50 protein-coding genes, 1 tRNA gene and 1 pseudogene (2 of these 52 running past the window's edge) are annotated in these 56694 nt (G+C 71.3%); 26 read left to right on the top strand and 26 right to left on the bottom strand.

All coding sequences use genetic code 11. From position 1 onward, the window contains the following. Window positions 1–581, top strand: partial view of a zinc-binding dehydrogenase gene (locus EF387_RS06565; RefSeq protein WP_128375534.1) — the 3' portion only. 502 nt of this gene lie to the left of the window's left edge; only the last 581 of its 1083 coding nucleotides appear in the window; its start codon lies off the left edge, out of view; the stop codon is at window positions 579–581. A gap of 12 nt (window positions 582–593) precedes the next feature. On the opposite strand, the gene EF387_RS06560 is transcribed toward EF387_RS06565, so the two are convergent. The 3 genes from EF387_RS06560 to EF387_RS06555 all read right to left on the bottom strand — a co-directional run bounded on the left by EF387_RS06560 (window position 594) and on the right by EF387_RS06555 (window position 2532). After that, on the bottom strand, window positions 594–1550 hold the full coding sequence (locus EF387_RS06560; RefSeq protein ID WP_128375620.1) for a DMT family transporter: 957 nt from the start codon (window positions 1548–1550) through the stop codon (window positions 594–596). A gap of 13 nt (window positions 1551–1563) precedes the next feature. After that, window positions 1564–1704, bottom strand: a complete 141-nt coding sequence (locus EF387_RS46600; protein ID WP_155589742.1) for a hypothetical protein — start codon at window positions 1702–1704, stop codon at window positions 1564–1566. Between the two features lie 186 nt (window positions 1705–1890). Continuing rightward, on the bottom strand, window positions 1891–2532 hold the full coding sequence (locus EF387_RS06555; RefSeq protein WP_128375533.1) for a TetR/AcrR family transcriptional regulator: 642 nt from the start codon (window positions 2530–2532) through the stop codon (window positions 1891–1893). A 62-nt stretch (window positions 2533–2594) separates the two neighbouring features. Between EF387_RS06555 and EF387_RS06550 the strand changes: the two genes are divergently transcribed. The 3 genes from EF387_RS06550 (at window position 2595) to EF387_RS06540 (ending at window position 4783) form a co-directional block, all read left to right on the top strand. Then, entirely contained in the window at window positions 2595–3746 is a 1152-nt protein-coding gene (locus EF387_RS06550; protein ID WP_128375532.1) for an acyl-CoA dehydrogenase family protein, read from the top strand. Between the two features lie 70 nt (window positions 3747–3816). Beyond that, entirely contained in the window at window positions 3817–4062 is a 246-nt protein-coding gene (locus EF387_RS06545; protein WP_128375531.1) for a YiaA/YiaB family inner membrane protein, read from the top strand. Window positions 4063–4156: 94 nt separating this feature from the next. Continuing rightward, complete coding sequence (locus EF387_RS06540) at window positions 4157–4783, top strand: TetR/AcrR family transcriptional regulator (RefSeq protein WP_128375530.1); 627 nt, start codon at window positions 4157–4159, stop codon at window positions 4781–4783. Between the two features lie 286 nt (window positions 4784–5069). Here EF387_RS06540 and EF387_RS06535 read toward each other — a convergent pair whose 3' ends face one another. Next, window positions 5070–5531: a MaoC family dehydratase gene (locus EF387_RS06535; protein WP_128375529.1), complete on the bottom strand. Its 462-nt coding sequence runs from the start codon at window positions 5529–5531 to the stop codon at window positions 5070–5072. Between the two features lie 107 nt (window positions 5532–5638). Between EF387_RS06535 and soxR the strand changes: the two genes are divergently transcribed. Continuing rightward, window positions 5639–6115, top strand: a complete 477-nt coding sequence (gene soxR, locus EF387_RS06530) for a redox-sensitive transcriptional activator SoxR (RefSeq protein WP_128375528.1) — start codon at window positions 5639–5641, stop codon at window positions 6113–6115. 548 nt (window positions 6116–6663) lie between these two features. Here the strand turns inward: soxR and EF387_RS06525 are convergent. Continuing rightward, on the bottom strand, window positions 6664–7740 hold the full coding sequence (locus EF387_RS06525) for an RNA ligase (ATP) (RefSeq protein ID WP_128375527.1): 1077 nt from the start codon (window positions 7738–7740) through the stop codon (window positions 6664–6666). Between the two features lie 375 nt (window positions 7741–8115). Here EF387_RS06525 and EF387_RS06515 point away from each other — a divergent pair, with 375 nt between their 5' ends. Continuing rightward, entirely contained in the window at window positions 8116–8640 is a 525-nt protein-coding gene (locus tag EF387_RS06515; protein ID WP_128375525.1) for a hypothetical protein, read from the top strand. Between the two features lie 206 nt (window positions 8641–8846). Here EF387_RS06515 and EF387_RS06510 read toward each other — a convergent pair whose 3' ends face one another. Then, entirely contained in the window at window positions 8847–9452 is a 606-nt protein-coding gene (locus EF387_RS06510) for a hypothetical protein (protein ID WP_128375524.1), read from the bottom strand. 337 nt (window positions 9453–9789) lie between these two features. Between EF387_RS06510 and EF387_RS06505 the strand changes: the two genes are divergently transcribed. Beyond that, on the top strand, window positions 9790–12711 hold the full coding sequence (locus EF387_RS06505; RefSeq protein ID WP_128375523.1) for a penicillin acylase family protein: 2922 nt from the start codon (window positions 9790–9792) through the stop codon (window positions 12709–12711). A gap of 248 nt (window positions 12712–12959) precedes the next feature. Here the strand turns inward: EF387_RS06505 and EF387_RS06500 are convergent, their stop codons facing one another. Beyond that, window positions 12960–14246 carry an exo-beta-N-acetylmuramidase NamZ family protein gene (locus tag EF387_RS06500; protein WP_128375619.1) on the bottom strand — a complete coding sequence of 429 codons (1287 nt, stop codon included), beginning with the start codon at window positions 14244–14246 and terminating at the stop codon, window positions 12960–12962. Window positions 14247–14477: 231 nt separating this feature from the next. Between EF387_RS06500 and EF387_RS06495 the strand changes: the two genes are divergently transcribed. Continuing rightward, on the top strand, window positions 14478–15242 hold the full coding sequence (locus tag EF387_RS06495) for an SDR family oxidoreductase (protein WP_128375522.1): 765 nt from the start codon (window positions 14478–14480) through the stop codon (window positions 15240–15242). Between the two features lie 220 nt (window positions 15243–15462). Then, the gene (locus EF387_RS06490; RefSeq protein WP_128375521.1) at window positions 15463–16056 is read left to right on the top strand and encodes a TetR/AcrR family transcriptional regulator; all 594 of its coding nucleotides are present in this window, start codon (window positions 15463–15465) and stop codon (window positions 16054–16056) included. Window positions 16057–16359: 303 nt separating this feature from the next. Here the strand turns inward: EF387_RS06490 and EF387_RS06485 are convergent, their stop codons facing one another. The 6 genes from EF387_RS06485 to EF387_RS06460 all read right to left on the bottom strand — a co-directional run bounded on the left by EF387_RS06485 (window position 16360) and on the right by EF387_RS06460 (window position 21295). Continuing rightward, window positions 16360–17583 (bottom strand): acyl-CoA dehydrogenase family protein, encoded by a 1224-nt coding sequence (locus EF387_RS06485; protein WP_128375520.1) that lies wholly within the window; start codon window positions 17581–17583, stop codon window positions 16360–16362. Between the two features lie 6 nt (window positions 17584–17589). After that, window positions 17590–18624: a phosphotransferase family protein gene (locus EF387_RS06480; protein ID WP_128375519.1), complete on the bottom strand. Its 1035-nt coding sequence runs from the start codon at window positions 18622–18624 to the stop codon at window positions 17590–17592. A 310-nt stretch (window positions 18625–18934) separates the two neighbouring features. After that, the gene (locus EF387_RS06475; protein ID WP_128375518.1) at window positions 18935–19840 is read right to left on the bottom strand and encodes an MBL fold metallo-hydrolase; all 906 of its coding nucleotides are present in this window, start codon (window positions 19838–19840) and stop codon (window positions 18935–18937) included. An 82-nt stretch (window positions 19841–19922) separates the two neighbouring features. Further along, entirely contained in the window at window positions 19923–20246 is a 324-nt protein-coding gene (locus EF387_RS06470) for a DUF202 domain-containing protein (protein WP_128375517.1), read from the bottom strand. Beyond that, a complete protein-coding gene (locus EF387_RS06465) occupies window positions 20243–20635 on the bottom strand; it encodes a YidH family protein (RefSeq protein WP_128375516.1) in 393 nt (130 codons plus the stop codon). Before EF387_RS06465 ends, EF387_RS06470 begins: the two co-directional genes overlap by 4 nt. Window positions 20636–20779: 144 nt before the next feature. Continuing rightward, a complete protein-coding gene (locus tag EF387_RS06460; protein ID WP_128375515.1) occupies window positions 20780–21295 on the bottom strand; it encodes an NUDIX hydrolase in 516 nt (171 codons plus the stop codon). A gap of 303 nt (window positions 21296–21598) precedes the next feature. Between EF387_RS06460 and EF387_RS06455 the strand changes: the two genes are divergently transcribed. From EF387_RS06455 to EF387_RS06435, 5 genes are all read left to right on the top strand, one after another. Beyond that, the gene (locus EF387_RS06455) at window positions 21599–23254 is read left to right on the top strand and encodes an FAD-binding dehydrogenase (RefSeq protein ID WP_128375514.1); all 1656 of its coding nucleotides are present in this window, start codon (window positions 21599–21601) and stop codon (window positions 23252–23254) included. Between the two features lie 323 nt (window positions 23255–23577). After that, window positions 23578–24528, top strand: coding sequence for a hypothetical protein (locus EF387_RS06450; protein WP_128375513.1), 951 nt, complete (start codon window positions 23578–23580; stop codon window positions 24526–24528). Window positions 24529–24593: 65 nt separating this feature from the next. Then, window positions 24594–26141, top strand: a complete 1548-nt coding sequence (locus EF387_RS06445; RefSeq protein ID WP_128375512.1) for an APC family permease — start codon at window positions 24594–24596, stop codon at window positions 26139–26141. A gap of 88 nt (window positions 26142–26229) precedes the next feature. Beyond that, the gene (locus tag EF387_RS06440) at window positions 26230–26988 is read left to right on the top strand and encodes a molybdopterin-dependent oxidoreductase (protein WP_420802537.1); all 759 of its coding nucleotides are present in this window, start codon (window positions 26230–26232) and stop codon (window positions 26986–26988) included. Beyond that, complete coding sequence (locus tag EF387_RS06435) at window positions 26972–27694, top strand: cytochrome b/b6 domain-containing protein (protein ID WP_128375510.1); 723 nt, start codon at window positions 26972–26974, stop codon at window positions 27692–27694. Before EF387_RS06440 ends, EF387_RS06435 begins: the two co-directional genes overlap by 17 nt. Window positions 27695–27712: 18 nt before the next feature. On the opposite strand, the gene EF387_RS06430 is transcribed toward EF387_RS06435, so the two are convergent. Further along, the gene (locus EF387_RS06430; RefSeq protein WP_128375509.1) at window positions 27713–28234 is read right to left on the bottom strand and encodes a gluconokinase; all 522 of its coding nucleotides are present in this window, start codon (window positions 28232–28234) and stop codon (window positions 27713–27715) included. Between the two features lie 88 nt (window positions 28235–28322). On the opposite strand from EF387_RS06430, the pseudogene EF387_RS06425 reads away from it, so the two are divergent. Beyond that, window positions 28323–28853 (top strand): annotated as a pseudogene (locus tag EF387_RS06425) (FadR/GntR family transcriptional regulator); the annotation flags it as partial. A 77-nt stretch (window positions 28854–28930) separates the two neighbouring features. On the opposite strand, the gene EF387_RS06420 reads toward EF387_RS06425, so the two are convergent. The 5 genes from EF387_RS06420 to EF387_RS06400 form a co-directional block, all read right to left on the bottom strand. Further along, window positions 28931–29362: a YchJ family protein gene (locus tag EF387_RS06420; protein WP_128375508.1), complete on the bottom strand. Its 432-nt coding sequence runs from the start codon at window positions 29360–29362 to the stop codon at window positions 28931–28933. Then, window positions 29359–30924, bottom strand: coding sequence for a M1 family metallopeptidase (locus tag EF387_RS06415; RefSeq protein WP_238431363.1), 1566 nt, complete (start codon window positions 30922–30924; stop codon window positions 29359–29361). Before EF387_RS06415 ends, EF387_RS06420 begins: the two co-directional genes overlap by 4 nt. Beyond that, window positions 30906–34820: a Pls/PosA family non-ribosomal peptide synthetase gene (locus EF387_RS06410; protein WP_128375507.1), complete on the bottom strand. Its 3915-nt coding sequence runs from the start codon at window positions 34818–34820 to the stop codon at window positions 30906–30908. The genes EF387_RS06415 and EF387_RS06410 overlap by 19 nt, the downstream gene beginning before the upstream one ends. 356 nt (window positions 34821–35176) lie before the next feature. After that, window positions 35177–37510 carry a glycosyl hydrolase family 95 catalytic domain-containing protein gene (locus EF387_RS06405; RefSeq protein ID WP_338058089.1) on the bottom strand — a complete coding sequence of 778 codons (2334 nt, stop codon included), beginning with the start codon at window positions 37508–37510 and terminating at the stop codon, window positions 35177–35179. A gap of 424 nt (window positions 37511–37934) precedes the next feature. Then, a tRNA-Leu gene (locus EF387_RS06400) sits at window positions 37935–38022 on the bottom strand. A 182-nt stretch (window positions 38023–38204) separates the two neighbouring features. Between EF387_RS06400 and EF387_RS06395 the strand changes: the two genes are divergently transcribed. From EF387_RS06395 to EF387_RS06385, 3 genes are all read left to right on the top strand, one after another. Further along, complete coding sequence (locus tag EF387_RS06395; protein ID WP_128375505.1) at window positions 38205–39530, top strand: M20/M25/M40 family metallo-hydrolase; 1326 nt, start codon at window positions 38205–38207, stop codon at window positions 39528–39530. A gap of 157 nt (window positions 39531–39687) precedes the next feature. Then, a complete protein-coding gene (chpH, locus tag EF387_RS06390; protein ID WP_128375504.1) occupies window positions 39688–39921 on the top strand; it encodes a chaplin ChpH in 234 nt (77 codons plus the stop codon). 139 nt (window positions 39922–40060) lie between these two features. Then, the gene (locus EF387_RS06385) at window positions 40061–41005 is read left to right on the top strand and encodes a chaplin (protein WP_128375503.1); all 945 of its coding nucleotides are present in this window, start codon (window positions 40061–40063) and stop codon (window positions 41003–41005) included. A gap of 59 nt (window positions 41006–41064) precedes the next feature. On the opposite strand, the gene EF387_RS06380 is transcribed toward EF387_RS06385, so the two are convergent. After that, a complete protein-coding gene (locus tag EF387_RS06380; protein WP_128375502.1) occupies window positions 41065–41253 on the bottom strand; it encodes a DUF5703 family protein in 189 nt (62 codons plus the stop codon). Between the two features lie 47 nt (window positions 41254–41300). Between EF387_RS06380 and EF387_RS06375 the strand changes: the two genes are divergently transcribed. Next, window positions 41301–41984 (top strand): hypothetical protein, encoded by a 684-nt coding sequence (locus EF387_RS06375; protein ID WP_128375501.1) that lies wholly within the window; start codon window positions 41301–41303, stop codon window positions 41982–41984. Between the two features lie 95 nt (window positions 41985–42079). Here the strand turns inward: EF387_RS06375 and EF387_RS06370 are convergent, their stop codons facing one another. Then, a complete protein-coding gene (locus tag EF387_RS06370; protein ID WP_238431362.1) occupies window positions 42080–44311 on the bottom strand; it encodes an ATP-dependent DNA helicase in 2232 nt (743 codons plus the stop codon). Next, window positions 44308–45291 carry an aldo/keto reductase gene (locus tag EF387_RS06365; RefSeq protein WP_128375499.1) on the bottom strand — a complete coding sequence of 328 codons (984 nt, stop codon included), beginning with the start codon at window positions 45289–45291 and terminating at the stop codon, window positions 44308–44310. The genes EF387_RS06370 and EF387_RS06365 overlap by 4 nt, the downstream gene beginning before the upstream one ends. A gap of 597 nt (window positions 45292–45888) precedes the next feature. Here EF387_RS06365 and EF387_RS06360 point away from each other — a divergent pair. Next, window positions 45889–46944, top strand: a complete 1056-nt coding sequence (locus EF387_RS06360; RefSeq protein ID WP_128375498.1) for an LLM class F420-dependent oxidoreductase — start codon at window positions 45889–45891, stop codon at window positions 46942–46944. A gap of 334 nt (window positions 46945–47278) precedes the next feature. Further along, the gene (locus EF387_RS06355) at window positions 47279–48067 is read left to right on the top strand and encodes a ferritin-like domain-containing protein (protein ID WP_128375497.1); all 789 of its coding nucleotides are present in this window, start codon (window positions 47279–47281) and stop codon (window positions 48065–48067) included. A gap of 273 nt (window positions 48068–48340) precedes the next feature. On the opposite strand, the gene corA is transcribed toward EF387_RS06355, so the two are convergent. Further along, the gene (gene corA, locus EF387_RS06350; RefSeq protein ID WP_128375496.1) at window positions 48341–49336 is read right to left on the bottom strand and encodes a magnesium/cobalt transporter CorA; all 996 of its coding nucleotides are present in this window, start codon (window positions 49334–49336) and stop codon (window positions 48341–48343) included. 53 nt (window positions 49337–49389) lie between these two features. On the opposite strand from corA, the gene EF387_RS06345 reads away from it, so the two are divergent. The 5 genes from EF387_RS06345 (at window position 49390) to EF387_RS06325 (ending at window position 54189) form a co-directional block, all read left to right on the top strand. After that, on the top strand, window positions 49390–50076 hold the full coding sequence (locus tag EF387_RS06345) for a histidine phosphatase family protein (RefSeq protein WP_128375495.1): 687 nt from the start codon (window positions 49390–49392) through the stop codon (window positions 50074–50076). A 92-nt stretch (window positions 50077–50168) separates the two neighbouring features. Next, complete coding sequence (locus EF387_RS06340) at window positions 50169–50759, top strand: DUF3090 domain-containing protein (protein WP_128375494.1); 591 nt, start codon at window positions 50169–50171, stop codon at window positions 50757–50759. Then, window positions 50723–51541, top strand: coding sequence for an SCO1664 family protein (locus EF387_RS06335; RefSeq protein WP_202918157.1), 819 nt, complete (start codon window positions 50723–50725; stop codon window positions 51539–51541). The genes EF387_RS06340 and EF387_RS06335 overlap by 37 nt, the downstream gene beginning before the upstream one ends. 92 nt (window positions 51542–51633) lie before the next feature. Further along, window positions 51634–52863 (top strand): cysteine--1-D-myo-inosityl 2-amino-2-deoxy-alpha-D-glucopyranoside ligase, encoded by a 1230-nt coding sequence (mshC, locus tag EF387_RS06330; RefSeq protein WP_128375492.1) that lies wholly within the window; start codon window positions 51634–51636, stop codon window positions 52861–52863. 315 nt (window positions 52864–53178) lie between these two features. Beyond that, window positions 53179–54189, top strand: a complete 1011-nt coding sequence (locus tag EF387_RS06325; RefSeq protein ID WP_128375491.1) for an SMP-30/gluconolactonase/LRE family protein — start codon at window positions 53179–53181, stop codon at window positions 54187–54189. 72 nt (window positions 54190–54261) lie between these two features. On the opposite strand, the gene EF387_RS06320 is transcribed toward EF387_RS06325, so the two are convergent. The 3 genes from EF387_RS06320 to EF387_RS06310 all read right to left on the bottom strand — a co-directional run. Continuing rightward, complete coding sequence (locus EF387_RS06320; RefSeq protein ID WP_128375490.1) at window positions 54262–55299, bottom strand: PAC2 family protein; 1038 nt, start codon at window positions 55297–55299, stop codon at window positions 54262–54264. A gap of 151 nt (window positions 55300–55450) precedes the next feature. Next, window positions 55451–56122, bottom strand: coding sequence for a FadR/GntR family transcriptional regulator (locus EF387_RS06315; protein ID WP_128375489.1), 672 nt, complete (start codon window positions 56120–56122; stop codon window positions 55451–55453). Window positions 56123–56286: 164 nt separating this feature from the next. After that, window positions 56287–56694, bottom strand: partial view of a glycerol-3-phosphate dehydrogenase/oxidase gene (locus EF387_RS06310; protein WP_128375488.1) — the end only. Its footprint extends 1209 nt past the window's final position; the window shows 408 of its 1617 coding nt (coding positions 1210–1617); the start codon falls outside the window, past its right edge — the gene reads right to left on this strand; it ends in the stop codon at window positions 56287–56289.

Below are 56694 nucleotides of genomic sequence, written 5' to 3'. Positions count from 1 at the left end.
ACGGCGCCGTCCACCACTCAGCCGCCGTCCTGCCCGGCGAGAGCGTCGCCGTGTTCGGCGTCGGCGGTGTCGGCCTCGCGGCAATCCAGGCGGCGCGGATCGCCGGAGCGTCCACGATCGTCGCGGTCGACGTCTCCCCGGAGAAGGAGGCGCTCGCGCGGGCCGCCGGGGCGACGGAGTTCGTCGTCGCCTCCGACACCACCGCCCGTGAGATCCGGGCGCTCACCGGCAAGCAGGGCGTGGACGCGGCCGTGGAGTGCGTGGGCCGCGCGGTCACGATCCGCGCGGCCTGGGACTCCACCCGGCGGGGCGGCCGTACGACGGTGGTGGGCATCGGCGGCAAGGACCAGCAGGTGTCCTTCAACGCCCTGGAGCTCTTCCACTGGGGCCGGACCCTGTCGGGCTGTGTCTACGGCAACACGGACCCGGCGAAGGATCTGCCCGTCCTGGCGGACCACGTCCGGGCGGGACGTCTGGACCTCGGGGTCCTGATCACGGAGCGGACCGCCCTGGACGGGATCCCGGCGGCGTTCGAGAACATGCTGGCGGGGAAGGGCGGGCGGGCGCTGGTCGTCTTCTAGACCACTTCCGGATCACCTCTGGACGGCGTTCCGGGAACCGCGCCTGCCCCGTGCGACCGGCTCGACGACCGCGGCGTGAGCTTGTGCCCGGGGCCGGGAGCGCGAGACCGCCACGCCCGCCAGACACAGCGCACCGCCCGCCAGCGTCATCAGTCCCGGCACCTCGTCCAGCATCACCCAGGACATCACGACGACGAGCGCGGGCACCGCGTACGTCGTCGCGCCCATACGGCTCGCGGTGGTGCGGGCCAGGGCGTAGGCCCAGGTCGTGAAGGCCAGCGCGGTCGGAAAGACGCCCAGGTAGAGCATGTTGAGGGTTGCCGAGAGCGGCGCGGCGGCGGCCTCGTCGAGCAGCTGACCGGAGAAGGGCAGGCAGGCGACCGTGCCGACCAGGCAGCCCCATGTCGTGACCTGCAGCGCGGTCGCCCGGGCCAGCGCGGGCTTCTGGGCGACCACGCCTGCCGCGTAGCAGACCGCCGCGAGCAGGCACAGCAGCACGCCCAGGACCGGGGCGCGGCCATCGCCGGACATCGACAGGCCCACCGCGACGGCGCCCGCGAACGACACGGCCATGCCGACGAGCAGGCGGGGCGGCATCGAGTCGCCGAGCAGACGGGAGGCGAGCAGGGCCACCAGGATCGGGCCGATGTTCACCAGCAGGGCCGCCGTGCCGGCGTCGACCTGCTGTTCTCCCCAGTTGAGGACGATCATGTAGCAGCCGAACCAGAGCAGACCCGATATGACGATGCCCCGCCACGCGGTGCGCGGTGGCAGGCCCTCACGCCGCAACAGACACAACACGCCGAGCGCCAGCGCACCGGAGGCCAGCCGGCCCAGTGCGAGGGCGCCGGGGGAGTAGGCCTCTCCCGCGCTGCGGATCGAGACGAAGGCGGAGGCCCAAAGGACGACAGTGACGGCGGCGGCGCCGGTGGCGAGCAGGGCGGGGCGGCGGCGGTCCTGGGTGCTCATCATGGGCCCGAGGCTAGGTGGGGAGCGAGGTGAGCGCTCGCGGATTTCGGACGTGGAGTTTTCTGGTGGGGCAGAGGCGCTGGTGGTGGCTGAGCACGTTCGCCGCGGCCGGTTCGTGGGTCGGGGCCGCGCCGGAGTCTCCGTCCTCGGTCATGGGGTCCCTCCGCCCGAGCGAAGCCGAGAGTGGGGGAGCGTTGCGTGTTTCACGGAGGGTCTGGCTGGTCCGAGCGCCGGCCGCTGAGGGCGGAGAGTCCGGCGCGTCCACTTCCGCCCGTTTGCGGCTGCCGGGCCGTGGGGGTGCGCGTCCTGGGCCGTGAGGGTGTCGTTCCCAGGGTATGGGTCAGGTTTGGTGCGCCAGTCGGTCGTACTGGAGGGACAAGCCGTCCAGTAGGGCCGTCAGGCCTGCTTCGAAGGCGCGTTCGTCGATCTTCTCCTGCTGGTCGGCCAGGAGATGGGCCTGGCCCAGATGCGGATACGAGGTCGGGTCGTACGCGGTCTCGTCGTCGACGAACCCACCGGCGAAGGAACCCAGCGCCGAGCCCATGATGAAGTAGCGCATCAGCGCGCCTATGGACGTGGCCTGGGACGGGGGCCAGCCGGCCCTCACCATCGCGCCGAAGACCGCGTCGGCGAGGCGCAGCCCAGCGGGGCGGCGGCCCGGTCCCCGGGCGAGTACCGGGACGATGTTCGGGTGGTCCCGCAGGGCGGCCCGGTACGACACCGCCCAGTCGTGCAGGGCCGCGCGCCAGTCCCGTACGTCCTCGAACATCGACAGGTCGACCTGCGCGCTCACGGAGTCCGCCACCGCCTCCAGGATCTCGTCCTTCGTGCGGAAGTGGTTGTACAACGAGGGCCCGCTGACACCGAGTTCGGCGGCGAGACGGCGCGTGGACACGGCTGCCAGTCCCTCCGCGTCCACCAGCGCCCTCGCGGTCCGGACGATTCGGTCGGTGCTGAGCAAGGGCTTGCGCGGTCGGGCCATGGCGCACATAGTAGGGCTGCCACACGGAAACTAGCAGTGCTAATTTAAGACGGGGTGGAGTCGTGGATCTGGGGCTGAACGACGAGCAAGTCGCCGTACGGCAGCTCGCCCGGGACTTCGTGGAGCGTGAGATCGCCCCGCACGCGGCGGCGTGGGACCGCGCCGAGAGCGTCGGCCGGGGGATCGTGAAGCGACTCGGCGACGTCGGGTTCCTCGGGCTGACCATCGACGAGGAGTACGGCGGGAGCGGCGGCGATCACCTGTCCTACTGCCTGGTGACCGAGGAACTGGGGCGCGGGGACTCCTCCGTGCGCGGCATCGTCTCCGTCTCGCTCGGGCTCGTCGCCAAGACCGTCGCCGCCTGGGGCAGCGAGGAGCAGAAGCGCCGGTGGCTGCCGGGGCTGACGGCGGGGGAGTACGTGGGCTGCTTCGGCCTCACCGAGCCCGGGACCGGCTCCGACGCCGGGAACCTGACCACGAGGGCCGTACGGGACGGCGACGCGTACGTCCTGAGCGGCACCAAGATGTTCATCACCAACGGCACCTGGGCCGACGTCGTTCTCCTCTTCGCCCGCTCCACCGACGCGCCGGGACACCAGGGCGTCTCGGCCTTCCTCGTCCCCGCCGACTCCACCGGGCTGACCCGGCGGGCCGTGCACGGAAAGCTCGGGCTGCGCGGACAGGCCACCGCCGAACTGGTCCTCGAGGACGTGCGCGTACCGGCGGAGGCCCTGCTCGGACCGGAGGGCAAGGGGTTCTCGGTCGCCATGTCGGCGCTGGCCAAGGGCCGGATGTCGGTGGCGGCGGGCTGCGTGGGGATCGCCCAGGCCGCACTGGACGCCGCCGTGGCGTACGCGACCGAGCGGGAGCAGTTCGGCAGGACCATCGCGCACCACCAGCTGGTGCAGGAACTCATCACCGACATCGCCGTCGACGTGGACGCGGCCCGCTTGCTGACCTGGCGCGTCGCCGACCTCGTCGACCGCGGTCTGCCCTTCGCCACCGAGGCCTCCAAGGCCAAGCTGTTCGCCTCCGAGGCCGCCGTCCGCGCCGCCAACAACGCGCTCCAGGTCTTCGGCGGATACGGGTACATCGACGAGTACCCGGTGGGCAAACTCCTGCGCGACGCCCGGGTGATGACCCTCTACGAGGGGACCAGTCAGATACAGAAGCTGCTCATCGGCCGCGCGCTGACCGGAGTCTCCGCGTTCTGAGGGTCCGTGTGCGCGTACCTGAGTATTACGGCGGATGCGGTCCCGGCCACGTCCGCCGGATTCTGTCCGTATGAGTGAGACACCGGTCAAACAGCAGTCCACCGCGGCCTTCTACGGTCAGGCCGTCGCCTCGTTCGCCGTCGCCATGGCGGCCACCGCGATCGGCATCTTCAAACTGGAGGCCGACGCCTGGGTGCGTGCCTTTCTGGCGATCGCCGTCCTGTACCTGGTGACCTCGGCCTTCACCCTGGCCAAGGTGATCCGGGACCGGCAGGAGGCCGACCGCCGCCCTTATCACCCGTGCGAACAGTTCTGAACCTATTCTCACCCACCCTGAGCGGGCACTCTAAGCGATCGCTCACCTTCGGAGGTATGGTGTTCATCCTGCCATGGGAAGGGGCGAACGAGACATGAGTACGGCGGAGGAGACGGCCGGCGGCGAGCGGGAGCCGTGGGGTGAGGTCGCCCCGGACGCGGCCCGGCGGCTGCTCGTCGCCGCCGTGGAGGCCTTCGCCGAGCGCGGCTACCACGCGACCACCACACGTGACATCGCCGGCCGCGCCGGCATGAGCCCGGCCGCGCTCTACATCCACTACAAGACCAAGGAAGAGCTGCTCCACCGGATCAGCCGCATCGGCCACGAGAAGGCGCTCGAGGTACTGCGGACGGCCGCGGAGCGCGAAGGCGGCCCCGCCGAGCGCCTCGGCAGCGCCGTCCGGTCCTTCGTGCGCTGGCACGCCGGGCAGCACACCGTCGCCCGGGTCGTGCAGTACGAACTGGACGCCCTCGGGCCCGAGTCCCGCGCCGAGATCGTCGCGCTGCGCCGGCAGAGCGACGCGGCGGTGCGCGGAATCATCGAGGAAGGCGTGGCGGCGGGCGAGTTCACCGTGACCGACGTCCCCGGTACGACCGTCGCCGTGCTCTCGCTCTGCATCGACGTCGCCCGCTGGTTCAAAGTGAACGGCCCCCGGACACCGGACGAGGTCGGCGCGCTCTACGCCGACCTCGTGTTGCGGATGGTGGGAGCGAAACATTGACGCCCTCGCCTGCGTGACCGTAGGCGATTCCGGCCCGCACCGCTACGCGGCGCGACCACGGGTTCCTGCTTCACAGGCCCTCGCCCGCTCCCTTGCGAGAGCCGGTCTTACATGAGCCTCCACAGGCGTTACTTTCCGCCCGTCCGGCGGTAGGTCGCACAACTCCGTTGGCCGACAACGCGATCCCAGCCCTGGTTCTGCTCCCCTCCGGGCCGCTATGGCACGGATGCCCTACACCTCCACCCTGAAGGGCGGAGCACTGGGCAAGTGTTCGGTAGCGCCGGGCTCAGAAGTAGAAGCGCGACACGGACTCCGCGACGCACACCGGCTTGTCGCCGCCCTCGCGCTCCACGGAGACCGCCGTCGTCACCTGGACCCCGCCGCCCGCCTCCGTGACCTCCTTGAGCACCGCCGTGGCGCGCAGCCGGGAGCCGACCGGTACCGGAGCGGGGAAACGGACCTTGTTGGTGCCGTAGTTGATCCCCATCTTCGCGCCGTCGACCCGCATCACCTGCGGCACCAGCGTGGGCAGCAGCGACAGGGTGAGATAGCCGTGCGCGATGGTCGAGCCGAACGGGCCCCCGGCCGCCTTCTCCGGATCCACGTGGATCCACTGGTGATCACCGGTGGCGTCCGCGAAGAGGTCGATCCGCTTCTGGTCGATCTCCAGCCAGTCGCTGTACCCCAGCTGCTCGCCCACCGCCGCCTGGAGCTCGTCGGCGGACGTGAAGATCCTCGGCTCTGCCATGTCCCTGGCCTCCTGCGTGTCGATGTCTAAGCAACTGCTTAGCATGGTCGCGTGAGGCCCCCCTGTCAACGGACCGACTCGACGACGGGGTGGGTAGGCTTCGGCGAGTGCCCCAGATTCCCGAGAAGATCCAAGAACTGACAGTGGGCCAACTGTCGGCCCGCAGCGGCGCCGCCGTGTCCGCGCTGCACTTCTACGAGACCAAGGGCTTGATCACCAGCCGCCGCACCTCGGGCAACCAACGCCGGTACCACCGCGACACCCTGCGCCGCGTCGCCTTCGTGCGCGCCGCCCAGCGGGTGGGCATCCCCCTCGCGACGATCCGCGAGGCCCTAGCCCAACTCCCCGAGGAACGCACCCCCACGCGCGAGGACTGGGCCCGCCTCTCCGCGGCATGGCGCTCCGAACTGGACGAACGCATCGGCCGCCTGAGCCGCCTGCGGGACCACCTCACCGACTGCATCGGCTGCGGCTGCCTCTCCCTGGAAACCTGCGTCCTGTCCAACCCCGACGACGTCTTCGGCGAGCGCATGTCCGGCTCCCGCCTGGCCCCGGAACGCCCACCCCGCCCCCGCGACGCATAAACTCGCCACGTCCCGGACGCGTCCCACGTCCCGGACGCGTCCCACGTCCCGGACGCGTCCCACGTCCCGGACGCGTCCCCCATTGCCCGGCACCCCTACGGCCCGGCAGCCACGCACCCCTACGGCCCGGCAGCCACGCACTCCCACGGCCCGGCAGCCGGCACTCCCACGGCCGGGCCGCGCACCCCACCAGCCCGGCAGCCGCGAACCATCGGTAGGGGACGTGCCGGACTCTCCGCCCGCAGCGGCTGGCGCTCGGGTCACCCGGCCCTTCCGTGAAACATGGAACGCTCCCCCACTCTCGGCTTCGCTCGAGCGGGGGGACCCCCATGACCGAGGACGAAGAGTCCGGCGCGGCCCCGACCCACGAACCGGCGGAAGGCGCACCAGCCACGCACCGCCGGCATGCGGCAGGAGGCGCACCAGCCACGCACCGCCGACCCCCCGCCCATAACCGGCAGCAGGAGCAACGCCCCAACCCCAGCGGACCAGCCGCACCGCGCAACAGTCAAAAGCCCGGCGCAGCCGACCGCACAGACGGACGACCCCTACTCGTACTCCGTCCCGCCCTTCCGCGTCAGATAAGCCGGACTGACGGCCTTGGCGATCGCACGCCCCCCGGTCACCCCGCTGTAACGCTCGACCGCCGGCCGGATCACCACACCCTCACGCAGATGCAGCGCCCGACCGGACACGCTCTCCCGCCCCGAAGCCGTCTCCAGGACCCGGTCGATGTCATAGGGCCCCTCGAACAGGCGCGGAACGAGCGGGAGTTCACCGTCGAGCAGATCCGTCACCTCGGCCGCGTCCAGCCAACGCACCCCACCGTCGACCTCGACGGAGACGTCGAACACCGCGTACCCCAGCGTCTCCCGGCGGCCATCGGCACCGTAGGTCAGGTCCTGGACCCCCGCCCCGAACACCTCACCGAAGACCCCGACCCGCCGCGCCCCGAGCCGCTCGGCGAGGCGGGCCGCCGCCTCGGGGACACCGTGGCCGCGCACCGCGCGCCAGTACAGGTTGCGTGGATCCTCCTGCAGGGCCAGAGCCTTCGAGCCGAAACCCTTCGAGGAGACCTGGACCCCCCCGTCCTCGGCGAGGTACGTGACAAGGCATGCCGTACCGTGCAGCTTCTCCGTCAGGACGACCGGCTCGCCGGGCTCGAAGATGCCCGGGTAGCGCTGGATGTTCTCGATGTCGACCCAGGGCAGCAGATCGGGCGCGGACTCGACCTCGCCGCTCATGGTGGGCGGGATGGGCGGCACCCACTTGGTGATCCCGAGCCGATCGGCGAAGTCGGTGCCGTCCGCGGCGGCCGCGGCCAGGTCGACGTCCCGCAGGGCGCTGGGCCGGCACACGATGCCCTGGGACAGCTCACCGCGCAGCCGAACCGCCTTGACCCGGTCCGCCTTACCGCCCGCCAGCCGGCCCGTGAGCCCCAGCTCCTCGATCAGCTCGGCCGGGAGCACGGACTGCTCGGGGATGTAGACGGCGGTCTCACCGGTGCGGTACACGCCCTTGGCCACAACTGCTCGGTAGAGCCCGACCTGGGCCAGCTCGAGCGCGTCGGCGTTGGGGTGTTCATGGATGGTCAGCACTTCGGCGGTGACACGCAGCGTCGACATGACGGCGGCTCCTCGGGGTGTTCGGTTGCTCAGTCGCGTTTCATCGCCCCCAACTTGCCTGAGGGCAAACAGGTGGAGCCACCGGATTTCCCTGTGCTAGCCCGCCCCACGCCCCACAACCCACGCCCCACCACGCGACGCCCCACCACCCATGGCCCGCTACCCACGCCGACCACCCACGGCCCGCTACCCACGCCGACCACCCACGGCCCGCTACCCCACCGAAAGGGCAGCGCGCACAGCACCAACCAGAACGCCAACGCCAACTGAACACGGGGGCAATATCTTTGAACCATTTCTCGATCACGGTCGTCACCACAGACAGAACACCAGCCACACAAGACCATGAGCCAGACAAGAGAGAGGGGGGCGTGGATGAGCATCGTCGTCAGTTCGCTGAAGTGGGAGTCCGCGCGCTCGGGGGCGCAGACGATCTCGTACGACAGCGACGGGTACCACCTCGTGCGTTTCCCGTACGAGAAGACCGAGGAGTCGTACGACCCGTGGAAGATGCACGACGCGGCGCACGGCGGGGAGAGTAAGTCACAGTTCCCCGATCCGCGTTCAGGGCTGATCTGGCCGAGCCACCACGGGTGGGGCATGCTCTCCGCGATGGTCTTCTGGGCGGCCGACGCCCGGGCCACGGAGTACCGGGCCCGCTTCGTGCGCGACCCGCTGGACTCCTCCACCGGGTACGACTCGACCGCCACCACCGACACGCCGCCCTCCCGGGGCGGTCAGTACCGCACGTACCAGTGGCAGATGTTCGTGCACCCGGGCACTCCGGTGGGGCTGAAGATCTCGGCGCGGGGAGTCGGCGACGTAAAGCTGCCGGTGCCGCTGATACTGGCCGAGTTCAAGCTCGCCATCAACACGGATGTGAAAACACCGCCGGCGTGACAGAGTCCAGCGTCAGGACACCGTGAGCTTGTCCGGCGCGAACCCACGGAATCCACCGCTGCTTACCCGCGGCCTGTGACCTGCTTGCCCGAAACGGCCTGCTTGTCCCCAGCCTGCCTGCCCGCGGCGAAGGTGAGCGCGCGCCCCCGGGGGGCGCGTATCCCCGCACGGGGGTGCGGCCGTTCAGCGGCGCACCCCCGTCGTGCTCACGCCGACATCAGCAACTGCCTTCCGCGCCTGGCCTCCGCCAGCGCCTCGGGCGTCAGAACCGGCCGCGGCACCACGATGCCGCAGTTCGTGCAGACCGGGCCCGAGGACGGCTCGTGGGCCAGGTCGTACTTCCAGGTGAGTCGCGATTCGGCGCACACCGGGCAGACGTTCCCCGGCTCGCGCTCCAGCGCGGATATCAGTTTGCGCAGCACCTCGGCGAGTGGTTCCCGGGGGTGGACCCGGGGGTCGTCGCACCAGGCGACTCCGAAGCCGCCCCAGGTGAGCCGGTGCCAGTCGTCGACACTGCCCGGCCTGCGCAGCCCGTCGTACTTCTCCTTCCTGCGGCGTTCGGCGAAGGCGTCCTCGTAGGCGAGCCAGACGGCGCGTGCCTCTTCCAGCTCGTCCAGCGCGGACACCAGCCGCGCCGGGTCGGGCGACCTGTCCTCCGGGCCGAAACCGGCCCTGGAACTGAGATGGTCCCAGGTCGCCCGATGGCCATAGGGGGCAAACCTCTCCAGGCACTTGCGCAGTGAATACCGCCGCAGCGCCAGGTCGCTGTAGGGATCACGCACCTGTCTCGCGAGACTCCGGAATCCGGCCATCGCCCTGCACCTCCGTCACACCTGCACCTGTACTTCGGTCACTTCGGCGTCGTCGTTTGCACGTCGCCGAATAGACGTATCGACACCCGATTCGGCTCCATCTGTTTTCTGATGGCCTCCCATCGGCGATCCGTCAGCCCCCGTGCAACCCCCGTACAACCTCCCGGACAACCCCGAACAGCTTTGCGAACAGTCGTCCGTACACCTCCCGGACGGACCCCCCGAACCATCGAAAGCTCTTGACCGAGGATGTTTAGAAAAAGGTGACGTCTGTTCATCTTCAACTCCCGGGCTACCGGCGGTAACCTCCGCCTCACCAACGTCGGGAGGAGCAGTAATGCGACGGCGCACCCCACGCACCACCCTCGGCAGATTGACAACTCCCCGCGGATTCGCGGGGTTCCTCAAAGCCGCGTCCGTGTTCGTTCTCACCGCAGGCCTGCTCTCCCCGCTGCAACAGGCCTCCGCGGCCGAGGCGGCCGTCACCGACTACTGCGAGGGACAGTGCTCGGACATCCTGCCGCCCGGCGCCAACGGCAACGCCACGCTCGCCCAGATCCTGCTCAACCGGGCCTTCGGCAGCCAGCCGGCGCACGCCGACGACCAACTCGGCCCCTACGACTCCCTGTCCTCCGGCTACAAGTCCCTGACCGACAGCGCCCTCAGCCAGTTCTACGCCGACTCCTCCTTCGGCGTCCCCACTGACCAGGTCGAATCCGTCACCAAGCCGCGTGACGACGTCACGATCACGCGCGACAAGAAGTACGGGATCCCGCACATCCAGGGAACCACCCGGTACGGCACCGAGTTCGGCGCCGGTTACGCGGCCGGCCAGGACCGGATGTGGCTGATCGACCTCTTCCGTCACATCGGCCGCGGTGAGCTGACCTCCTTCGCGGGCGGAGCGCTCGCCAACCAGGGCCTGGAACAGGAGTTCTGGCCGCAGGCCCCGTACACGGAAGAAGATCTGCAAAAACAGGTCGACTACCTCCTCAACAAGTCCGGCGAGCGGGGAAAGCAGGCCCTGGCGGATGCCCAGGCCTACATCGACGGCCTCAACGCCTACCGCGTGGCAGCGAAGAACGGCCGCTACTTCCCCGGTGAATACGTACTCACCGGCAAGATCGACTCAATCACCAACGTCGGTGAAATCGAGCCCTTCAAAGTGACCGACATGATCGCCCTTGCCTCCGTGGTGGGCGGGTTGTTCGGAAACGGCGGTGGGGGAGAGGTCGACGCGGCGCTCTCTCTCCTCGCCGCCCAGCAGAAGTACGGCATCACCGAAGGCACCAAGGTCTGGGAGTCCTTCCGTCAGCGAAACGACCCGGAGTCCGTGCTCACCATCCACGACGGCAGCAGCTTCCCGTACGCGGAGAAGCCTTCGAACGCCCAGGGCATGGCCATGCCCGATCCCGGCTCGGTCGAGAAGGAGCAACTCGTCTACGACCGCACGGGTTCGGCCGCGACCACCGCCCAGGTGGCGAGCGTCACCTCCAACGCGGCGGCGGACGGTTCGGCCTCCACCGGTTCCGCGGGCACGACCCTGCCCAAGTCCCCGGTGAAGGCACCCGGCAAACTCAGGAAACTCCAGGGGATGTTCGACGACGGGGTGCTCCCCGCCGACCTCTTCTCCACCGGTGCCCACAAGAAGGGCATGTCCAACGCGCTGCTCGTCTCCGGCGAGAACACCGCGAGCGGTCACCCGGTCGCGGTCTTCGGCCCGCAGACCGGCTACTTCGCCCCGCAGCTGCTGATGGCGCAGGAACTCCAGGGGCCGGGCATCAGCGCCCGCGGCGTCTCGTTCGCCGGCGTCGGCATGTACGTACAGATGGGACGCGGCCAGGACTACGCGTGGTCGGCCACCTCGGCCATGCAGGACATCACCGACACCTACGCCGTCGAGCTCTGCGAACCCGGCGGCGGCACGCCCACCAAGCAGTCCGCCTCCTACCTGTTCCGCGGTACCTGCACCCCCATGGAGAAGCTCGAGAAGAAGAACGCCTGGAAGCCCACCACCGCCGACTCCACGGCCGCGGGCTCGTACCGGATGCAGGTGTTCCGCACGAAGTACGGCATCGTCACCCATCGGGCCACGGTCGGCGGCAAACCTGTCGCGTACACCTCGCTGCGCTCGACCTACTGGCACGAGGCCGACTCGGTGATCGGGTTCCAGATGTTCAACGACCCCTCGGTCGTGAACAGCGCCAAGACCTTCCAGGAAGCCGCCGAGCACATCAGCTACGCGTTCAACTGGTTCTACGCCGACTCCAAGGACATCGCGTACTACAACAGCGGAGCCAACCCCGTACGGGCCGTGTCGGTGGACCCCTCCCTCCCGGTCAAGGGTGAACGGGCATACGAGTGGCGGGGCTTCGACCCCGTCAACAACACCTACGACCTGACACCGGCCGCCCAGCACCCGCAGTCGGTGAACCAGGACTACTACATCTCCTGGAACAACAAGCAGGCCAAGGACTACAGCGCGTCCACCCTCAGCCTCGGCGCCGTTCACCGCGGCGATCTGCTCGACGGCCGGGTGAAGAAGCTCGCGCAGGCCGGCGGGGTGACCCGTGCGAAGCTCACCCAGGCGATGGCGGACGCCGCCATCACCGACCTGCGCGGCGAACAGGTGCTCCCCGAACTGCTGAAGGTGCTGCGCAGCAAGCCGATCACCGACGCGGCGCAGGCCAAGGCGGTCGACCAGCTCGACGCCTGGCTCAAGGCGGGTGCGCCGCGCAACCAGACCGCGGCCGGATCCAAGAAGTACGCCCACCCGGACGCCGTCCGGATCATGGATGCCTGGTGGCCGCTGCTGGTGGAAGCGCAGTTCAAACCCGGCCTCGGTGACGACCTGTGGAAACTGCTGACCGCGCAGCTCACGGTCGACGAGTCGCCGTCCGCGGGGCACGGCCCCACGGGCTCGCACGCCGGATCGTCCTTCCAGTACGGCTGGTGGGGCAATGTCGACAAGGACCTGCGCCAGGTGCTCGGGCAGTCGGTGCAGGGCCCGCTGGCCCGCACCTACTGCGGCGGCGGCGACCTCTCCGCCTGCCGTGACGTGCTGCTGGGCACGCTCACCACAGCCGCCGGCAAGACGGCCGCCCAGGTCTACCCCGGCGACGACCTGTGCTCGGCGGGCGACCAGTGGTGCGCTGACGCGATCGCCCAGCGCGCACTCGGCGGCATCACCCATCGGCTGATCCAGTGGCAGAACCGGCCGACGTACCAGCAGGTGGTGGAGTTCCCGGCACACCGGTAGCCGCCACCCCGTCGAAGCCGGGCCGCTGAAGCCGGGCCGCTGAAGCCGGGCCGCTGAAGCCGGGCCGCTGAAGCCGGGCCGCTGAAGCCGGGCCGTCGAAGCCGGGCCGTCGAAGCCGGGCCGTCGAAGCCGGGCCGCCGAAGCCGGGCCGCCGAAGCCGGGCCGCCGAGCGTATCCCGCGCCCGTCGGCCCGGCTCTCGCCCTCGAAGGACGCTCCCCGCTCTCCCGGTGTCCCGGGTCTCCCGCCCTCAGCGATAGACCAGATACCGGCGGCGCACCCGCCGGAACGCGGAGAGTTCGGTCTGCCAGGCCGCGACCACCTCGTCCGTCCCGGCGCTCGCGTCGATCATCGTCCGCACCCGCGCGGACCCGGTCAGCTTGTCGATCCAGTGGTCGGGGCGCCAGGCGAAGCCGGTCCACACCTTCTTCGCGGTCACCAGGAGCCCGATCCCGGTGCGCACCGGATCGTAGGCGGCCCGGTCGTGCACATGGATCTGCACCCCGCCCACGGTCCTGCCCTGGAATTTGGAGAACGTCGGTGCGAAATAGGCCTCTCTGAAGTGGACGCCGGGCAGGTCGAGGCGCTCCGCCTCGAGCGCCCACCGCCGGTCGACGCCCTCCGCGCCGAGCAGTTCGAACGGGCGGGTCGTGCCCCGGCCCTCGGAGAGGTTCGTGCCCTCGAAGAGGCACGTCCCCGAGTACACGAGCGCGGTGTCGGGGGTCGGCATGTTCGGGCTCGGCGGCACCCACGGCAGGCCGGACGCCTCATAGAAGTCCGCGCGTCGCCACCCGCTCATCAGGACCGTCTCCAGCGGTACCGGCGCGGGGAGGAACTCCCCGTTGAACAGCCGCGCCAGTTCCGCCACGGTCATCCCGTGCGCCTGTGCGATCGGCTGCCGTCCGACGAACGTGGCGAACTCCTTGTGCAGTACGGGTCCGAAGGCGCCGCGGCCCGTCACGGGGTTGGGCCGGTCGAGGACGACGAACCGCTTGCCCGCGAGCCGGGCGGCCTCCATGCAGTCGTAGAGGGTCCAGATGTACGTGTAGAAGCGCGCGCCCACGTCCTGGATGTCGAAGACGACGGTGTCCACACCGGAGGCGGTGAAGATGTCGGCGAGCGCCTGACCGCTCTTCAGATACGTGTCGAAGACGGGCAGTCCGGTCGCCGGATCGTCGTGGCGGCCCTCGGAACCACCGGCCTGCGCGGTGCCGCGGAAGCCGTGCTCGGGCCCGAAGACGGCGATCAGATCCACCCGGTCGTCGGCGTGCATGACGTCCACGATGTGGCGCGCCTCGCGGGTGACGCCCGTCGGGTTGGTGACGATGCCGACCCGCTGACCGTCGAGCAGCGCGTAGCCGCCCGCCGCGAGGCGGTCGAACCCCGTACGCAGCCTGCCGGGGCCCTTCCCGTCGCCGCGCCCCTCCCCGCCACCGCTCCCGGCGGCGGAGGACGGGGCGGTGGCGGCGGCGGCCGACGACCCGCCGACGGTCAGCGTGCCCGCCGCGGCGAGCACCCCTCGTCTGGACACCTGCATCCCGGCGACCTCCGTACTCGACGGCGCTGTCATGCTCACGCTACTGCTCTGGCTTCCGTCGGGGAACGCGCCTACGAGCCGTTGCCGGGCTCAACGCGTCGGCCCGGCGTTCAGGATCACCCGACCACGAAAAGCTCTTCCACCCGAACATACCGACCGGTTAGTCTCTCAGCAGGGAGTCGCGCAGTCGCGTCGAGTCGCGTCTGGCGAGGTCGCGTCTGAAGGAGACCGATGGTGGTAGCCGTGCAGGATGCCGGAGTGGTCGTCACTGGAGCGGGAGGCGGTATCGGCGCCGCACTGGCCCGCCGCTTCGCCGCCGAGGGGGCCCGGGTCGTGGTGAACGACCTGGACGCCGTCAAGGCCAGGACCGTCGCCGACGAGATCGGCGGGATCGCGGTCCCCGGCGACGCCTCCGCGATCGTGACCGAGGCCCGGGACGCCCTCGGCGGCACCGTCGACGTCTACTGCGCCAACGCCGGGCTCGCCTCCGGCGGCACCGAGGCGGCCGACGAGAAGGTCTGGGCGCTCGCCTGGGACGTCAACGTGATGGCGCACGTCCGTGCGGCCCAGGAACTGCTCCCGGCCTGGCTGGAGCGCGGCAGCGGCCGTTTCGTCTCCACGGTCTCGGCGGCCGGACTGCTCACCATGATCGGCGCGGCTCCGTACAGCGTCACCAAGCACGGCGCGTACGCCTTCGCCGAGTGGCTGTCGCTCACCTACCGCCACCGCGGCATCAAGGTCCACGCCATCTGTCCGCAGGGGGTGCGCACCGACATGCTGACCGCCTCGGGCTCCGCGGGCGAGCTGGTGCTCACACCGACCGCGATCGACCCGGAGGACGTGGCGGAGGCACTCTTCGCGGGCATCGCCGAGGACCGCTTCCTGATCCTGCCGCACCCCGAGGTCGCCGGGTACTACCAGGCGCGCGCGGCCGTCCCGGACCGTTGGCTGGAGAACATGAACCACATCCAGCAGAAGTGGGAGGCCGCGCAGTGACGGCGTGCGGGTGACCCACCGGGTCGGGTCGTGCCGGGGCGCCGAGGAGGACCCGGCTGCAACCGCCGGCCGGCCCGGGTGGAGACTGGCGACCCAGAGCACCCGGCAGGTGGCGGTCCTGCCCGACTCGCCGACGGCGAAGAGTGGCAAGATCCTCCGTCGGGGACGCGTTCCACGCTTCCTCGAGTCCCACGACAACTGGAAAGGCAGGTGGCCGGCAGTGCCCAGGACGACGGACGGTGACGGGACCCCGGTCCCGCAGCGGCTCCTTGCGGCCGCCACCCGCCTCTTCGCCGAGCAGGGCTACGACCGTACCTCGGTGCAGGAGATCGTGGAGGCGGCCGGGGTCACCAAGGGCGCGTTGTACCACTACTTCGGCTCCAAGGACGACCTGCTGCACGAGGTGTACGCACGCATGCTGCGCCTCCAGCAGGAACGCCTCGACGCCGTCGCGGACGCCGACGCGCCCGTGGAGCAGCGGCTGCGGGACGCGGCGGCCGACGTCGTGGTCACCACGATCGACAACCTCGACGACGCGGCGATCTTCTTCCGCTCCATGCACCACCTGAGCCCCGAGAAGAACAAGCAGGTGCGCGCCGAGCGCCGTCGCTACCACGAACGTTTCCGCGCGCTCGTCGAGGAGGGCCAGGAGTCCGGCATGTTCTCCACGGCGACCCCGGCCGACCTGGTGGTGGACTACCACTTCGGCTCGGTCCACCACCTCTCGACGTGGTACCGCCCCGACGGCCCCCTCACCCCCCAGCAGGTCGCCGACCATCTGGCGGATCTGCTGCTGCGGGCGCTGCGGCCGTGAGAGGCCGCTGCGCGGGGCTAGGCCTTGGGCTAGGCCCCTTCTGATGGATCTGCCGGGCGTCGCGACGCCCGGCGCGCACTCCCCCAAGCTCTCGGCTCCGCTCGAGCAGGGGGACCCCATGCCGCACGGCGCGAAGGGACAGGTGGCTCCGCCACATGACCCTCCACGCCGCACGACGATCGCACGCTCCCCCAAGCTCTCGACTGCGCTCGAGCAGCGGGGACCCCCATGACGCCGCTCCTGTCTCCACGGAGATACATGCGAAGGGCCCTAACCCCGATGACCGCCCCGCGCGTCGGACGCCTACAGGTACTGCTTGATCTCCCGCCGGGCCAGCGACCGCTGGTGCACCTCGTCCGGACCGTCCGCGAGCCGGAGGGTACGGGCGGCAGCCCACAGCTCGGCCAGCGGGAAGTCCTGGCTGACGCCGCCGGCGCCGTGCAGCTGGACCGCCTTGTCGATGATGTCCACCACGGTCCGCGGGGTGGCGATCTTGATGGCCTGGATCTCCGAGTGCGCGCCCTTGTTGCCGACCGTGTCCATCATCCAGGCGGTCTTCAGCACCAGCAGCCGCAACTGCTCGACCGCGACCCGCGCGTCGGCGATCCAGTTGTGCACCACGCCCTGCTGGGCCAGGGGCTTGCCGAACGCCGTCCGGGAGACCGCTCGCCGGCACATCAGCTCGATGGCCCGCTCGGCCATGCCGATCAGCCGCATGCAGTGGTGGATCCGGCCGGGACCGAGGCGTGCCTGGGCGATCGCGAAGCCGCCGCCCTCCTCGCCGATCAGGTTGCTCACGGGCACGCGCGCGTGGTCGAAGACGACCTCGGCATGGCCGCCGTGGTAGTGGTCCTCGTACCCGTACACCTGCATGGCGCGCCGGACCTCGACACCGGGGGTGTCCCTCGGGACGAGGACCATGGACTGCTGACGGCGGATGTCGGATCCGTCGGGGTCCGTCTTGCCCATCACGATGAAGATCCGGCAGTCCGGGCTCATCGCCCCGGAGATGTACCACTTGCGGCCGGTGATGACGTAGTCGTCAGTGCCGTCGGAGGCTCGCTGGATGTGCGTGGTGATATTGGTGGCGTCCGAGGAGGCCACCTCCGGCTCGGTCATGGCGAACGCCGAGCGGATCTCACCCGCGAGCAGCGGCTGAAGCCACTGCTTCCGCTGCTGCTCGTCGCCGAACTGCGCCAGCACCTCCATGTTGCCGGTGTCCGGCGCCGCGCAGTTCAGCGCGGTCGGCGCGAGCTGCGGGGAGCGGCCGGTGATCTCGGCGAGCGGGGCGTACTGGAGGTTGGTGAGACCGGCGCCGTACTCGGAGTCCGGCAGGAACAGGTTCCACAGGCCCTGCCGACGGGCCTCGGCCTTCAGCTCCTCCACCACCGGCGGGGTGTCCCACGGCGAGGCGAGCCGCGCTCGCTGCTCGTGGGCGACGGCCTCCGCCGGGTAGACGTGCTCGTCCATGAAGGCGAGCAGCTTGTGGCGCAGGTCCTCGGTGCGCGCGTCGTATGCGAAGTCCATGGCGGGTCAGCCTTCCTGGAGACCTTCTCGGAGGGTGGTCAGGCCGTGCTCGATGAAGACGGGGACCAGGTCGCCGATGCGGTCGAAGCCGCGGCCGACCGTCTGGCCGAGGGTGTAGCGGTAGTGGATGCCCTCGAGAATCACGGCGAGCTTGAACCAGGCGAACGCCGTGTACCAGGAGACACCGGACACATCGCGCCCCGAACGCTCCGCGTACCGCTTGATCAGCTCGGCCGGATCGGGATGACCGGCGGCCTCGGCCGTCGTGGAGACGGGGGAGTCGGGGGTGCCGAGCGGGATGCTGTACATCACGAGCAGGCCCAGGTCGGTGAGCGGATCCCCGAGGGTCGACATCTCCCAGTCCAGTACCGCCCTGATCCGGTCGTCCGCGTCGATCAGCACGTTGTCCAGGCGGTAGTCGCCGTGGATCACGGTCGGCGCCGGGGAGCGCGGCAGGGTGCGGCCCAGGGCGGCGTGCAGGTCGTCGATACCGGCGAGGTCGCGGTTGCGGGAGGCGTCCAACTGCTTGCCCCAGCGGCGCAGTTGCCGCTCCAGGAAGCCCTCCGGGCGGCCGAAGTCACCGAGGCCCACCTCGGCGGCGTCCACCGCGTGCAACTCGACCAGCGTGTCGACCAGCGACAGCACCGCGCCCCGGGTGCGCTCGGGGCCCAGCGGGGCGAGCTGCTGGGCGGTGCGGTACGGGGTGCCCTCGACGAAGTCCATGACGTAGAAGGGGGCCCCGAGCACGTCCTCGTCCTCGCACAGGAGCACGGGCGCGGGTACCGGGACCGCCGTCGGGTGCAGGGCGCTGATCACCCGGTGCTCGCGCTTCATGTCGTGCGCGGTCGCGAGCACATGGCCGAGCGGCGGACGCCGCACCACCCACTTCGTGCTGCCGTCCGTCACCGCGTACGTCAGGTTCGACCGCCCGCCCTCGATCAGCCGGCCGGTGAGCGGGCCCCGCACCAGGCCGGGCCGCTCGGTGTCGAGGAGTCGACGCAGCCGGTCGAGGTCGAGTCCGGGCGGGTGGTCTGGGGTCATCGTGGCTCCTGTTCGGTTGTCCCGGCATTCCGCGGATGACGGTGTCGCACACCTCATGATGCCGACCGGTCGGTATGCCGTCCAGTGGTGCGGGACCAACGTGATCCGTATCGCTTTCCCCCCGCCTGCCCCCACGCCGGGCGAACGGCCCCGTCTCCGTCAGTCCGTGCCCGCCCGGGCGAAGGCGGGCCCTGCGGGCCGCCCGCGGGCGCGCGAGGCGGGTGGGCGGGGGCTGGCTCCCCGGCCAGCCGGCGCGGAGACCGGCGGGCAAGCCAAGGCCCCCGGGCGCGTGGAGGCCGGCGCCGCGGAGTCACGCGTGGCAGGCCACCATCCGGCCGCCGTTCATCGCGGCCATGTCCCCGAACGCGGCGATGGAGTCGACCGGCGCTCCCTCGAGCAGACCGTCCAACTCGGCGTAGGCGCGGTGCAGGTTCGCCACCAGCCGCTCGCTCTCCTGCCACTCGGCGAACTCCCCGAGGTCCGTCTCGCGGGCCGCCTCCAGCGGCGTACGCCCCGCCGCGTGGGCCTTCTCCGCGACCCCGGCCACGAAGCGGACGTAGCGCTCGGTGCGGTCGAACGCGGACGGGTCGGTGACCTTGCCATGCCCCGGCACGACCGTCTCGGCGCCCAGGTCGCGCAGCAGCTCCAGCGCCCGCAGCGAGCCGCTGAGCGAGCCCATCAGGAAGAACGGGGTGCCGCCCTCGAAGACGAGGTCACCGGTGAAGACGATCCGCCGGTGCGGCAGCCACACGATGGAGTCGCCGATGGTGTGGGCCGCGCCCGGGTGCAGGAGCTCCACGTCGGTGCCGGCGGTGTGCAGGGTCATGCGGTCGGTGTACGTGAGGTCGGCGCCGGTGATCTTGATGTCCCCGTAGTCGGTCCCGGGCCAGATGAGCTCCAGGTGGTGCCCGCTGGCCAGGGCCTCCTTGCGGCAGTCGGCGTGGGAGACCACGGTGGTCGCGAAGTGGGCGTTGCCGTAGGTGTGGTCGCCGTGGTGGTGGGTGTTGACGACGTACGACGGCCGCGGCGCGCCGCTAGCCGTGATAGCCGCGGCCAGTGCCTCGGTACGCCGCTGGGTCGCGGCGGTGTCCACGAGCAGGGTCGTCGTCCCGTCACTGACGAACCCCGCGTTGTTGAGGCACCACCCCCCGTCCGGCTGCACATAGGCGTGTACGTCGTCGGCAAGTTGGAGGGTGTACGGTTCACCGGCGCTCATAGCCACTCCCGAGCATTCGTCAATGATGGGTCGGAGCGTGTCAGTTGGGCGACCGCCGGGAAAAACCGGGGCGGTGCGTCCGTCAGAGGACGAGCACCGCCGCGCAGACCGCCACCGCCACCGTGCACAGGGTGGCGGCCGCCGCGTGCCGGGGGGTGAGCGACACGGGCTGCCCGGGCGCCGCGAGGGCGTGGATGCGACGGTGGGCGAGCCACAGGAAGCACAGCCACAACAGGCAGCACAGGGCACCGGCCACCACGCCCACCGCGGGCATCCCGCCGTGCAGCAGGGCCCTTACGGCGAGGATCACGACGACCGTGGACGCAAGCGTCGTACGCCGCCACGCGAGGCGCGTGCGTTCGGGCTGCAGCCCGGGATCGCGAGTGGTCCCCCGCGCTTCGCTCACCCCTCCCACCCGGTGAGCACGACGACCACCATGGCGACGGCGACGACCGCGACGACGAGGCTCAGCAGCGCCGGGAACCGTGACACCGGCAGGTCCTCGCCCCGGCGCATGGCCCGCTCGGTGCGCACCCAGTGGTTGACCGCGCGCAGGGCACACAGCACACCGGCCGCGAGCAGCGCGAGCGCCAGACCGGCCCGCCACGCCCAGCGCAGGTCCGGCAGGAACTGGTCCACGGCGAACCCTCCGCCGATCAGCGCGAGCGCGGTGCGCAGCCAGGCCAGGAAGGTGCGCTCGTTGGCCAGTGAGAACCGGTAGTCGGGCGTCCCGCCCTCCTCCCGGATCTCCTGGGGCGCGAACCACAGCCTGACGTTCCGTACGAACTCGCTCACGCACAGGACCCTACCCGCGCCCCGCCCGGGCACCCCTGCGGCCCTCAGCCCATGGTCCAGTGCGCCTTCAGCCGCCCGGGCACCCCTGCGGCCCTCAGCCCATGGCCCAGTGCGCCTTCAGCTGCCCGGGCACCCCTGCGGCCCTCAGCCCATGGACCGGTATGCCTTCAGCCGCTCGTACGCCGCCAGCCCGTCCGGCACCCACGCCCAGTCGGTCAGCCGCCGCTCCACCTCGTCCTCCGGCAGGAAGCCGTGCCAGGCGACCTCCTCCACCTGGGGATGCACCGGGAGATCGCACCGGACCCGGTACACGGCCGACCACCAACTGCGGCCGGCCCCGTCGTCGTACAGGAACTTGAACAGCGGCTCGGGCCGGGGCAGCCCCGAGACCCCCAGTTCCTCCTCCGCCTCCCGCAGGGCGGCGTCGTCGTAGGACTCCCCGGCCCCGACGACCCCGCCGACGAACATGTCGTACAGCGACGGGAAGACGAGTTTGGCGGCCGTACGCCGGTGCACGAAGATCCGCCCCTCGCGGTCGCGTGCCTGGATGAACACACACCGGTGCCTGAGCCCGCGGGCGTACGCCTCACCTCGCGCCACACGGGCCACGACCCGGTCGTGCTCATCGACGATGTCGAGCATCTCATCGGCGGGATTCATGACCCCCATCCAAGCCCACCCGCCCGCCCCGCACGTGCCGCGCCCCCAGGGGGAGCGGCAGGGCCCGACAGTTGACTCGGTCACTCCTGTGCCGAAAGGATCTGACCGTTCAGTAACAAGAGCTGGCCCGGCCGCCGGCCCGAACAGCTCGAAGAGCACGACAGTTCGGAACAGCACGACAGCACGACAGCAGACAGCACCAGCGAACCAGCAGCAACGGCAGGTACGACCGGGCGGCGCCACCACCGGCGGCACCGGCGCCACGGCACGAGCGATACAAGCGCTATGGAGGGCGGGGGCACTATGGCCTACGACGCAGATGTGATCGTGATCGGGGCGGGTCTCGCCGGCCTCGCGGCCACCGCGGAGCTGGTCGACGCCGGCCGCAAGGTCATCCTTCTCGACCAGGAACCGGAGCAGTCCATCGGTGGCCAGGCCCACTGGTCCTTCGGTGGCCTGTTCTTCGTCGACTCGCCCGAACAGCGCCGGCTGCGCATCAAGGACAGCCACGCCCTCGCCCTTCAGGACTGGATGGGCACCGCCGCCTTCGACCGTCCCGAGGACCACTGGCCGCGCAAGTGGGCGGAGGCGTACGTCGACTTCGCGGCGGGCGAGAAGCGGGCCTGGCTGTACGGGCAGGGCGTGCGCTTCTTCCCGGTGGTCGGCTGGGCCGAGCGCGGCGGCTACGACGCGGGCGGCCACGGCAACTCCGTGCCCCGCTTCCACATCACATGGGGGACCGGACCGGGCGTGGTCGAGCCCTTCGAGCGGCGGGTGCGGGCCGGTGCCGCGCGCGGCCTGGTCCAGCTGAAGTTCCGCCACCGGGTCACGGGTCTGTCCCGCAGCGCGGGCAGTGTCGACACGGTCACCGGGGAGATCCTGGAGCCGTCCGGCGTCGAGCGCGGCAAGGCCAGCAGCCGCTCCGTCACCGGGGCCTTCGAGTTCCGTGCCCAGGCGGTGATCGTCACCTCGGGCGGCATCGGCGGCAACCACGACCTGGTGCGCGCCAACTGGCCCGAGCGCCTCGGCAAGGCGCCCGAGAAGATGGTCTCCGGTGTGCCGGCGCACGTGGACGGGCTGATGCTCGGCATCGCTGAGGACGCGGGCGCGCGTCTGATCAACCGCGACCGGATGTGGCACTACACCGAGGGCATCCACAACTGGGACCCCATCTGGAACAACCACGGCATCCGCATCCTGCCCGGCCCGTCCTCCCTGTGGCTGGACGCGCTCGGCAACCGCCTCCCCGTGCCGCTGTTCCCCGGCTTCGACACCCTCGGCACGCTCGAGCACATCATGCGGACCGGCCACGAGCACACCTGGTTCGTCCTCGACCAGAAGATCATCGGCAAGGAGTTCGCGCTCTCCGGGTCCGAACAGAACCCCGATCTGACGGGCAAGTCCGTCAAGGACGTGTTCGTCCGGGCGCGCGCCGACGTGCCAGGACCCGTCAAGGCGTTCATGGACCACGGCGTGGACTTCGTCGTCGAGAAGGACCTGGGCGCGCTGGTGCGCGGCATGAACGCGCTCACCAAGGAGCCCCTCATCGAGGAGGCCGCGCTGCGCCGCGAGATCACCGCCCGCGACCGGGAGGTCGCCAACCCGTTCACCAAGGACCTCCAGATCACCGCGATCCGCGGCGCCCGCAGGTACCTCGGCGACAAGTTGATCCGCACCGCCACCCCGCACCGCATCCTCGACCCCAAGGCGGGCCCGCTGATCGCGGTACGGCTCAACATCCTCACGCGCAAGACGCTCGGCGGCCTGGAGACCGATCTGTCCGCCAGGGTGCTGACGGACGGCGGCGATCCGCTGGCGGGCGTGTACGCGGCGGGCGAGGCGGCCGGCTTCGGCGGCGGCGGCGTGCACGGCTACCGATCGCTGGAGGGAACGTTCCTCGGCGGCTGCCTGTTCTCGGGGCGTACGGCGGGACGCGCGGCCGCCAAGGCCGTGGACTGAGCGCGAACCACAGCCGACTCCGTCTCCCTCGCACTCCACCACGAAGATTTTCAGCCACCGGGCTCGTGCCGACTTCCCTTCGGTGCGGGCCCGGTGGCTGGTCGTGGGGCGTACGACGGCAGGCGGGCGATGCGGGACCGTGGCCAAATGTGCTCCTCTTTCGAGACGTTGTGAGGGCACCTGGGTGACTGTGGAAGTAACTTTCGTAAACGGAGGGTAATTTGACACGTGTAGCGAAAAAGTGAAGCTTGACGGCGCGCTTCGGTTGTCGCTTTGCTGTTTGTGATCAGCTCCTGACAACCGCGTGATGAGGAAGTCCAGCGGTGCCGCCACCCCCACCCCCGCTGGGCCGCTCCAGGAAACGGGCCGCCCAGGCCTTCGACGCCGCTCTCGACGACGCCGAACTCATCACCGCCCGGACCGCCTTGGCCGGAGGCCGCTGGACCGCAGTGCGGGCCCTGCTCGACCGGACCGGGGACGACTGGGACCGCCGCGGACACCGCGTCACCGTCCTCGCCCAGGAACCCTCCACCCTCGCCTGGGCGCGCGACTGGCAACTCGCCGAACCCGAGTCGGCGGACGCCGCCGTGCTGCTCGGCTGCGCCATGGTGTACCGCGCGCTGCAGGGCAAGGAGCGCCCCGACAGGGCCCGCGAGGCCTGCCGGGCCGCGGCCGCGCTGGTCCCCGCCGACCCGACGCCCTGGCTCGGCCTGCTGATGCTCGAACGTTCCACCGGCACCGAACAGGGCGTCGTCCAGCTCTTCGACGAGGTCCGCCACCGCTACCGCGAACACCACCACGCCCACCACCTGATGGCCGCCCGGCTCGCCGAACGCAGACCCGAGGCGGGCCAGGACCCGCTGCACGAGGTGTACGACTTCGCCAACTGGGCCGCCGAACAGGCCCCCGCGGACTCGCCCCTCGCGATCCTCCCCGTCGTCGCGCACGCCGAGCGCTACCGGGTCCTCGCCGCCGCCGGCAGCGAACCCGCCGACCCGGCCGCCTCCGGGCACTGGATCGGCCGGCGGGCCCGGCAGGTGATGAAGGCCGCCTTCGACTGGTGGCTGGAGTGGGAGCGCGAGGAACACCCGCGCAGCTTCGTCGACCTCAACTTCCTGGCCCACGCGAAGTTCTGCGAGGGCCGGGGCGCCGAAGCGGCGGCGCTGTTCCACCGCATCGGCAGCCATGCGACCCCGGCGCCGTGGTCGTACCCGGACCGGGATCCGTACCAAGCCTTCCATGCCGCGCGCACCACCGCGCTCGGCACGGTCTGAACCACCCACCCATCCGAACGGTTCTGCACCACCCACAACCGAAGGACCCGAAAGGAACCCCCGCGATGACGACGGGCAGTTCGAACGCGAGCAGACCCAGTGCCGCAAGCGGCGGCATCAGTACCTTCAAGGGGCAGGACCGCGCCCTGCGCGCCGACCGGCTGGGCACCGTCGGCCTGCTGCTGTCCGTGCTGGCGGCGACGGCACCGCTGATGGTGGTCGCGGGCGTCATGCCCACCGCCTTCGCGGTGATGGGCGTCGTCGGGCAGCCGCTGATCTTCGTCATCCTCGGCGTGGTGCTCGCCCTGTTCAGCGTCGGGTACGCCGAGATGAGCCGCCACGTCCACAACGCCGGCGCCTTCTACGCCTACATCGCGCGCGGCCTCGGCGGCACCGCGGGCGCCGGCGCCGCACTGCTCGCCCTGGTCGCCTACAGCGCGCTGCAGGTCGGCATCTTCGGCATCTTCGGCTTCGAGGTCTCCGGCCTGTTCGCCACCTACCTCGACACCGAACTCGTCTGGTGGATACCGGCGCTCGTGGCGGCCGCGCTCGTCGGGCTGCTCGGCTGGCTGAAGATCGACGTGAACGCGAAGGTGCTCGGCGTCCTGCTGGTCATCGAGGTGCTGCTGGTCGTCGTCTTCGACCTCTCGGCCGTCGCCGACCCCGCCAAGGAGGGCCTGTCCCTGCACGCCTTCAACCCCGACACGCTCACGGGGGCGGGCGTCGGCACCGCACTGTGCCTGTGCATCGCCGCCTTCACCGGCTTCGAACAGGCGCCAGTGTACGCGGAGGAGACCAGCCGCCCGCAGACCCTGGTGCCCCGGGTGATGTTCCTCGCGATCGGCTTCGTCGCCGTCTTCTTCGCGATCAGCTCCTGGGCCCTGACCGTCGCCGCCGGGCCCTCCGCGGTGGTGCCCACCGCCCAGAAGCAGGGCCCCGGACTGCTCTTCTTCCTCGCGGAGCCACGGCTCGGCGAGACGTTCACGGACGTCATGCACGTGCTGTTCGTGACCGGTATGTTCGCCGCGCTGCTCAGCTTCCACAACGTGGTCGCCCGGTACGCCTTCGCCATGGGCCGCGAGGGTCTGCTGCCGCGCGCCTTCGGGCGGACCACCGGGGCCAGCGGTGCCCCGGGCACGGGTTCGCTGCTGCAGACCGTGGTGTCCGTGGTCGTCATCGTCGTCTTCGCGCTCTCCGACGACAAGCCGGTCGGTGACCCCACCGCGCCCGTGCTGCAGCTGTTCACCTGGCTGGGCAACATGGGCGCCCTCGGGGTGATCGTGCTGATGGCCGCCGCGTCGCTGTCCGTCATCGTCTTCTTCGCCCGGCGCGGCGCGGCAGGCGCCCAGGTCTGGCGGCTGGTGACGGCAGGGATTTCCGGAGCGGCGCTGCTGGTCATCGCGGTGTACACCGTCAAGGACTTCGACGTTCTCGTGGGCGCCGGTCCCGAGTCGTCGCTGAGCTGGGTGCTGCCCGGGATCATCGGTCTCGCGCTGGTGGCGGGACTGGTCCTCGGCGGGGTCCTGCGCGCCCGCAACCCCGAGGCGCACGCCCGCATCGGACTCGGCAACGAGGCGTTCCAGCTGGACAAGGCGGCCGAGTCGGCGGACTGACCGAGGGTCCGTGTGGAGTCATTACGGAACTCTGACGCACACCCGGGTTCTCCTGAGCCGAGGAGGACCCGGGTGTTCAATGGACCGCGTGAACCCCGAACCACAGGCTGAACCACCGGACGGATCGGCGGAGCGGACGGACGCGACCGGCACACCGGTCGGGCGTCGGCTCGTGCTGGGCATGCTCGGGCTCGGCGCGGCCGGGGTCGCCGCCGCTCCGGTCCTCCAGCGCGGCCTGGAGTCCTTCCTCGGCGCCGCCTCCGACAAGGACCCCACCGGACTGACCGGACTGCTCCCCAACGGCGGCGGCTTCCGCTACTACTCCGTCGCCGCCTCCGTGCCGCGCAAGGACTCCGGCGACTACACCCTGAAGATCGACGGCCTGGTCGACCGTCCGGCGTCGTACTCCCTGGCCGACCTGCGCGCGATGCCGCAGACCCGGATCGTGCGCGACGTGCAGTGCGTGACGGGCTGGCGGGTGCCGGAGACGCCCTTCGAAGGCGTACGGCTGTCGCACCTGCTGGACGCCGCCGGGGTGCGCTCATCGGCCGGGGCCGTCCGCTTCACCTGCTTCGACGGCGTGTACACCGAGAGCCTCACCCTGGACCAGGCCCGCCGCGCGGACGTCCTGGTGGCCCTCCGGATGCAGGACAAGCCCCTCTCCCACTCCCACGGCGGGCCGGTCCGCCTCTACGTCGCGCCCATGTACTTCTACAAGTCGGCGAAGTGGCTCTCCGGCATCACCCTCACCGACGACGTCCGGCCCGGCTACTGGGAGCGGCGCGGCTATGACATCGACGCCTGGGTCGGCAGGTCGAACGGGCGTGATGATGAACCCACGACGTGACGCCCCCGGTCTCCCCGCCGACCCCCGCCCCGCCGCCCCCCGTCCCCCCGGGGACCGGAGCGCCGGCCCCAGTCCCACCGGGGACCGGGTCGCCGAGGCCGCCGGGCCGCTCCTCGCGCGGGTAGGGAGGTTCACCCGGGCCGAGCGCTGGGTGCACCGGGCCACCGCCGCGCTGATGGCCGTCTGCGTGGTGACCGCGGCCTGTCTGTACGTCCCGGAGCTCGCCGAACTCATCGGGCGCCGGGAACTGGTGGTCCGCGTCCACGAGTGGTCGGGCGTCCTGCTGCCCGTACCGTTCCTGCTCGGCCTGGCGTCCCGGGCCTTCCGCACCGACCTCGGTGTCCTGAACCGCTTCGGCCCGCACGACGGCCAGTGGCTGCGCGCCGCACTGCGCCGCGACAAGCGCCCCGAGTCCCGCCCGGCGGGCAAGTTCAACGCGGGCCAGAAGGTGTACTCCGCCTGGATCGCCGGCGCCACGCTCGTCATGCTCGGCACCGGCCTCATGATGTGGTTCACCCACCTCACCCCGCTGGCCTGGCGCACCGGCGCGACCTTCGTCCACGACTGGCTGGCCCTGACCATCGGCATCGTCCTGGCCGGACACATCGGCATGGCCGTGGCGGACCCGGAGGCCCGCCGCGGTCTGCGGACGGGATCGGTCAGCAGGGAGTGGGCCGAGCGCGAACACCGCCTCTGGCGCCCATAGGGGTGCTTTGGCCGGCAGTCAGCGCTTGTCGCGGTCGAACGCCTCCAGGGCGGCCACAGCCCGGTCGGCGATCTCCTCCGGTTTGCCGGAGACGTCCACGGCCACCCCCGGCTCGTCCGTCTGGAGCGGCTCGAGCGTGGCGAACTGGGAGTCGAGGAGTGCCGTGGGCATGAAGTGCCCCTTGCGACGGTCTATCCGTTCCGCGATCAGCTCACGGTCACCGGTCAGATGGACGAAGACGACACCGGGCTCGGCGGCCCTCAGCCGGTCGCGGTAGACCCGCCGCAGCGCCGAGCAGCTCACCACACCACCGGGACCCGCCGCACGCTCGTGCGCCCAGGCCCCGATCGTGTCCAGCCAGGGCCACCGGTCCTCGTCGGTGAGCGGGGTCCCGGCCGTCATCTTCTCGATGTTGGCCGGAGGGTGGAAGTCGTCGCCGTCGGCGTACACCACGCCGAGCCGGGCGGCGAGCAGCGAGCCGATGGTGCTCTTCCCGGTGCCGGTCACGCCCATCACCACGATGACGCGTGGAGTACTCATCACTGCCTCGCTTGTCTCCGCCGACATCGGACGCCCAGCACAATCGAACCCATTAGATATGACTAACCAAGGGCTGGACACCTAAAGGAACGTCTACGACCCCCAGGTCATCCGCTGGCGCCTCGCGGGCGCCGACCGGCCGCACCAACTGCGCTCACTGACCGTGCTGCGCTCGGCGGTCGAACCGGTGGCCGCCGGCCTCGCCGCCCGCAACGCCGATGCCCGGCAGTGCGCGGCACTCACCGAGTGCGCCCTCGACATGGTCGCGACCTCACGCGGCCATCGGCTCGAGGAGTATCTCGTCCACGACATGGCTTTCCACCGGATCATCCTCAGCGCCTCCGGCAACGAGATGTTCGCCCGCCTCGGCGATGTCGTCGCGGAGACCCTGACCGGCCGCACCCAGCACCGGGTGATGTTCTGGGACCCCGACCCCGAGGCGGTCACCCTGCACGTCCGGGTCGCGGAGGCGGTCCGCGGCCGGGACGCTGCCCGCGCGGAGGAACTCACCCGCGAGATCGTCCTCGGCGCCCTGCGGGAACTGGACGTACTGGCCCCCTCGGAGACCTCCGCGCACGACGAGCCCGCTGACCACGCCCCGGCAGGACGAGCCCGCTGACCACGCCCCAGCGGGGACGAGCCCGCTGACCACGCGGACCAGTCCGCCGACTACGCGGACCACTCGGCCTGCCCCGACTACTCAACGAAGTCCCCGTCGACGTAGACCCACGCCCCGTCCACCCGCTCGAACCGGCTCCTCTCGTGCAGCGCCCCGCCCCGGTAGTGCGCCTTGAACGTCACCGTCCCCCGTGCGTGGAAGGCCGACCCCTCTTCCACCGCGGTGACCTCCAGCCCGGTCCAGCGCATGCCCGGATCGAACTCCACCGCGGACGGTCGCGTCCGGGGATGCCAGGTCCGCAGCAGATACGCCGCGTCCCGCATCACGAAGGCGCTGTACCGCGACCGCATCAACCCCTCCGCGGTGGGCGCGGCGGCACCCGCGTGGTAGCGGCCGCAGCACTTCTCGTACGGCTCGGGAAGCCCGCAGGGACACGACGACGGCCGCGACGACGCGCGTGAGGACGGGCGTGCGGACTGCCGCGCGGGCGGCCGGGACTTGCTGCTCATGCGGACCCCGCACTGCTCGGCGGAAAGGGCGGATGGGGTGGGTGCGGCGGCCGCAGCGGCACCGGCGCCGTCGTCGTCGGCAGCGGCGGCAGGGACGTCTCGTCGAGCCACGCCGTGAACAGGTCGTCCAACGGCCGGGACGTGAAGCGGGACGCGTGCGCCGTGAAAGCGGACGTCGTGACGACCCCGCCGCGGTGCACCGCCGCCCAGCCGCGCAGCATCCGGAAGAACGCCTCGTCGCCCAGCGCACAGCGCAGCGCGTGCAGGGTGAGACCGCCCCGCTCGTACAGCCGGTCGTCGAACATCGACTTCCGGCCCGGATCCGCGAGACGCAGGTCCTGCGGCAGCCCGGCCAGCTTCCGGTGCGCGACCGCGGCCAGCTCCTGCGCGCCGCGTCCGCCCGAACGCTCCGACCACAGCCACTCCGCGTACTTGGCGAAGCCCTCGTTCAGCCAGATGTGCCGCCAGTCCGCGATCGTGACGCTGTTGCCGAACCACTGGTGCGCCAGCTCGTGCGCCACCAGCCGCTCCGAACCCCGCACACCGTCCACGTGGTTGACGCCGAACAGCGACAACCCCTGTGCCTCCACGGGCACATCGAGCTCCTCGTCGGCGACGACCACGGCGTACTCACCGAACGGATACGGCCCGAACAGCTCCTCGAACAGCTGCATCATCGCGGGCTGCCGCGCGAAGTCCCGGGAGAACTCCCGCAGCAGGTGCGCCGGGATGTGCCCGGCCTGCGGCACCCCGCCGAGACCCGGATCCCCGAGCAGCACCGTCTGGTACTTCCCGATCGACAGCCCCACCAGATAGCTGGACGTCGGCGCCGACTGCTCGTACACCCAGGTCGTCGTGGACGCCTTCGTCGTACGCGTCAGCAGCCGGCCCCCGGCCACCACCGAGTACGCCGACGGCGTGGTGATCGAGATCTGGTACGACGCCTTGTCCGCGGGACGGTCGTTGCACGGGTACCACGACGGGGCACCCACCGGCTGACTCGCCACCAGCGCCCCGTCCTGCAGCTCCTCCCAGCCGAGCCCGCCCCAAGGACTGCGCACCGGCTGCGGATTGCCCGACCAGTGCACCTCCACCGTGAACGGCGCCCCGGCCCGGATCGGCTTCGCGGGGCGGATGCGCAGTCTGCCGCCGCGGTGCGTGTAGTGCGGGGCCTTGCCGTCGACCCGCACCCGGCCGACCTTGAAGTCGGCCAGGTTCAGCAGGAACTCGGAGAGCGCGGCGCGGCCCGCTATCGCGTTCAGACGGGCCGTCCCCGCGAGCCGGTTCGGCCCCGGACGGTAATCCAGCGTGAGCTCGTAGCGGTGCACCCGGTAGCGGGCATCGCCGTTGGCGGGGAAGTACGGATCGGTTCCCGTCCTCGGCTGTGGGCCCGTCTTCACCTGAGACCCCGTCTTCGCCTGCGGGCCCGCCTTCGATCGAGGGCTCACTGCTGTGTCTACTCCCTGCGGTGTGCTCGTGTGTCGTGCCGGTGCACCGTCCCCCGGCCCGGGGCGAGCCACGCCACGGGAGTGGCCGGTGCCGCTCACTTCCGCGGACGCCATGCCTCGATCGGGTTGCCCAGCCAGCGGGTGTCGTCGGGAACGGACTCCGCGGCCATCACCAGCGACGCGGGACCCAGCGTGCTGCGGGCACCGATCGTGCTGCCGGGCAGGACGATTCCGCCAGGGCCCAGCGTCGCGCCCTCACGGAGGACCACAGTATCCGTCCGCAAGATCCGGTCGTGGAAGAGGTGGGTCTGCAGCACACAGCCCCGGTTGACCGTGGCCGCGTCCTCCAAGGTCACCAGGTCCGTCTCCGGCAGCCAGTAGCTCTCCACCCACACACCCCGCCCGATCCGGGCCCCCAGCCCGCGCAGCCACAGCGTCATCAGCGGGGTACCCGGAACGGAACCGGCCAGCCACGGCACGGCGAGCACCTCCACGAACGTGTCCGCGAGCTCGTTGCGCCACACGAAACCGCTCCACAGCGGATGTTCACCGCTGCGGTGCCGGCCTACCAGCAGCCACTTCGCCACGATCGACACCACCGCGGCCACGACCCCGGCAGCGAGGAACACCACACCGGCCAGCAGCCACGCCCAGCCCCCCAGCGCGCCGAACAGCGCGCCGAGCGCCGCCACCGTCCCCGCCGCCAGCGCAGCCGAGCACAACACCGGCACGATCCGGCACAGTTCGACCAGCCCGCGCGCCCACAGCAGTCGCGCGGGAGGGTCGTACGTGCGGCCCTGATCGCCGCCTGCCGCGGCCCGCGGCAGCTTCACCGGCGGCAGCCCCAGGTACGAGCTGCCCTTCTTCGCCTTCTTCGGCGTCGCCGAGAGCACCCCGACCAGACCACCGTCCGGCACGCTGCGGCCCGGCGCCGTCATCCCCGAATTGCCCAGGAACGCCCGGCGCCCGATCTGCGCACGCCCGATCCGTACCCAGCCGCCGCCCAGTTCATAGGGCGCGGTCAGCGTGTCGTCGGCGAGGAACGCACCCTCGCCCACCGTCGTCAGGCTCGGCAGCGCCAGCACCGTCGACACCTCCGCGCCCCGCCCGATCCGCATTCCCAGCAGCCGCAGCCACACCGGTGTGATCAGCCCGGCGTACAGCGGGAAAAGCGTCTCCCGTGAGCGGTCCATCAACTGCGTGACCGTCCAGGCCTGCCAGCCCACCCGGCCGTGCGTGGGGTGGGTGCCCTCGCGCAGCCCCACACTCAGCAGCCGTACGCCCACCAGGATCAGCAGCGCGTACGCCAGCCCGAACGCCAGCGTCGCCGGGACCAGCGCGAGCGCGGCACCCCGCAGGGCTTCGGCGAACCCGGCGTCCGCCGCCACGAATCCACTCGCCAGCGCCAGCGCCGCCCCGGCGGACAGCACCGGCAGCGCACTCAGCCCGAAACCGGTCGCCCCGTACATCGCCCGCCAGTACCTGCCCCGCCGCGGGCGCTGCTTGGGCCAGTCCCGCTTGGCCTTGCCCAGTTTCACCGCGGGCGCACCCGCCCAGCGCTGCCCGGTCGGGATCTGCCCGACCACGGCAGAACCGGGCGCCACCTCGGCCCGCTTGCCGACCCGGGCACCCGGGAACAGCACGCTCCGCGTGCCCACCACCGCGTGCGCGCCCACCTTCACGGCCCCGACCTCCAGCCGGTCACCGTCCAGCCAGTGCCCGGACAGATCCACCTCGGACTCCACCGCCGCGCCCCGGCCCAGCTTGAGCATCCCGGTCACCGGCGGCAACGAGTGCAGGTCCACGTCCTCGCCGATCTTGCAGCCGAGGGCACGCGCGTACCGCTCCAGCCAGGCACCCGTCAGCGAGGTCGCCCCGCTGAACTCCGCCAGCCGCTCCGCCGTCCACAGCCGCAGATGCACACCGCCGCCGCGGGCGTAACGACCGGGCTTGATGCCGCGCAGCAGCAGCCGGGCCCCGCCCGCGGCGATCGCGAGCCGCCCCGGCGGAGAGAACAGCAGCACGCCACCCGCGCCGACGACCCACCAGGAAACGCCGGCAGCCCAGGGATACGGGCCGAACCAGTGCAGCACATTGCCGAACGCGGCGAGCGCCACGCTCCAGCGCAGCCCGACCAGCGTGAACAGCGGGAGAAGCAGCAGCAGTTGGCCGACCCCGGCGCGTACCGGGACCGGCGCGACCTCCCGCAGCGAGCCGTCGTCCGGCGCGGACCGCTCCAGATACCGGGCCAGCTTGCGCAGCGTCGGCTGCTGATAGATGTCGAGGACCGCGGCGCTGGGGTAGCGGGCGCGCAGCCGGGTGGTGAGCTGCGCGGCGGCCAGAGAGCCGCCCCCGATGGCGAAGAAGTCGTCACCGGCGCTCGACACCGGAATCCCGAGCACCTCGGCCCACTGCTCGGCGAGCCACGCCTCGGTGCCGTACAACCGCTCCGCAGGGCCCGTCTCCAGCCCCTTCAGGGGCCAGGGCAGCGCGGCCCGGTCCACCTTCCCGGACGTACGGGTCGGCAGCTCGGCCACCGGCGCGAGCAGCGGTACCAGCGCGGCCGGCAGCTCCGCGCGCAGCTTCTCCACGGCCGTCGCCTGGTCCCAGCCGTCCTGGGTGACGACATAGCCGACGAGCAGCTGGTTTCCGCTGCGTGCCGTCCGCACCGCGGCCGCGGCGCCCGCGACACCCGGCAGGGCCTGCAGGGCGGCATCGACTTCGCCGAGCTCGATCCGCCGTCCGCCGAGCTTGATCTGCTCGTCAGCGCGCCCCAGGAAGACCAGCCCCTCCCGATCGGCCTTCACCAGGTCGCCACTGCGGTAGGCGCGCTCCCAGCCCAGCGATTCGAGGGGCGCGTACTTCTCCGCGTCCTTCTCGGGGTCGAGATAGCGGGCGAGGCCCACCCCGCCGATCACGAGTTGCCCGCTGCCGCCCATGGGCACCGGCTCACCGGCCTCGTCGACGACGGCGAGCTCCCAGCCGTCCAGCGGCAGCCCGATCCGGACCGGCTCCTCGCCGGTCAGCAGCGAGGCGCAGGCCACCACGGTCGCCTCGGTCGGCCCGTAGGTGTTCCACACCTCCCGGCCCTCCGTCACCAGCCGCTGCGCCAGCTCCGGCGGGCAGGCCTCGCCACCGAAGATCAGCAGCCGGACGTCGTTGAGCGTCTCCGGCTCCCACAGCGCGGCCAGCGTCGGCACCGTCGACACGACGGTGATCTCCTGCTCGACAAGCCACGGCCCGAGGTCGGCACCACTGCGGACCTGCGCCCGCGGCACGGGCACCAGACAGGCCCCGTACCGCCAGGCCAGCCACATCTCCTCGCAGGAGGCGTCGAAGGCGACGGACAGCCCGGCCATGACCCGGTCGCCGGGACCGATCGGCTCCTCGGCGAGGAACAGGGCCGCCTCGGCGTCCACGAACGCGGCGGCGCTGCGGTGGGTGACGGCGACACCCTTGGGCTTCCCGGTCGAGCCGGAGGTGAAGATGATCCACGCGTCGTGCTCGACGCCCGGCCGTCCGGAGTCCGCCTCGGGTCGTCCGGCGCCTGCCTCTGACCGGCCGTGCACGGTCAGCCGGTGCCCGGCGCCGATCACCGCACGCACCCGGGCCTCGCCGAAGACCAACTCGGCCCGCTCGTCCGGATCCTCGAAGTCCACCGGCACGTAGGCGGCACCGGCCGCGAGCACCGCCAGGATCGCCACGTACAACTCGTTGGTGCCCGACGGGATCCGCACACCGACCCGGTCACCGAGCCCCACACCGGCCGCCCCCAGACGGCGCCGCAGCAGCTCGACCTCGGCGGCCAGCGCCCGGTAGCTGAGGGAGGCCCGTCCATCGTCCAGGGCCGGCTCGTCGGGGTGCGCGCGTACGGCGGCCTCGAAGACGTCCACGAGAGTGCGGGGCGGAGCCGCGGACCCGGCCGAGAAGCGGGCCGTGTCACCGAACTCCCTGCGCATCGCGTCGTCGTCCAGCAACGCGAGCGCCGGGCTCTCTTGCAGGGCTGCCATCGGATCCTCAGATCTCGTACCCGGAGCGTCCGGGGCGCTGGTGGGCCCGCAGGTCTGCCTGGGGATATTCCGGTCCAGCTCCAAACAAGCCGGAGATTTTAGTACGAAGTTAGGGCCGCCCGTGGGCACCGGCCACGCGGAAGGGGCCGTTCGGGCGTCCCCGGGGAGCCGTACGTACGGCATGACCTCGTGGTCTGTGTACCGGACGAGAGATGTCCCACACTGCCGCCCGGACACCGGACGAGCGGGTCGCCCGCCGCCTGGGCACTGGACGGGCGGGGTCCCCGGCCGTCCGGACACACCACGAGCGAGGGCCCCGACCGTGCGGCCGGGGCCCTCGCTCGCAGGACGCCGGTTCAGCCCGGCAGCCCCCACGGCTGTGCCTCACCGATGGCCGGGACGTCGCGTGCGGCCAGGTCCGGACGGGTGCCGCGGGGGACGATGACGGCCGTCTCCTCCCGGCCGAGCGGGATCTCGATCCGGCCCTGCCCCCGCTCCCGGTACGGCAGCCGGCGCCCGCGCCCGTCCCTCACCTCGATCCCGCCCTCGATGCCGTGTTGCAGCACCAGCGGCGCTCCCGCCTCGCTGTGCACCCGGACCCAGCGCGTCCGGCCCGCCGAGCGGTCCGCGTCGACGAGGAACGCGCCCTCGGTGCGCAGCGACTGCACCGAGGCGTCCGGCCAGCGCCGGGAAACCGACGGGAAGACCCGTACGACGCCGCCGCGGCTCTGCACCGTCATGTCGAGGATCGACTGGGCCGCCGACAGCGGGCTCTCGATGGCCAGATTGCCGCCCTCGACATACATGGTGTTGGGAGTCATCCGGGCATTGTTGATGAGTTCGCCGTCGGTGAAGAACGTCAGGAAGTCCAGTGCCTCCTCGGGCCGTTCCATCCGGGAGGCCATCGAGGACGCGCAGGCGTAGCTGTAACCGGCCCACAACCCGCGGTCCTTGACCCAGTGGTCGAACGTCGTCCGGATGATGTCCCGGTCTTCCGGCCGGTCCCAGTCCAGTTCGCCCAGCGGGTACAGCCACAGCATGTGCGAGAAGTGCCGGTGGGACTCGGTGAGCGGCTTCCCTGCGCCGATCAGCACGCCGGTGGCGTCCCGCGGGTAGTCCACCAGGCGCCCCAGGATCTCGCGCCAGCGTGGGGCGCGCGGGTGGTCCGTACGGAGGATGCGCAGACAGTCCAGGAGCGTGGTGCACCCCCAGCGGAGCAGGGAGAGATCGTAGGTGCAGTCCTCGACGTCCGCCCACTCCGGGGACCGGGTCAGCGGCAGGTGCAGCTTTCCGTCGCTCCCCTCGTGCAGGAAGTGGTCGTAGAAGTTCACGGCCTTGACGAGGATCGGGAAGAGGACGTCGCGCACGATGCGGATGTCCATGGTGTGGCGGTAGCTGAGCCAGATGTTGTGCAGGGCCCAGCTCAGGTTGCCGTTGTTGTCCGTCTTGGCGGAGGTGCCCGGAACGCCGACGGTCTTCGCCCCGGGACGCAAGCGCCAGTCCGACGGGTGCGCGAGGGCGTAGGTCTGACCGTCCCGGTACGCGGGCGGCACGGACAGTGGCAGGTTCTCCTCGAAGTCCTTGAAGGTCGAGGTGACGGAGTCCAGTTCGAGGTGGTTCGACCCCTGGACCAGCCAGGTGGCGATCTGGACGTTGAGGTTCCACCACACGGCGGTCCAGCTCCCGCCGGTCTCGGGGTACCACGGCCCCCACTCGGACATCGACGGCCCGCCGGCCCGGGTGGCGCAGGCGGCCTTGTAGAGCTGGATCCAGTAGAAGTCCTGGAGACGCTTGTCGGGTACGGACAGCAGACTGCGCCGGTGGAAACGGTGCCACCAGGCGCGGTGCGCGCGCACCAGGTCGTCCGGGTCCGCGGCCAGTGTGCGGGCCACCTCGGCGACGGCGAGCCGCGTGGTCCCCGACAGCTCCTCGGGGAAGCGGTAGACGATGTGCGCGGCCAGCAACCTGCCGGTGCCGACGCGTCGTTCGCGCCAGGCGGTGGTCCAGCCGCCGCCCGCGACCAGCGGCTGCTCGACGTAGTGGGTGGCCTGGGTGGCTCCTGAGGAGCCGGTGCGCGGGTCGGGGTTGCCGGTGTAGTCCGCGGGCTTGTCCTTCACGCGCGGTGAGACGGCGGGCATCCAGGTGAACGACCAGGCGGCCGACTCCTCGCCCGCGCTGGGCCGGGTCGAGACCAGTAACGCGCTGCGGGTGTTGTGGACCAGCATCGAGAAGCGGACGCTGCCGCGGGTGGTGGTGACGGTGCCGCGCAGCTCGGCGTCCCAGATGTCGAGGGTCCAGTCGATGCCGGTCACCTCGCCGGCCAGGGTGAGGTCGAAGTGCCCGATGGGCAGTCGTGAGAAGCCGTACGGGGCGCGCCACTGGGGCCGCTGGTCCGTCACATGGTTGTGGCTGACCATCACTTTCACGGTGTTGGGGGTCGCGCCCCCGTAGACCTGCACTCCGAGCAGACCGTTGCCGAGGAAGGGGCCGTCCTTCCAGTCGCCGGGCATACGGCGCCATCGCAGAGCGGCGGCTCTGGCCATCCGTTCATGGGGACCGCCTGCCGCCTCCCGCGCCTGCGGGGCGGCCCAGGCAGTCCCGGCGCCCGCGAGCCGGCCCCCGGCACCGACGGCCACCGCCGTGCCGATCACACCTCGTCGAGAGATCCCGTTCCCCGCCTCTGTGGTCACGTATGTGCCTCCCATATCCGTCTGTGAACCCTCGGGCATGGTGCAGGGCAGGGAGGCTCCTGGGGAAGACCTCCGACGTATCGGATGTGGGTGGGTGGTCGAAAGGCGAGGATGCAACCTGAAGCCCGGCCAGTTAGCCTTGGGTTTCGGTCACTTGAGTCCCTCGCGCACGGAGAGACATCCGCATCCCGTTGAGAAATCCCTCCGACCTTCATGGATGCCGTCCCGGACCGGGGCGGTCCTTTGAACCGGACAGGGGGCCCGGAAGATCGGAGCGGGGCAGTCGTGAGAACCGGGATGGGTGTCTCGAGAGCCGGACCGGGGCGGTCGTGAGAACCGGAGCGAGGTCCTGAGAACCGAAGTGGAACCATCAGCCGGGACGGTCCTGGAAACCAGAAAACCCCACGCGAAGTGGGGTCTCAACTGGTGTCCGAGGGGGGACTTGAACCCCCACGCCCGATAAAGGGCACTAGCACCTCAAGCTAGCGCGTCTGCCATTCCGCCACCCGGACGAGGTGTCGGCCGTGCGGGACTCCCGCGGCGACAGAGAAAACACTACCAGGCTTTGGAGCTCCCCCGATCACCGGCCGGTGCCGCGTGAACGCCCTGTGACGGGCCCGGCCCCGTCTTGGGCGAGGGCCGGGGTGGGAGGGAGGATGAGGAACCACCAGCGAAGACAGCGGGAGGAAGCAGCGTGAGCGAGTCGAACACGGCCAAGCCCCTGACCGGTGAGGACGAGGTGGTTGACCTCTGCCGCGACCTGATCCGGATCGACACCAGCAACTACGGGGACCACTCCGGTCCCGGGGAGCGGCGGGCCGCCGAGTACGTCGCCGAGAAGCTCGCCGAGGTGGGCCTCGAGCCGCAGATCTTCGAGTCGCACCAGGGCCGCGCCTCCACGGTCGCCCGGGTCGAGGGCGAGGATCCCTCCCGGCCGGCGCTGCTCATCCACGGTCACCTCGACGTCGTACCCGCCAACGCGGCCGACTGGACCCACGACCCCTTCTCCGGCGAGATCGCCGACGACTGCGTCTGGGGCCGCGGCGCCGTCGACATGAAGGACATGGACGCGATGACCCTCGCGGTCGTACGCGACCGGCTGCGCTCCGGCCGCAAACCGCCCCGGGACGTCGTGCTGGCCTTCGTCGCCGACGAAGAGGCGGGCGGCACCTGGGGCGCCCGCCATCTCGTCGACAACCACCCGGAACTCTTCGACGGCGTCAGCGAGGCCATCAGCGAGGTCGGCGGCTTCTCCCTCACCGTCAACGAGCAACTGAGGCTCTACCTGGTGGAGACCGCCCAGAAGGGCATGCACTGGATGAAGCTGACCGTGGACGGCACCGCCGGACACGGCTCGATGATCCACAAGGACAACGCCATCACCGAGCTGTCCGAGGCCGTCGCACGCCTCGGCAGGCACGAGTTCCCGGTCCGGGTCACCAAGACCCTGCGCCACTTCCTCGACGAACTCGGTGACGCGCTCGGCACCGAACTCGACCCCGAGAACATGGACGAGACGCTCGCCAAGCTGGGCACCATCGCCAAGCTCATCGGCGCCTCGCTGCGCAACACCGCCAACCCGACCCAGCTCGGCGCCGGTTACAAGGTGAACGTCATCCCCGGGCAGGCCACCGCGCACGTCGACGGCCGCTTCCTGCCCGGCTACGAGGAGGAGTTCCTGGCCGACCTCGACCGCATCCTCGGCCCGCACGTCAAGCGTGAGGACGTGCACGCGGACAAGGCCCTGGAGACCACCTTCGACGGGGCGATCGTGGAAGCCATGCAGACCGCGCTCGTCGCCGAGGACCCCATCGCCCGCGCCGTCCCGTACATGCTCTCCGCCGGCACCGACGCCAAGTCCTTCGCCGACCTCGGCATCCGCTGCTTCGGCTTCGCACCGCTGAAGCTGCCGCCCGAGCTGGACTTCGCGGGCATGTTCCACGGTGTCGACGAGCGGGTGCCGGTCGAAGGGCTCAAGTTCGGCGTCCGGGTACTCGACCGCTTCCTCGACGCGTCCTGAATTCGGCCGCTGAAAAGACACTCAAATAATCGCCAACCCGTACGGAGGACGACCGGGAAGAGTGAATGCGACGATCAGGTCGTAGCCCCATTACTCCCTCCTCGTTACAGGTGATGCGATCCGCGGTTGGAATCGCATATGCCAACTAGGAGGAATAATGATCAAGAAGGTCGTCGCTGCCGCTGCCGCCACCGGTGGTCTGGTTCTCGCTGGTGCGGGCATGGCCGTGGCCGACTCGAGCGCCGGGGGCCACGCCCAGAACTCCCCCGGTGTTCTCTCGGGCAACGTCGTCCAGGTGCCCGTTCACGTCCCGGTGAACGTGTGCGGCAACACGGTCTCCGTGATCGGCCTGCTGAACCCCACCTTCGGCAACACCTGCGTCAACCAGTGACGTCGTGCCTCACCTCGTGAGGGTCTGAACCGCGTCGGCCCCGGAGTGCGCGCCATGCGCTCCGGGGCCGACGGGTATTCGGCGCACGCGTACTGGGGACACGTGCGCATTCCTAAGGTCTAAGACAGGGAAAAGGGAAATGCGACAGGTCACCCGCAAGAGCCTGATGACGGTGGCGGCCGCGACCGGTGTGCTCGCCGTCTCCGGCGGTTATGCGCACGCCGACGCCGGCGCGCAGGGCTCGACGTCGGACTCACCCGGCGTGCTGTCGGGGAACACGGTGCAGGCACCGATCGACGCACCGGTCAACATCTGCGGAAACACCGTGAACGTCGTCGGCGTACTCAATCCGGCGATGGGCAACGCTTGCGTGAACGGCGGTGTCCGGCACCCGGGCACGGCCGGCGGTGGCGGGGCGCAGGCCGACGGGCAGGCGAGCGCTTCGCCGGGTGTCGCCTCCGGCAACCACCTTCAGGTCCCGGTCCACGCACCGGTGAACGTCTGCGGCAACAGCGTCGACGTCGCCGGCGCGGGTAACGCGACGACGGGCAACGAGTGCGCCAACACCGGTCAAGCCCAGGGGCAGGGCCCGAACGGTGGCGGTGGTCCGCACAGCGGTGGCGGCGCGTATGGCGGTGGCGGGGCGCAGGCCGACGGGCAGGCGAGCAGTTCGCCGGGTGTCGCCTCCGGCAACCACATTCAGGTCCCGGTCCACGCACCGGTGAACGTCTGCGGCAACAGCGTCACCATCGGCGGCGCCGCGAACGCCACGACGGGCGACGAGTGCGGCAACGGAACGGGCGGCGACTACCAGGCCGGTCCGGAGAACCCCGGTCACATCGGCAACCCCGGCCACCCCGCCCAGCCGGGCAACCCTGGTGAGCCCACCGCACCCGGTGGCGCGAACCCGGTCGGCCCTCCGGCCGGGAACCAGCCGGAACCCCACTCCGTCACCGCACCGCGCACCACGGCACAGCTCGCCCAGACCGGCAGTGACCTCCCGCTGGGCATGGTGCTCCCGGTGGGCGCGGGAGCACTGTTCGCGGGCGCCGTGCTGTACAGGAAGGCGCGCGCGACGGCGTGAAACCTCGAACGGAGTGGTTCCCGCGGCCGCGGGAACCACTCCGTTTCAGCCGCCTTCCGTCACCATGTGGCGCGCACCTGGCGAATGATCCGGCGCCGCAGCCGCACCCGGCGGCTACCGTCGGAAAGCAGGCTGAGGCGGTCCAACTCCCAGTGTCCGTACTCGGCGTGGTCCGTCAGCAGTCGTGTGGTTTCCTTGCGGGACACCCCGCGGGGCACATACACGTCGACAAATTCGTATTCCGGCATCGCATCTATTGTGCGGGCAGAGGCCCGGTACGGATAGCGTCTGCACTATGTCTGATGCTGCGCAGCCCACCGCTGCCGAGGTACGCGCCGCCGCCGAGGCGGTCAAGGCCGCGCTCGACCGCCACCTGGCGGCGGTCGAGCGGAGGACGGGGGAGGACGACCCGGCCGTTTACGAAGCGTTCAACGAGCTGGCCGCGGCCGCCGAGGAGTACGACGAACTCCTCTACGACCGCTATGACGAGGTCACGCCCTTCGAGATCCCCGGCACGGAGGACATGCCGCCGTACACGGGCCCCGAGGAGCCGAACGCGATCAGTGTGCTGATCCGCCGGGACTACGCCGTGGTGGAGCCGCAGCGACTGCTGGCACAGGCTCAGCGGGTGGAGGCAGTGGAGGAGCCGGCCGCGGAGACGACCGGCACCGTGCATGAATCGCTCGGCATTCTCTTCGGGGAATTCGAACCGGACGAAATCGCCTCCCGGCACAAGGAGTTCGGCCTCGAGGAGGGCGACTCCACGCTGTGGGTGACCGCCGCGGACGAACCCGCCGAGCCGGGGGAGTGGCTGGAGGCACCGTTCGAGCAGGCCGACCCCGGGCGGGTCGTCTGCCGTTTCGACGTCAGCGCGGTGTTCGACGAGGAGTCCACGGAGGACCTCGAGGACGACCCCGACCCCGACCTCGACGTTGCTCTCGACGACGACGACCTGGAGCCACTGGACGTGGAACGCTGACAGTCGGCGCAGGCCTGGACGGCTGAAACAGTGGCGGGCACCCGGAGCTCCGGGTGTCCGCCCCTGGCGCGGGCAGGCGCCGCTCGCCGGCGGGCTCAGCCCGTGACCGGCACCTGGGTCTTGAGGAGTGTGCACAGGCGAGTCGTACGAGGCTTGGCAGGCACCTCTGCGACCGCACGCGGCAGCGCCCCCTCCACCCCGTGCACCACGGAAAGATGCCGCTCGCCCCGCCCGAAGGCGGTGTACACCCAGGGCCTGGACAGAGCCTGCGCGGCGTCGCCCGGCAGCACCACCACCACGGCCGGCCACCGCATCCCCACCGCCTGGTGCGCGGTCAGCGCCCACCCATGCCGCACGGACTGCTCCACCTGGTCCTTGGGGACGAGGACGGGCACACCCGCGCACTCCAGACGCAGTCCGGCCGCGTCGGCCCCGACCACCCGGCCCGGTACGGCACGCCCCGGCGCGGACGCGGGGGTGTGGACGATCCGGTCGCCCGGGTCGAATCCGCCGAACCGCCCCGGCCCCGGGTTGAGCCGGTCCTTCAGCGCCGCGTTCAACGCGCGCGTACCCGCCGCCCCACCATGGCCCGGAGTGATCACCTGGGTCCGCTCGGCGGGAACACCGATGGCCCGCGGCACTGAGTCGGCGACGAGCTGCACCGTGCGGTACACCGCCTCGCCGGCGTCGCGCACCGGGACGATCACGACCTCCTTGCCGGGCGCGTCGATCTGTTCCAGCTCACCGATGCCGATCCCCGAGACGAGTTCACCGATGGGTCCCGGGTCCGGTGTCCGCGAGGCGATCTGCGGACACACCCGCGCCGCCAGCAGATCCGCGAAGACCCGGCCGGGTCCGGCGGACCAGAGGACCCCGGGGTCCCCGCTGAGCACGAACCGCGCACCGTCGGGCAGCGACTCGACGATCACGGCGGCAGTCTCCACGTCCAGCTGGGGCGCGTCGAGGACGACGAGCAGATCCAGCTCGAAGGCCCCGTCCCCGTCCCGCCGGGGCCCCTCGGCCCCGGACAGCAGCCCGCCCACGGTCACCACGGCCCCGCTCCCCGCGCCCTCGTCGGCCACGGCCCCGCCATGCTCCGCCGCGAGCAGCCGGGTGAACCGCTCCCGCCCGTCCGGGCTGTGCGCCGCCGCGTACACCCGCAGGCCGTGCGCCCGGGCCACCGCGACCAGGGCCGCCGCTTCCCTGCGGGACGTCTCGCCCCCGGTGTGCACGACCAGGCCGTGGGCGGTGACCGCGCGGATCAGCTCCGCCGCGGGTCCTGCGGGCACCTCCCACATGGGCGGGTCCTCCTTGGGCGCGGAGTTGACCACGCGGGCGAGGCCGTCGGCCAGGCTCTCCTCGGCGAGCGCGTACCGCTCGAGGCCGACCAGGACGCGCACCGGGAGCTCCGCCTCGGCCTCGTCGGGCTCCTGCGGCTCCGGGACGGCCGGGTCGAGCGCGTCCTCGAAGCTCAGTGCCTCGCCCTCCGCCAGGGCGTCCTGGAGCGCCGCGTCCGGGTCCGGGACCCCGTACTTCCCGAGCGCGGTCGTGAGCGCCGGGAGTTCCAGCACGGTGTGCCCCGCGAGAGCCGCCTGTTGCAGCAGCCAGACGGTGACCGCGCGGCCGCGCCGTTCGTCGTCCGGGCCGCACTCCGGGCCCAGCAGCGCCCGGGCGAAGCCGTCGGCCTGCTCGGGGCGGACGCCGGCGACCCGCAGCAGCTGCCAGGGGTCCTCCCGCAGCCGGACGTCGGCCCCCTCACCCAGCGCCGCGACGGTGCCCGGCGCGAGCGCGGCGGGGGCGCCGCCCTCCGCCAGCACCGCTCCCAGGGCCGCGACCGTCTCCGCGGCGGGGGCCGCGGGGGTGGGGGCGGAGGGCACGGTGGGGTGCGGCCGTGGCTCGGGGGAGGCCGGGCGCGCGGTTTCCGGCTCGGTGCGCGGCGTGGGCCTGGGCTCCGGCTCGGCGAAGACCGTGCCCGCCGGTTTCCCGCCGCTCTCCACGGCCCGCACGGCCGCCAGCAGATCGGCGGCCTTCCCGCTGAGCTTGGCCCCGGCGGCGATCGGTCCCTTCCTCTCGGCCTTGCGCCGCTCGATCCGTTCCCGGTCCAGTCGTTGAGCCGCCAGTTCGGCCTCGGCCTCGGACACCTGCGGTGCGTCCGTGCCCGACGCCGCATCGGCCGCGGGCTCCCGGCCGGCCGAACCCTCGGACACGACATCTCCGGGCTCGACACCCTCGGGCCCGGCCTCGGACCCGTGGCCCTCCGGCGCGGCGGCATCCGGTTCGCTTCCCTCCGGCGCGACTTCCTCCGGGCCGGCGGACTCCGTGCTCACAGCGTGCTCCAGTCGTGATCGGGATAGCGGTGCACCGGCGCGGACACGTCGTCCAGCGCCCGGCAGATCTCGTCAGGAAGACTAAGGGCCTCCACTGACAACGCCGCCGTGAGCTGCTGTGCGTTGCGCGGGCCGATGATGGGCGCGGTCACCCCCGGCCGGTCACGGACCCAGGCGAGGGCGACCTGGAGCGGGGTCGACGCGAGCCCGTCCGCCGCCGTCGTCACGGCGTCCACGATGCGGCTCGCCGCGTCGTCGAGGTACGGGGCGACGAAGGGGGCCAGATGCTCGGAGCCGCCCCTCGAGTCGGCGGGCGTGCCGCCCCGGTACTTGCCGGTCAGCACCCCGCGCCCGAGCGGTGAGGAGGGCAGCAGCCCTATACCCAGGTCGAGCGCCGCGGGCAGCACCTCCCGTTCCACACCGCGCTGCAGCAGCGAGTACTCCATCTGCGTACTGGCCAGCCGGGTGCGCGTTCCCGGCGCGGCGAGCTGCCACGTCGCCGCCTTGGCCAGCTGCCACCCACAGAAGTTTGACACCCCGGCGTACCGGGCCCGCCCGCTGCTGACCGCTAGGTCGAGGGCCTGGAGCGTCTCCTCCAGCGGGGTGTCGGGATCGTAGGCGTGCACCTGCCACAGATCGACGTAGTCGGTGCCGAGCCGGGCCAGGGAGGCGTCCAGGGCGGCCAGCAGATGGCCACGCGAGCCGTCGAAGCGCCGGTCCGGGTCCGGTACGCTGCCCGCCTTCGTCGCGATCACCAGTTCCCGGCGCGGTACCAGACCCTCCATGAGCTGCCCGAGCAGATACTCGGCCTCCCCTCCGCCGTACACGTCCGCCGTGTCGATCAGAGTTCCGCCCGCCTCCCAGAACGCCTTCAACAGGTCCGCGGCGTCGTGCTCGTCGGTGTCCCGCCCCCAGGTGAGGGTGCCGAGCCCGATCCGGGACACACGCAGGCCGGTCCGGCCGAGATGCCTCTGCTCCATGGCCGCGAGATTACTGTCCGGACCTGTCCTCGCGGAGACCCTGTGGACAACCGATTCGGCGCTGCCCGAACGGGCCCCCGCCCCTAAGGGCTTTCCCGTAATCCCCGGCGGGCGCACGACGACAGCTACGGCACCTCGCTGCGTTGTCGGATCGCCCGAATACATCCAGTATGCGAGCGACCCTCCGCCTTGCGATGCACCGCTCCCCCAAGCTCTCGACTTCGCTCGAGCAGGGGGGACCCCCATGACGCCGCGCGCGGATCCACCGGGGATTACGGGACAGCCCTTGGGGGGCTTCTGATGGATCTCCGCGGCGTCGCGACGCCCGGCACGCTCCCCCAAGCTCTTCGAGCAGGGGGGACCCCCAGAGCACGCACCGAACGCCGCTCTCTCTTCCACGGACATCCACCAGAAGCTCCCTGGCCCGAACGGGCCCGCCCCGCCGGGCCGGACCGCGGGAGGACCGCGGACCTGACGCCGGGCGGCGGGCCGGTCCCACGTGCGCGGCCTCACGCGGCCCATGCCTGCCGCACGGAGGGCCGGGCGCGCTAGTGTCTCCGGAGCAAGGGACGTTACTGATGGGTAAGGGGATCGGCCATGCAGCTCGGGATCAACCTCGGCTACTGGGGTGCCGGAATGGACGCGGACAATCTCGCCGTGGCCCAGGAGGCCGACCGGCTCGGCTACGCCGTCTGCTGGGCCGCGGAGGCCTACGGATCCGACGCGGCCACCGTGCTGACCTGGGTCGCCGCCCAGACCGAGCGCATCGACGTCGGCTCGGCCATCTTCCAGATCCCGGCCCGTCAGCCCGCGATGACCGCGATGACCGCCGCGACCCTCGACTCGCTCTCCGGCGGCCGCTTCCGCCTCGGCCTCGGCGTCTCCGGCCCGCAGGTCTCCGAGGGCTGGTACGGCGTCAAGTTCGACAAGCCACTGGCCCGCACCCGTGAGTACGTCGAGATCATCCGCAAGGCGATGACGCGGGAGCGGCTGTCCTACGAGGGCGAGCACTGGACCCTCCCGCTGCCCGGCGGCCCGGGCAAGCCGATCAAGCTCACCGTGCACCCGCAGCGCGAGCACATCCCGCTCTACATCGCCGCGATCGGCCCCAAGAACCTTGAGCAGACGGGTGAGATCGCCGACGGCGCGCTGCTCATCTTCCCCTCGGCGGCCCACCTCGAGGACACCGCCCTCAGCCACCTCAGGGCGGGTCGGGAGAAGTCCGGGAAGACCATGGACGGCTTCGACGTGTGCCCCACGCTGCCCCTCGCCGTCGGTGACGACAAGGACGTCACCGCGCTCGCCGACACCTTCCGCCCGTACACCGCGCTCTACGTCGGCGGCATGGGCAGCCGCAAGCAGAACTTCTACAACCAGCTCGCCGGACGCATGGGCTACGAGAAGGAAGCCGCCGAGATCCAGGACAAGTACCTCTCCGGCGACAAGCAGGGCGCCGCGGCCGCCGTACCGCACGAGCTGATCGACCAGACCACCCTGCTGGGTTCGGTCGACCGCATCGCGGACCGCATGAAGGCCTACGCCGAGGCCGGGGTCACCACCCTGACGCTGGCTCCCGCGGGCTTCACGCTCGAGGAGCGCGTCGCCTCGCTCCGGGCTGGCTCCGAGGCCCTGGAGCGGGCCGGCCTCGGGTAACGGACGACGACGGCGGGGAGGGCCTTGCCGCGCAGCGGGGTTCCTGCGGCGCGGCGGGGGAGCAGTTCCTGCCGCCGTGGTGGGGGAGTAGTTCCTGCGGCGGTGGCTCGGGAGGAGTTCCTGCGGCCGTGGTGGGGGCTCGGGGGTCTTCCCCGCCACGGCCGTCACGGGGAACAACGCCGCACCGCCCGGCTCGGTTACGCGCCTTCACGACTCATGTTTCACGACCCGTGCTGTCCTTCGTTCGGCGGAATTGTCCGGCACAGCTGTTGCCGCACCCCTGTCGCCGCATTTGACTCGTTCTTTGCGGAGTCCTGCAGTGGAGGTGGCAGCAATGCTTTCGGCCAAGAGTCTGTTCCAGGAGATCCTCGACAACGACGAGTCGTTCCGGCTCTTCTGCTCCATAGCGGCCAGCGGTGAGGCCCAGGGCGGCTGGGAGAACGCGCGGATCGCCGCCCTCGTCCCGCAGAGCGAGAGCGCCATGGCACCCAAGATCACCCGCCACGGCGCCGACGAGGACAAACACGGGCGGATCTTCAACGCCCTGATGAAGAAGCGCGGCCTCAAACCCGTCGACGTGCCGTCCGACACCGACTACACCATGCTCCTGGAGAAGCACGGCATCGGCCTCGCCCACGAGCAGCTCAAGGCCGACCAGCCACTGACCGTGCAGGACATCGTCACCTACCTCGCCCACAGCAGAGTCACCGAGCAGCGTGCCTCCGAACAGATGGACCTGCTGCGCAAGCACTTCGCCGACCACCCCGACATCGGCCGCGCGGTCCGGATGATCTCCGACGACGAGGACAACCATCTCGCCTACTGCCACGAGGAGTTGCTGCGCTTCGCCTACGCCGGACACGGCCGCGCCATCCAGCGCACCCTGCGTGAGTCCGCGCTCGCGGAGATCCGCATCTACCGGGACGTCAGCCTGGCCGTGATGGCCCACATGGGCCGCATCCTCGGCTGGTCCCGCGCCAAGTCGGCCGTGCTCGCCGCGGGCATCCACGCTGTGTACGCGTACGAACGGGCGGGCGGCTGGCGGCGCATGGTCTCCCTGAAGATGCCCGAACGCCGCAACGCCCTGGGCGGTCCCGCGACGACGGCCGCAGAGTTCGCGTAAGCGGGGCGCACCCGGGAGCACGCGCGCGTGAGGGGCCGGCACGGACCGAGCCCACCTCCCGCGACCGCCCAGCTCCCGGCCGTCCGACCCCGCGACCGCCCGACCGCCGACCGCCTAAGCACACCGTCCAACCCCGCGACCCGCCGACCCCGCACGTACGCGCGTGTACCGGCGGCCCCCTGGGCCACCCACTCGCCCCAGACCACCCGCCCGCTATGCCCCCCCCGGGTCACCCGCTTTTGGGGCATCCGCGCGCCCCTCGGCCCTCGCCCCCTACAGCCACCCCCGCCGCTTGAACTGCCGGTACAACATGACCTCCAGTACCACCATCACCAGCAGCACCGCCGGATAGCCCCACGTCCAGCGCAGCTCCGGCATGTGCTCGAAGTTCATGCCGTAGACACCCGCGACCATCGTGGGAACGGCGGCCATGGCGGCCCAGGACGAGATCTTCCGCATGTCGTCGTTCTGCCGCACGCTCGTCTGCGCCAGATGCGCCGACAGGATGTCCGACACCAGCCGGTCCAGTGCCTCCACCGACTCGTTCACCCGCGTCAGATGGTCACCGACGTCCCGGAAGAACGGCCGCGCCTCGGCGTTCACGTAGGGCAGCGTGGCATTGACCGCGCCGAGGCCCGCGAGCCGGTTCACCGGCCCCGCCAGCGGAACGGTCGCCCTGCGGAACTCCAGGATCTGCCGTTTGAAGTTGTAGATCTGCGACGCGGTGCTCCGTGTCCCTTCGCCGTCCGGCGCGAACACCTCCGCCTCCAGCTCCTCCAGATCGGTCTGCAACTCCCCGGCGACCTCCAGATAGTGGTCGACGGTGGCGTCCGCGATCATGTACAGCACCGCCGTGGGGCCGTGCCGGAACAAGTCCGGCTGCTGTTCCAGGCTGGTGCGGACCTCCGCCAGCGGCCAGCAGTCGCCATGGCGCACGGTCACCGCGAAGGAGTCCCCGACGAAGACCATGATCTCGCCCGAGGAGACGGTGTCGGTCTCCGGTTCGTAGCTCACCGGCTTGAGGACCAGGAACAGCGAATCGTCGTAGACCTCCAGCTTCGGCCGCTGATGCGCCTTCAGGGCGTCCTCGACCGCCAGCGGATGAAGAGCGAACTCCTCGGCGACCCGGTCGAACTCCTTCTCGGTGGGATCGTGCAGCCCGATCCACAGGAAGGCACCCTGTGCACGTGCCTCGGCCAAGGCGTCGGAGAGGTCCTCGGGGCCCTGCACACGGTGCCCGTCACGGTAGATGGCACAGTCCACGATCATGGAGCGCCACCGTCCCGGCCTGGCACCCGGCACGTCACCGTACGCTGGACGGCATGCCCACGCTGATCCTCGTCCGGCACGGACGCTCCACCGCCAACACCGCGGGCCTGCTCGCCGGCTGGACGCCCGGCGTCGCCCTCGACGAGCGCGGCACCGCCCAGGCCGCGGCCCTCCCCGGCCGCCTGGCGGACCTGCCCCTCGCCGAGGTCGTCACCAGCCCCCTGCAACGCTGCCAGGAGACCGTGGCGCCCCTCCTGGACGCCCGGCCGGAACTCACCCCGCACACCGACGACCGCATCGGGGAGTGCCACTACGGAGACTGGTCCGGCCGCAAACTGGCCGAACTGAAGGACGAACCACTCATGGAGGTCGTCCAGGCGCATCCCTCCGCCGCCGCCTTCCCGGGCGGGGAGTCGATGCGGGCCATGCAGACCAGGGCCGCCGAGGCGGTGCGCGAGTGGAACGCGCGCGTGGAACGCGACCACGGGGCCGACGCCGTCTACCTCATGTGCTCGCACGGCGACATCATCAAGTCGCTGGTCGCGGACGCACTCGGACTTCATCTGGACCTCTTTCAGCGGATTTCTGTTGAACCGTGTTCCATCACCGCGATCCGCTACACACGGCTGCGGCCCTTTCTGGTGCGCCTTGGCGACACCGGTGACTTCGCGTCACTCGTGCCGCGCGAGGAGCCGCCGGGCGGAGACGCCCCTGTCGGGGGCGGCGCGGGCGCACCGTGATCGTCGGCCGCAGTAGGGTGAAGCGGTCGCATTAGCGCCTTGTCGTCAGCACACATTTGTCAGCAGCAGTCGATCGCGATGGAGATGAGGACGTGTCCCGTCAGGTGTACCTCTACGACCCGCCGGACCGTTTCGTCGCCGGTACGGTCGGGCTGCCCGGGCGCCGTACCTTCTTCCTCCAGGCCTCGGCGGGGCAGCGGGTGACCAGCGTGGCCCTGGAGAAGACGCAGGTGGCGGCGCTCGCCGAGCGGATGGACGAACTCCTCGACGAGGTCGTGCGCCGCAGCGGGGGCAGCGCCTCCGTGCCCGCCATGGCCCCCACGGAGATCACCGACACCGCACCGCTGGAGTCCCCCGTCGAGGAGGAGTTCCGGGTCGGCACCATGGCCCTGGCCTGGGACGGCGAAGAACAGCGCATGATCGTCGAGGCCCAGGCCCTGGTCGAGCTGGACGCCGACACGGAAGAGGACCTCGCCGAGGCCGAGGAACGGCTCCTCCAGGACGAGGAGAACGGTCCGCCGATGCTCCGCGTCCGGCTCACCGGCGCCCAGGCCCGCGCCTTCGCCAAGCGCGCCCTCGACGTCGTCAACGCCGGGCGCCCGCCCTGCCCGCTGTGCAGCCTGCCGCTCGACCCGGAAGGACACGTATGTCCGCGCCAGAACGGATACCGCCGCGGAGCGTGACCACGACCGAGCTGCTCGCCCGTGGCGAGCTGAGCGTTCGCGGACAGATCCGGGAAGCCTCGAACGCGGTGCTCTACTGCACCGTGTCGTACGAGGACGAGGAGGCCGCCTGCGTCTACAAGCCGGTCCGCGGGGAGCGACCTCTGTGGGACTTTCCTCACGGCACCCTCGCACAGCGGGAGGTGGCCGCCTACGAGGTCTCCGAGGCCACCGGTTGGGGGCTGGTCCCCGCCACCGTGCTGCGGGACGGGCCGTACGGCGAGGGCATGTGCCAGCTGTGGATCGAGGGCGAGGCCGGTTCCGAACTCCTCGCCCTCGTCGACGGCGAGGAGCCGGCGGAAGGCTGGAAGGCGATCGGGTTCGCCGAGGTCGGTGAGGGCCGGACCGCGCTGCTGGTGCACGCCGACGACGAGCGGCTGCGCCGGCTCGCCGTCCTCGACGCGGTCATCAACAACGCCGACCGCAAGGGCGGCCATCTGCTGCCCGCCGCCGGGGGCCGGCTGTACGGCATCGACCACGGAGTCACCTTCAACGCCGAGAACAAGCTGCGGACCCTGCTGTGGGGCTGGGCGGGCGAGAGGCTCACGGACGAGGCGCTCGACGTCCTGCGGCGGCTGCGGGACGGGCTGGCGCCCGGGGGCGAGCTGGCGGGGCGGCTGGGCCCGCTGATCAGCGGGCCCGAGATCGACGCCCTCCGCGGCCGGGTCGCCGCGCTCCTCACCACCGGGAAGCACCCGGAGCCCAGCGGCGACTGGCCCGCCATACCCTGGCCGCCGGTGTGACACGCCTCCGGTCCGGCGGGATCAGGACACCTCACCCAGGTTGACGCACTACCGGTTCGTACCCGGAACAGCCGTCCGGTTAGGCTCAAGGCATGCATGCCTGGCCCGCTTCTGAGGTCCCCGCCCTGCCCGGACGGGGCCGCGACCTGAGGATCCACGACACCGCGACCGGGGGCCTCATCACCCTCGAGCCCGGCCCCGTCGCCCGTATCTACGTCTGCGGCATCACCCCGTACGACGCGACCCACATGGGTCACGCGGCGACCTACAACGCGTTCGACCTGGTACAACGCGTGTGGCTCGACACCAAGCGGCAGGTTCAGTACGTCCAGAACGTCACGGACGTCGACGATCCCCTGCTGGAGCGCGCGGAGCGTGACGGCCTCGACTGGGCCGCGCTCGCCGAGCGGGAGACCGCCCTCTTCCGCGAGGACATGACCGCCCTGCGGATGCTTCCCCCGCAGCAGTACATCGGCGCCGTCGAGGCGATACCGGGCATCGTGCCCCTCGTGGAACGGCTCCGGGACGCAGGAGCCGCCTACGACCTCGAAGGCGACATCTACTTCTCCGTCGAGTCCGACCCCGACTTCGGCAAGGTGTCCGGCCTCGACGCCGCCGCCATGCGGCTGCTGTCCGCCGAGCGCGGCGGCGACCCGGACCGCCCGGGCAAGAAGAACCCGCTCGACCCGATGCTGTGGATGGCCGCCCGCGAGGGCGAGCCGAGTTGGGACGGCGGCTCCCTGGGCCGTGGCCGCCCCGGCTGGCACATCGAGTGCGTCGCCATCGCCCTCGACCACCTCGGCATGGGCTTCGACGTCCAGGGTGGCGGCTCCGACCTCGTCTTCCCGCACCACGAGATGGGCGCCTCCCATGCCCAGGTGCTGACCGGCGAGTTCCCCATGGCCAAGGCGTACGTGCACGCCGGGATGGTCGCCCTGGACGGGGAGAAGATGTCGAAGTCCAAGGGCAATCTGGTGTTCGTCTCGACCCTGCGCCGCGAGGGCGTCGACCCGGCCGCCATCCGGCTCGCCCTGCTCGCGCACCACTACCGGGCCGACTGGGAGTGGACCGACCAGGTGCTCCCGGACGCCGTCGCCCGGCTCGACCGCTGGCGTTCGGCCGTCTCGCGCCCCGACGGACCGCCCGCCGAGGCACTCGTCGAGGAGATCCGCGAGGCACTCGCCGACGACCTGGACGCCCCGACGGCGCTCGCCGCCGTCGACCGCTGGGCCGCACTCCAGCAGGAGCGCGGCGGCACGGACGAGGGCGCTCCGGGTGTCGTCTCACGCGCGGTGGACGCGCTGCTGGGAGTCGCCCTGTAGGCAGGGTGGAATCGGCGCCGCAGCCCTGCCGGCAGCGGTGGTCTCGGCTCCGCGGCAGGAGACACGCCGGGCGGATGCGCACCCGCATCAGCCCGGCCCGCCTGCGGCCGGGTCGTCCAGCACGCCGTGGCCTGCCCCGTGCCGTGCGAACCGAGCGAGCCGACCCGTGGGCGGGCCGCAACCCGTCCCTTTGCTGTCGGGAGGCTGTCGAGAAACCGTCTGTCGCTGCGGAGGAAGCTGTCATGTGATGGGGTGTCAGGGTCAGTTGACCGCTGGACCGGCCAACTGCCGGTCCACCTCGCGGAAGGACGACCAGTGGTACCCCCGCACTCAGCCTTCGCACGTGACCTCAGCCGCCGCCGACTGCTCACGGCCGGGGCGGCGACCGCCGGCGCCCTGCTCGTCGGATCACCGGCCGAGGCGTCCACGGCCTCCGCGGTGTCCGGGGCCACCAGAGCGTCCGGCGCGTCCGGAACCTCGTGGCCCTCGGTGATCCCGCTGCCGAACGGTTTCCGCCCCGAGGGCATAACCATCGGCGGCGGCCCGTACGCCTATCTCGGTTCCCTCGGCGACGGCTCCGTCTACCGCGCCGATCTGCGCACCGGAGACGGCCGCATCATCTCCACCGGCCCCGGCACACCCTCCGTCGGGCTCAAACTCGACGACCGCGGACGCCTGTTCGTCGCGGCCCGCGCCCAGGGCGCCCGGGTGGTGGACGTCCGCACCGGGCAGATCCTCGCCTCCTACCCACTGGCCACCGCGACCCCGACGTTCACCAATGACGTGTTCCTGACCCCGCGCACCGCCTGGTTCACGGACTCGTTCCAGCCCGCGCTGTACGCCCTGCCCCTCGGCCGGCACGGCGCGCTGCCGGACGCCTCCGACGTCGTGCGGCTCACCCTGAGCGGCGACTGGAGCCAGACGCCCGGCGAGGTCGTGAACGCCAACGGCGTCACCCGCACCCCGGACGGAAAGGCGCTACTGGTGGTGCAGTCCGGCGTCGGCGCGCTGCACCGGGTCGATCCCCGGACCGGGGTGACCGCACGCGTCGACCTCGGCGACGCGGCACCGCTCACCAACGGTGACGGCCTGCTCCTGGACGGGCGGACGCTGTACGTGGTGCAGAACCGGCAGAACGCGATCGACGTCTTCCGGCTCGCCCCCGACGGTCGCAGCGGTGTCTTCCAGCGCCGCGTCACCGACCCCGACTTCGACGTACCCACCACCGTGGCCGCGTACAGGGACCGGCTCTACCTGCCCAACGCCCGGTTCACGACGACGCCGACACCGGACACGACCTACGCCGTGGTCGCCGTGGAGCGCTGACGCACCGAGGGGCGGTGCACAGCACCTGTGCGCCGCCCCATGCCCGCACTCCGCGGCCGCTCCTCGGCGCCCTCACTCCTCCGGCGAAGGTCCCTCACCGGACGATCCGGTCGAGCCGGGAGAACCGGGGGAGTCGTCGTCCCCGCCCGGGGAGAACGGCGGCTTCGGCGGCTTGTTGCGGCCGCCGGGGTTGTCCCGCAGATACGAGGAGCCGTCGCCGCCGTCCGTGGCCCGCGGCGACCCACCGGGCTGCCCGCCGGCCGGCCCGTCGCCGTCCCGGCGGCGCAGATAACGCTCGAACTCGCGCGCGATCGCCTCGCCGGACGCCTCCGGCAGCTCGGCGGTGTCCCGCGCCTCCTCCAGCGTCTGTACGTACTCGGCGACCTCGCTGTCCTCCGCGGCCAGCTGGTCCACGCCCAGCTGCCAGGCACGCGCGTCCTCGGGCAGCTCGCCCAGCGGGATGCGCATGTCGATCAGGTCCTCCAGCCGGTTCAGCAGGGCCAGCGTCGCCTTCGGGTTCGGCGGCTGCGACACGTAGTGCGGCACCGCCGCCCACAGCGAGACCGCCGGCACACCCGCGTGCGTACAGGCCTCCTGGAGGATGCCGACGATACCCGTGGGCCCCTCGTACTTGGTCTCCTCCAGATCCATGCGGCGGGCCAGGTCCGGGTCGGAGGTGACCCCGCTGACCGGGACCGGACGGGTGTGCGGGGTGTCCCCGAGCAGCGCGCCCAGGATGACCACCAGCTCCACCCCCAGCTCATGGGCGAATCCCAGCAGTTCGTTGCAGAACGAACGCCAGCGCATCGACGGCTCGATACCGCGGACCAGCACCAGGTCGCGCGGCTTGTCGCCGCCGACGCGGACCACCGAAAGCCGGGTCGTGGGCCAGGTGATCTTACGGACCCCGGCCTCCAGGAACACCGTGGGGCGGTTCACCTGGAAGTCGTAGTAGTCCTCGGCGTCCAGCGCCGCGAACACCTCGCCCTTCCACTCCTTGTCCAGATGCGCGACCGCGGTGGAGGCGGCGTCGCCGGCATCGTTCCAGCCCTCGAACGCGGCCACCATGACCGGGTCGATCAGCTCGGGAACCCCCTCGAGCTCGATCACCCAGCGCCTCCTTCCGACGTGCCCTCGCTGACGCACCAACCTTACGGCCCCTGCGGGGGGCCTCCGCAGCCCCCTTGCACGGGTGAGTGAACGGATCACTGCCCCTTCACCGGCCGGTGAACACCCTTGATCGACAATCGTTCGCGCACCCTCACAGCGTCGACCGCAGCCACTGCTCCACGCTCGCGATGTGCACCGTCGCCCACGAGCGCGCCGCCTCCGCGTCACGGTCGCGCAGCGCCCCCAGGATGGCCCGGTGCTCGTGCAGGGTGCGGCTGACCGCGTCCTCCTGCGTCAGCCCACGCCAGATACGGGCCCGCGTCGTGGGACCGGAGAGGCCGTCGAGCAGCGAGCACAGCACCGAGTTCCCGGAGCTCTGCACGATGCCCCGGTGGAACTCCAGGTCACAGGCGACCAGCTCCTCCACCGACGGAGCGGCCCCGAGCGCGTCCAACTGCGCCGTGAGCGCGTCCAGTTGCTGCTCACTGATCTTCGACGCGGCCATCGCCGTGGCCGCCGGCTCCAGGATGCGGCGCACCGCGAGGAACTCCAGCACCGTGTCGTCGCGGTGGAAGTCCACGACGAAACTCAGCGCCTCCAGCAGCAGCTGGGGATCCAGGCTGGTCACATACGTGCCGTCGCCCTGCCGCACGTCCAGGATCCGGATCAGCGACAGCGCCCGCACGGCCTCCCGCAGGGAGTTGCGCGACAGTCCGAGCTCCGCGGCGAGCTCGCTCTCCTTGGGAAGCCGGTCGCCGGGGCGCAGCGCGCCGGAGACGATCATTCCCTTGATCTTCTCGATCGCCTCATCGGTGACCGCCATGGCTGACCTCCCCTTCGCTCAGACATCCGATGTCTCACGCCATTATGGGGGTTCAGCAGGCTGAACGTGACACCGAAGCCTCAGCTCAGCGCAAGATTCCGGGTCCGCCAAGGGGCGGCCCCCCGAACCGGGAGACCGCCCCCTCCACGACCACGCTCGCACGCCTACTTCCGGTCGAGCAGATCCTGCACCGTGCCGCGCACCTCGTCCGTGGCCAGACCCCGGATCGTCAGCGTCGTACGGCGGCGCAGCACGTCGTCCGCCGTCTCCGCCCACTCGTTGTCACGGGCGTAGACGACCTGCGCCCAGATCTCCGGGGCGTCCGGGTGGACGCGCTCGCCCAGCTCCGGGTTCTCGTTGGCCAGCCGCGCGATGTCGAAGGCCAGCGAACCGTAGTGGGTGGCCAGATGCCTGGCCGTGTCGGCGGCCATGCGCGGGCCGGGCGCGGGCCGGTCCACCAGCAGACGGTGCGCGACCGCGCGCGGGTTGGCGATGCCCGGCAGCGGCAGCTTCCTCGGCAGCTCGCTGATGGGCTCGAAGTCGTCCCCGAGCGGACGCCCCGGCAGCGTCTG

Source organism: Streptomyces cavernae (genome assembly GCF_004023625.1).
Classification (GTDB): domain Bacteria; phylum Actinomycetota; class Actinomycetes; order Streptomycetales; family Streptomycetaceae; genus Streptomyces; species Streptomyces cavernae.
The sequence above is the reverse complement of the archived record's forward strand: the minus strand, read 5'-3'. Positions and strand labels throughout refer to the sequence as shown.

Excerpts from the sequence above, each read along its gene's own strand:
- EF387_RS06560 (WP_128375620.1), bottom strand. The coding sequence starts at position 1,550 with ATGAGCACCCAGGACCGCCGCCGCCCCGCCCTGCTCGCCACCGGCGCC.
- EF387_RS46600 (WP_155589742.1), bottom strand. The coding sequence starts at position 1,704 with ATGACCGAGGACGGAGACTCCGGCGCGGCCCCGACCCACGAACCGGCC.
- EF387_RS06555 (WP_128375533.1), bottom strand. The coding sequence starts at position 2,532 with ATGGCCCGACCGCGCAAGCCCTTGCTCAGCACCGACCGAATCGTCCGG.
- EF387_RS06545 (WP_128375531.1), top strand. The coding sequence starts at position 3,817 with ATGAGTGAGACACCGGTCAAACAGCAGTCCACCGCGGCCTTCTACGGT.
- EF387_RS06540 (WP_128375530.1), top strand. The coding sequence starts at position 4,157 with ATGAGTACGGCGGAGGAGACGGCCGGCGGCGAGCGGGAGCCGTGGGGT.
- EF387_RS06535 (WP_128375529.1), bottom strand. The coding sequence starts at position 5,531 with ATGGCAGAGCCGAGGATCTTCACGTCCGCCGACGAGCTCCAGGCGGCG.
- EF387_RS06525 (WP_128375527.1), bottom strand. The coding sequence starts at position 7,740 with ATGTCGACGCTGCGTGTCACCGCCGAAGTGCTGACCATCCATGAACAC.
- EF387_RS06515 (WP_128375525.1), top strand. The coding sequence starts at position 8,116 with ATGAGCATCGTCGTCAGTTCGCTGAAGTGGGAGTCCGCGCGCTCGGGG.
- EF387_RS06510 (WP_128375524.1), bottom strand. The coding sequence starts at position 9,452 with ATGGCCGGATTCCGGAGTCTCGCGAGACAGGTGCGTGATCCCTACAGC.
- EF387_RS06505 (WP_128375523.1), top strand. The coding sequence starts at position 9,790 with ATGCGACGGCGCACCCCACGCACCACCCTCGGCAGATTGACAACTCCC.
- EF387_RS06500 (WP_128375619.1), bottom strand. The coding sequence starts at position 14,246 with ATGCAGGTGTCCAGACGAGGGGTGCTCGCCGCGGCGGGCACGCTGACC.
- EF387_RS06495 (WP_128375522.1), top strand. The coding sequence starts at position 14,478 with ATGGTGGTAGCCGTGCAGGATGCCGGAGTGGTCGTCACTGGAGCGGGA.
- EF387_RS06485 (WP_128375520.1), bottom strand. The coding sequence starts at position 17,583 with ATGGACTTCGCATACGACGCGCGCACCGAGGACCTGCGCCACAAGCTG.
- EF387_RS06480 (WP_128375519.1), bottom strand. The coding sequence starts at position 18,624 with ATGACCCCAGACCACCCGCCCGGACTCGACCTCGACCGGCTGCGTCGA.
- EF387_RS06475 (WP_128375518.1), bottom strand. The coding sequence starts at position 19,840 with ATGAGCGCCGGTGAACCGTACACCCTCCAACTTGCCGACGACGTACAC.
- EF387_RS06460 (WP_128375515.1), bottom strand. The coding sequence starts at position 21,295 with ATGAATCCCGCCGATGAGATGCTCGACATCGTCGATGAGCACGACCGG.
- EF387_RS06455 (WP_128375514.1), top strand. The coding sequence starts at position 21,599 with ATGGCCTACGACGCAGATGTGATCGTGATCGGGGCGGGTCTCGCCGGC.
- EF387_RS06445 (WP_128375512.1), top strand. The coding sequence starts at position 24,594 with ATGACGACGGGCAGTTCGAACGCGAGCAGACCCAGTGCCGCAAGCGGC.
- EF387_RS06435 (WP_128375510.1), top strand. The coding sequence starts at position 26,972 with ATGAACCCACGACGTGACGCCCCCGGTCTCCCCGCCGACCCCCGCCCC.
- EF387_RS06430 (WP_128375509.1), bottom strand. The coding sequence starts at position 28,234 with ATGAGTACTCCACGCGTCATCGTGGTGATGGGCGTGACCGGCACCGGG.
- EF387_RS06420 (WP_128375508.1), bottom strand. The coding sequence starts at position 29,362 with ATGAGCAGCAAGTCCCGGCCGCCCGCGCGGCAGTCCGCACGCCCGTCC.
- EF387_RS06415 (WP_238431363.1), bottom strand. The coding sequence starts at position 30,924 with ATGGCGTCCGCGGAAGTGAGCGGCACCGGCCACTCCCGTGGCGTGGCT.
- EF387_RS06410 (WP_128375507.1), bottom strand. The coding sequence starts at position 34,820 with ATGGCAGCCCTGCAAGAGAGCCCGGCGCTCGCGTTGCTGGACGACGAC.
- chpH (WP_128375504.1), top strand. The coding sequence starts at position 39,688 with ATGATCAAGAAGGTCGTCGCTGCCGCTGCCGCCACCGGTGGTCTGGTT.
- EF387_RS06385 (WP_128375503.1), top strand. The coding sequence starts at position 40,061 with ATGCGACAGGTCACCCGCAAGAGCCTGATGACGGTGGCGGCCGCGACC.
- EF387_RS06380 (WP_128375502.1), bottom strand. The coding sequence starts at position 41,253 with ATGCCGGAATACGAATTTGTCGACGTGTATGTGCCCCGCGGGGTGTCC.
- EF387_RS06375 (WP_128375501.1), top strand. The coding sequence starts at position 41,301 with ATGTCTGATGCTGCGCAGCCCACCGCTGCCGAGGTACGCGCCGCCGCC.
- EF387_RS06365 (WP_128375499.1), bottom strand. The coding sequence starts at position 45,291 with ATGGAGCAGAGGCATCTCGGCCGGACCGGCCTGCGTGTGTCCCGGATC.
- EF387_RS06360 (WP_128375498.1), top strand. The coding sequence starts at position 45,889 with ATGCAGCTCGGGATCAACCTCGGCTACTGGGGTGCCGGAATGGACGCG.
- EF387_RS06355 (WP_128375497.1), top strand. The coding sequence starts at position 47,279 with ATGCTTTCGGCCAAGAGTCTGTTCCAGGAGATCCTCGACAACGACGAG.
- corA (WP_128375496.1), bottom strand. The coding sequence starts at position 49,336 with ATGATCGTGGACTGTGCCATCTACCGTGACGGGCACCGTGTGCAGGGC.
- EF387_RS06345 (WP_128375495.1), top strand. The coding sequence starts at position 49,390 with ATGCCCACGCTGATCCTCGTCCGGCACGGACGCTCCACCGCCAACACC.
- EF387_RS06335 (WP_202918157.1), top strand. The coding sequence starts at position 50,723 with ATGTCCGCGCCAGAACGGATACCGCCGCGGAGCGTGACCACGACCGAG.
- mshC (WP_128375492.1), top strand. The coding sequence starts at position 51,634 with ATGCATGCCTGGCCCGCTTCTGAGGTCCCCGCCCTGCCCGGACGGGGC.
- EF387_RS06315 (WP_128375489.1), bottom strand. The coding sequence starts at position 56,122 with ATGGCGGTCACCGATGAGGCGATCGAGAAGATCAAGGGAATGATCGTC.